A 54,690-nucleotide genomic window follows, 5' to 3' on the forward strand; every position below is an offset into this window, starting at 1 on the left:
GAGGCTTGGATCCTCATCGCACACATCAGACGCGTCACACGGCATCTCGCAAGGGATTGAGAAGGTGCAGTTAGTTTTGAATCAGACTCTCAGACGCCGGGCAACGAGCTTATCCTGATGCCAACGCTTATGGTTGCGATCGGTCTACTCGTCTCGATTGCCGCAGCTTGGCGGTCCCTGCGCGGCGGTCCGGCCTACCAATTCGCCGCCGCCTTCGCAGCGCTCTTTGCTCCGGTTCTGGCAGTCATCATCGAGGTCCAGTGGCAGCCGGCGCATTCCATAGGAGCATATCCTTGGGCCCTGCACGCTATGGTTATCGGCGCGGCTATGGTGCTGATTGCTTATCGGTTTGCACGGCAGGACGGCCCTGAAGACAGAAGTCGGGTTTCCCTTGCTGTTCTTTCCGCATTGGCCTGTATCGCGTTTGGTATGGTGGTGATCCTGACATCTGCCGCACTAACGATCGCCTTGGCGGTTACGGTCGTCGCTGCAGCTTGGCTTGATCGGCAGTATAGCCTGCCGCTGATGGGCACCTATATCCTCGCCGGCGTTGCAACCATCGGCTACCGGCTCGTCGCCGATCCCGGACTAGGTTGGGCATTGGATGCGCCCATCATGGAAGTGCTGCCGACCTATCTTATCGCATTCACCGCTTTTGCCGTGTCGTGGGTTTTCATGACATTCATCAACCGTCCGCGGTCAGAGGTCATTTTGGAAAGCGCGTCCATCTCATCGTTTGGGCTGCTGCTATCCGTGGCACTGTATCGCTTTTTGCTGCATTGGACCGGCTTACCCAGCGCCGGTGAAAGCCACTGGGCGGCAGGTATTGATACAGCGATCTGGATTGTGCTTGGCTTGGCTCAATTGCGCCGCTTGCAGCTTGGCGGGCCGCTGCGGTCGGTGAGGATCGGCATGGCGGTGATCTTTTTCACTATCGCCTTCATCCGGTTCGCCGTCGCGCTGGTATTCTCAAACCCTATATCTGTTTACATAGATGATCAGGTCATTGGACCGGTCCTGTTGAACACATTGATGCCCGCTTACTTGCTTCCCGCCCTGGCTTTTCTGCTGGGTGCGATATGGCTTAGGGATCTGCAAAGCGTCCTCAGGAAGGCTCTGATGATACTCGCGGGCGCCGTGGCGACCTTCTGGCTGACAATGACGATTAGGCACGGCTGGCGCGGGGCGGAGGATATGGCTTCTGTCAGCGCAAGTCAGGGCGAGCTTTACACCTATACCGTGGCAATCATGATTGTCGGGGCGGCCGCATTCTATCAGTCCCTTGCCCGAAGGAGCGTAAAGCTACGCAGAGCTGGCTTGATCATCATCGGACTTGCTGTCGCCAAGGTCTTCTTCATCGACATCGGTGAACTGGATGGACTGACACGTGTGTTCGCGCTGCTTTTCCTAGGCCTGACATTAGCCGCGCTCGCATGGCTGAACCGCTGGGCAAACGGCCACGATCCGCAGTTGAAGCATCAGCCCGATGATAAGGAGCCTGCTGATACCTCTGACCGGAGCCCCTAAAACGCCTCCGATCTTGTGTAGAGTCCGTCCAACAAGGGGACGGACAATTGAAGGCACGATTTTACGGACGAACAGATCAACGCGGTGATCAAGGAACAGGACGCTTTAGCGAAGTCCGCCGATCTATGCCGACAGCAACTTATCAAAACTGGCGATCCCGGAAGGAATCGAACCCTCAACCTGCCGATTAGAAGTCGGCTGCTCTATCCAGTTGAGCTACGGGACCGCACAGGCGTGTTTTGCGGGGTTGGCGGGCACTTGGCAAGCGGGTTGCGCGTTAAAGCGCGGCAAAACCGGAATTTCCCGGCCAGATCGCAGCATTCTTAGGGCAGGCCCCGTGACACTTGATCGCGGGACACGGTATGAGGGCGCAACAATTATGAAAGGTGCCCCCATGCGTCATATCTTGCTTGGTCTGCTTGTCCTGTCCGCGCAGCCGCTTGCGGCGCAGACGCTATACTTTTCGGCGATTCCTGACGATGACGAATCCCGTCTGGTCGAACGCTTTGGCGCGGTGGCGGGTTATCTGTCGGACGCGCTGGACGTTGACGTGCAGTATGTGCCGGTCAAAAGCTACGCCGCGGCCGTCACCGCCTTTGCGAATGATCAAATCCAGCTCGGCTGGTTCGGCGGGTTGTCCGGCGTGCAGGCGCGTATTGCAGTGCCGGAATCCCACGCGATTGCGCAAGGCGCAGAGGACGAGGCCTTCGTCACCTATTTCATCGCCAATAAGGACACCGGCCTGACGCTGGACCCCGCGTTCCCCGATCTGGCAGGACGCAGCTTTACCTTCGGCGCTGAAACCTCGACCTCTGGCCGGTTGATGCCGGAATTTTACATCCGTGCAGAGTCGGGCCAAGCGCCAGAAGAGCTCTTCTCCAACGTCGGATTCTCTGGCGATCACGGGCAGACGCTGCGTCTGGTGGCATCGGGCGCTTACGAGATCGGCGCGCTGAACTATTCCGTCTATGACACTGCGGTCGCTGATATGACGCCAGAGGCTGCGGCGACCACGATCATCTGGGAAACGCCGCCTTATCCCGACTATAACTGGACGATCCGCGGCGATGTCGATGCCACCTTTGGCGCGGGCTTTGCGGACAAGGTGCAGGCTGCTTTGATCGGTATGGACGATCCAGTGCTGCTCGAATCCTTTCCGCGCAGCGCCTTTATCGCAGCCGATGATGCGCTGTATCAGCCCATCGTTGATACGGCGCGTGCGCTGGATCTGATCGACTGATGCCACAGCCGCTGGTCACGCTGACGGGCGAAAGCCTTGGGTGGGGTGGCCAGCTGGCTCTGCACGATGTGTCCTTGCAGATTGCGCCGGGCGAGCGGATTGCCATTCTGGGGCGCAGCGGCGCGGGCAAAAGCACGCTGCTGACTGCGCTGCACGACCGGGCGCAGGTGCGGCTGGCGCTGGTGCCGCAGGACCACGGGCTGATCGGGGCGCTGTCGGTATTTCACAACGTCTGGATGGGCGTGCTGGATGATCACGGCACCGCCCGCAACCTGCGCACGCTGATTTGGCCGAATGCTGATGAACGCGGACGGGTTGCGCAGGTCCTTGGCGTTGTCGGCCTTGATGATCTGGGGCGACGGCCCGTGTCGCAACTGTCCGGCGGGCAGCGACAGCGGGTCGCGCTGGCCCGCGCCTTGCTGCGCGGCGGGGCGCTGGTGCTGGGGGACGAACCTGTGACGGCGCTGGACCCCGAACAAGGCGCGGCCTTGCTCGATCATCTGCTGGGGGCCTTTCCGACCAGCGTGCTGGTGCTGCATGACGTGGACCAAGCCTTGCGGGTCGCGACGCGGATTATCGGTCTGCGGCAGGGCCGGGTTGCCGTGGATGCGCCTGCTTCTGATCTAAGCGCAGACGATCTGCTACAGCTTTACCGATGATCTTGCAGCGGCGTCATGTGCTGGCGGGCTTTGCCGCGCTCACCCTTATGGCCCTTTGGTTCGCCGACCTTGGCGCGATGCGTCCTGACCCTTGGATGACGCTTCGCGCGATTGGGCAGGGTATCCTGCATCCTGATTTTTCCGATATCGCGGGTCTGCTGCGGGCGACCGGGCTGACGGTTGCCTTTGCCTTTTGCGGCGTTGGTCTGGGGGCTGTGCTGGGCCTGCTGCTGGCCCCATTTTATGGCCGCGCCGCCGTGCGCCTGACCTGCATCGCGGTGCGATCCGTGCACGAGCTGTTCTGGGCCCTTCTGCTGCTGGGCCTGACGGGGCTGTCGCCCCTGACCGGCGTGCTGGCCATCGGGCTGCCCTATGCGGGCATCTTCGCCAAAGTCTTCTCTGAATATCTAGAGGACGCCGCCGCCAGCGCGCCTCTGAGCCGCCGCTTGCCGCGCCTGACGGCGCTACTGTGGGTCCGGTTGCCGCAGGCGTTGCCGCAGATGCGGACCTATACGCTGTATCGCCTGGAATGCGGTCTGCGCTCGTCCGCTGTGCTGGGGTTTATCGGGTTGCCGACCTTGGGCTTTCAGTTGGAAACCGCGTTCAAGCAGGCGCAGTACGGCCAAGCCGCCGCGGTGCTGGCGCTGTTCCTCGCGCTGATCTTGCCGCTGCGCTTTTGGGTGATCTGGCGGCTGGTGCCGCTGATGCTCGCGGCCTCTGCCACGGCGCTGATCTGGTTGCCGACGCCGCCGATGGGGCAGGGCGCGCTGATGCGTTTCTTAACAGGCATTGTGCCAAGCCCGCTGCGCACTGGGGCCGATTGGGGCGGCTGGCTTGATAAGGTGCTTCTGCAACAAGCGCTGCCCGGTAGCATCGACACGCTGATCTTGTCGCAAATCGCGCTGGCGGCGGCGGCGCTGATCGCGGCTGTGGCCTTTCCGGCGATCGTGCCCAGCGTCGTGGGCCGGGCGGGTGCCGTGATCGGCCATGGCGTGCTGGTCGTGCTACGATCAATTCCGGATTACATGCTGGCCTTTGTGCTGCTGCAAGTGCTGGGCCCGTCGATGCTGCCCGCCATTCTGGCGCTTGGCCTGCACAACGGCGCGATCATTGCCCACCTGCTGGGCCGTCAAGCGGCGAGCCTGCCGCAGCGCACCGGCGCGCCGCGCGGCGTGACGCTGTGGGCGTGGGATCTGTTCCCCCGCCTGTCCCCCGCCTTTTGGGCGCTGTGTCTGTATAGGTGGGAGATTATTTTGCGCGACAGTGCCATCATGGGCCTGCTTGGGATCGGCACGCTGGGCTTTTATATTCAAAGCAACGTGCAGACCCTGCGCATGGACCGGGTCGTTGCGCTACTCGTCGTGTCGGCCTTGCTGACGCTGCTGATCGACACCCTTTCACGCCGCCTGCGCCGCGCCATGCGCGACGGCCCGCCCCTGCGGATCGAGGCGTCCCGCTGCCTCGCGACATAGGCGTCCCTTGACGTCCGCGCCTTGCGGGCTTTCATAGAGTGTATTCCAAACCAGAGCCTGCATCATGGCCACCACCACCACCGATCTGACATTTGATGTCACCGGCATGTCCTGCGCCGCCTGCGCTGGCCGGGCAGAGCGTGCCTTGGCCGCCGTGCCCGGCGCACAGGACGCGCGCGTTAACTTTGCGACGGGACAGGCGCGGCTGTCGCTGGACGGGGCATCGCTGACGGACGTCACGCAGGCACTGACGCGCGCGGGCTATCCCGCCGCCACCACCGTGATGCAGATCGAAGTGGACGGCATGACCTGCGCGTCCTGCGCTGGCGCGGTCGAACGCACCTTGGCCAAGGCCCCCGGCGTGTTGGACGCGCAGGTCAATCTGGCCACCCGCCGCGCCACCGTGACGGCGCTGGTTGGGGCGGTCACTGCGCAGGACTTGGCGCAGCGTGTCACCGACAATACCAGCTATACCGCCAGCGCCGAACCTTCCGCCCCGCAAGAGGATCGCACAGCGGCAGAGCAACACGCCTTGGGCCGCGACACGGCGATTGCCGCCGCACTGACCCTGCCGGTTTTCATCATGGAAATGGGCGGCCACGTGATCCCCGGCATGGCCGCGGCCATCGACGGCAGCATTGGGCGCACCGCGTCGTGGCTCATCCAGTTCGTGCTGGTGACCCTTGTGCTGATCGGTCCGGGCCGCCGGTTCTTTGTCCACGGCATCCCGTCCTTGCTGCGCGGCGCGCCAGAGATGAACGCCCTTGTCGCCCTTGGCGCAGCCGCCGCGTGGACCTATTCCACCGTCGCCCTCTTCGCGCCCGGCCTGCTGCCCGCAGGCACGCAGGCCGTTTATTTCGAGGCAGCCGCCGTCATCGTCACCCTGATCCTGCTGGGCCGCTGGCTAGAGGCGCGGGCGCGGGGCCGGGCAGGCGCTGCGATCCGGTCGCTGGCCGGGCTGCGGCCGCAGTCGGCGCAGGTGGAACGTGACGGGGTCGCGACCGAAATCGCCACGGATGCGATCGTCGTCGGCGACATTGTGATCGTCCGGCCCGGAGAGCGTTTGCCCGTCGACGGCACCGTCTTGACCGGCTCCGGCTGGGTCGATGAAAGCATGATCACCGGAGAGCCCGCGCCCGTGGAAAAGAAGCCCGGTCGCAGCGTGACAGGCGGTACCGTGAACGGCGAATCCGCCTTGCGGGTGCGGGCGCAGGCTGTGGGCGCGCAGACGGTTTTGGCCGGGATCGTGCGGCTGGTGCAGGACGCGCAGGGTGCAAAGCTGCCCATTCAGGCACTGGCCGACCGCGTCGTGCGCTGGTTCGTACCGGCTGTTCTGGTGGTCGCAGCCTTGACCGTGGCGGCTTGGCTGGTGTTTGGCCCCACGCCCGCATTGACCTATGCGCTGGTCGCTGGTGTGTCGGTCCTGATCATTGCCTGCCCCTGCGCCATGGGGCTGGCCACGCCGGTCAGCGTCATGGTCGGCACGGGCCGGGCTGCGGATCTGGGCGTGCTCTTTCGCCGGGGCGATGCCTTGCAGCGCCTGTCGGATGCGACCGTGATTGCCTTTGATAAGACCGGAACGCTGACCCTTGGCGCGTCGGATTTGACCGCCTTGACTGTGGCCCCCGGACAGGACGAAGGCCGCGTGCTTGCGCAGATCGCAGCGGTAGAGGGCGCGTCAGAGCATCCCTTGGCCCGCGCCATCGTGAAGGCCGCAAAGGCGCGGGGGCTTACCGTTCCCGCCGCGACGCAGGTCACGGCCCTGACTGGCATGGGCGTGCGCGGCGTGGTGGACGGCGCGGTTGTGTTCGTCGGCGCGCCGCGTCTGATGGTGCAAGAGGGGATCGATATCAGCGCTTTGCGTCAGGCAGCAGATCAGATCGCGGCCTCGGCGCAGACGCCCGTTTTCGCCGTGATCGACGGTATGGCGGTTGCAGTGCTAGGCCTGTCCGATCCGGTCAAACCGAACGCCGCCAAAACCATCGCCGCCCTAAAAGCGCGGGGCTTGCGCACGGCCTTGATCACAGGCGACGCGCAAAGCGTGGCGGATGCGGTCGGGGCCAGCCTTGGGATTGATACCGTCGTGGCAGAGGTACGGCCCGAGGGCAAAGTCGCAGCGTTGGACGATCTGCGCCGCGCAGGGGACACGCTGGTCTTTGTGGGCGATGGCATCAACGACGCGCCCGCCTTGGCCGCCGCTGACGTTGGCATCGCAGTGGGCACGGGCACGGATGTGGCGATTGAAACGGCGGACGTGGTGCTGATGTCGGGCGATTTGGCTGGCGTGGGGACCGCGCTGAACTTGTCGCGCGCAACCCTGCGGAATATCCGGCAGAACCTGTTCTGGGCCTTTGCCTATAACGTCGCGCTGATCCCGGTTGCGGCAGGCGCGCTGTATCCGTTCACAGGCATGATGCTGTCGCCAATGCTGGCCGCCGGCGCGATGGCGGCGTCCAGCGTGCTTGTGGTGTCCAACGCGCTGCGCCTGCGCCGCGCTGGCTAAACCTTAGCCAGCGACTGATTTACGGATCGCGGCCATGTTGGCACCGTAAACATCTGCCTTATCGACCGATCCACCCCGGAACACGGCAGAGCCCGCGACCAGCACATCGGCCCCGGCCTCCACGACCAGTGGCGCCGTGACAGGGTCAACGCCGCCGTCGACCTGAATGTGGATGTCACGATCGCCAATCAGCTCTCGGACGCGGCGGATTTTGGCGGTCATGTCGATAAACTTTTGCCCGCCAAAGCCGGGGTTCACGGTCATCACCAGCACCATGTCGGCGACGTCCATCAGGTCAGCGACGGCATCCGCCGGGGTGCCGGGGTTCAGGGCGACGCCAGCTTTCATGCCCGCGGCGCGGATCGCCTGCAGGGTGCGGTGGATATGAGGTCCAGCCTCGATATGGGCGGTCAGGATGTCGGCCCCGGCGTCGGCATAGGCGTCGATATAGGCATCCACCGGAGAGATCATCAGGTGCACGTCCATCACGGTTTTCACGTGCGGGCGGAAGGCTTTGACGGCGGGGGGGCCAAAGGTCAGGTTTGGCACAAAGTGGCCGTCCATCACGTCGATGTGGACCCAGTCAGCACCCTGCGCCTCGATCGCGCGGATTTCGCGGCCGAAGTCGGCAAAGTCTGCGGACAGGATCGAGGGGGCAATCTTGAGGCTGCGATCAAAGGTCATGGCGGCTTTCCTGTGGTCAAAAGGGCAGGGGCAAAGGGTGCGGCGCACCATCGTCCAAACACGGCGGCTTTACAACGGGGCGCGGCACGGCGGATGGTGGGGGATCACGCAAGGGAAAATTGCTATGAAGATTACTGCCGCCGCCGATCTGATCGTAAAGCCCGCCAGTGCGGACTGGTTTACCGGGGACGTGACAATGTCGCCGCTATTCCACGACGAGGCCCCGTCGCACGCAGCCGGGGCCCGGGTGACGTTCCAGCCGGGCGCGCGCACAAATTGGCACACTCATCCGCTGGGGCAGATCCTGATCGTGACGGAGGGCGAAGGACGCGTGCAACGCGAGGGCGGTCCAGTGCAGGTCATTCGCGCCGGCGATGTAGTGCGGTTTGACCCCGGCGAGCGGCACTGGCACGGGGCTGCACCGGGCCTTGCCATGACGCATATCGCCATTCATGAGGCCGTTGATGGCAGTGCGGTGACCTGGGCGGAGCCTGTTGCAGAGGCAGATTACCTTAGCTGACGGGAAAGCTTCGCCGGAGGCAGGATGCCTCCGGCGGGAGTTTAACGCGCCCGATGAAGGCGGCGTCGCGGCCTGTCGGGCGAGGCAAGGCGATACAGTCAGGTGCCCCGCTTCAAGTATTTAAGAAAAAGCGAGGACAGGGCGCTAGTCGAAAACGATGACATTGCGTTTGGCCGCGCCAGATTTGGTGTCGGCGATGGCGTCGTTGATCTGGTCCAGCGTCCAAGTGCGACTGACAAGTTCGTCCAATTTCAGGCGGTCTTGTTGGTAAAGATCGACCAGCCACGGAATGTCGCGGGCGATGACGACGTCGCCCATTTTTGATCCGATCATCGCCTGGCCAGAGGCGGCGATCATCACCGGCTGGTAGCTGCTGGTGGCGCCAGAGTGTGGCATGCCGACCATGATGATCTTACCGCCCGGCGCAAGGTACTGCGCGGCGGTGTCATAGGCGGGAATGGCACCGACGGTGACGACGACGACGTCAGCGCCTTTGCCCATCGCTTTTTTCGCGGTGCGCCACGGTTTGGTGTCCGTGGCAAGGACGCCGTCGGTCGCGCCGAAATCGCGGGCGATGGCAAGTTTGTCGTCCGTCATGTCGACAGCAATGATACGGCGGGCCCCGGCAATGCGAGCCCCTTGGATGGCGTTCAACCCGACGCCGCCTGCGCCGATGACCACGACGTCTTGGCCGGCACGCAGGCCTGCGGCGTTAACCACAGCACCGACGCCAGTGATGACACCGCAGGCCAACAGGGATGCGGCGACAAGGTCCATATCAGCGGGCAGTTTTACGATCTGGCTTTGGTCCACGACGACTTTTTCGGCAAATGCGCCGCTGTTCATAGCTTGCTCTACCGGCGCGCCATCAAGGGTGGTCAGCGGGCCATCGTGGGCGGCGGGCGCGCTGCACAGCACCGGCATGCCGCCGCCGCAGGTGGCGCAGGTACCGCAAGCGCGGATTAAGGTGACGACGACGGGATCGCCTATAGCCAGGCCGCGGGTGCCTTCGCCGATGGCGGTGACGTGGCCAGCGGCCTCGTGGCCATAAACGGCGGGCAGCTTTCCGCCCCAAGCCCCTTCGGCAAAGTGGATGTCGGAATGGCAGATTGCGCAGGCTTTCAGGGTGACTTCGACCTCTCCCATCAGGGGGGCGCGCAGGTTCAAGGTTTCGATCTGCAGAGGATCGCCATGGGCATGACTGACGGCGGCTTTGATCTGGGGCATGGGGGCCTCTTGCTGGGGTTGGCCGTCAGTCTGGGCCGGGGGGCCTTAGGCTGCAAGGGCGAATGCGGCTGCGCTAGAAAGCGGTGCGCGCGCGCATGAAAACAGCGACTGCAAGGACAACTAGGCCAGCCGCCAGCAGGAACGGCGCGCCGGGTAGGTAGATGGGCGCGGATGCCGCCGTGAAGAGCCAGAAGGTCTGCGTCATCAGCAAGGGGCCGATGATCGTGGCGATCGCGTTGACGCCGGTCAGCACGCCTTGCAATTCGCCTTGCTGGTTGTCGGCGGCACGGCGCGACATGATGCCTTGCAGCGCAGGCCCCGCGACAGAGCCGAGGGCGGTGAGCGGGGTGAGCGCCAGCGCGAGCCAGCCGCTGGTGACAAAGCCGAGGAAGATGAAAACGCCCACGTCGACGGCCAGGCCTGCGATGACGGTGTTGCGTTCACCCAGCACGCGCAGGATTGGCTTCATCAGCAAGCCTTGGACGATGGCGATGCCGATGCCGAAAAACCCAAGCGACAGGCCAATCATGCCCGGCCCCCAGCCAAAGCGGGCTTGGCCGTAGTAGGCCCAGATCGCCGGGTAGACGAAGAACGCCATGGTATAGATGAAACTGACGGCCAATAGCGGCGCAAGGCCGGGCAGGGCCGCGATGTGGCGCAGCGCGCCAAGCGGATTTGCGCGGGCAAGGGTAAAGGGGCGGCGGATGCGGTCGGTCACGGTTTCGGGCAAGATTAACCAGCCAAAGCCAAGGTTGAGCGCCGCCAGCAGAGCCGCCGCATAGAACGGCGCGCGCACGCCCCAGACTGCGAGTGCGCCGCCCAGCATCGGGCCGATCACAAAGCCGACGCCGAAGGCCGCGCCGATCAGGCCAAAGTTGGCAGCCTTTTCATGCGGTTTCGAAATGTCGGCCATATAGGCGCTGGCGGTCGATTGCGTCGCTGCCGTGATGCCGCCGATGATGCGGCCCAAGATCAGCAGCCAAATCGTATGCGCGAGGGCCATCAGCAGATAGTCCAGCGCCATGACGCCAAGCGCCAGCAGCAGCACGGGGCGGCGCCCATATGCGTCGGACAGCGCGCCGATCATCGGGCCGAACAGGAACTGCATTGCGGCAAAGATCGTTGCCAGCAAACCACCCCAAAGCGCGGCACTGGCAAGGCCGGGGCCTTCGACGCTTTGGATCAGGTCGGGCATAACCGGCAGGATCAGCCCGATCCCCATCGCATCGATGACAACCGTGATCAGAATAAAAAGGACCGGCAGCGGCATGGCGTTAGGTGACGTGCGGCACGGTGCCGGTGCGGGTCAGAAAGTCCGTCAGGATCTGCGCGTATTCTTCTGGCTTTTCGCCGCAGGGCAGGTGGCCCGCGCGGCGGATCAAGGCAAAGCTGCTGCCGGGGATCAGGTTGGTCGTTTCCCTGACCAAATCAGGGGGCGTGGCCTTATCCTCGCTGCCCGCAATGCCCAGCGTCGGCAAGCGCAGGCCGCTGGTCGGGGTAAAGAAATCGGTGCCGGAAATGGCGGCACAGACGCCCAGATACCCCTCTAGCGGGGTGTCGATCAGCATCTGCTGCCATGGCTGCACTGCTGGGGTGGCGCAGAAGTCGGGTCCGAACCAGCGCTGCATGATGCCGCCCGCCATCGCCTCTAGCCCTTGTGCGCGGACTGTGGCGATCCGGTCCGCCCAGATGGCGGGGGTGCCGATTTTGGCGGCCGTGTTCGACAGCACCATGGCGCGCACGATGTCCATGCGTTTGACCGCCAGTCCCTGTGCGATCATGCCGCCGACGGACAGGCCGACAAAGACGCAATCACGCACGTCCAGCGCGTCGCACACGGCCTCTGCGTCACCAATCAGTTGGCCCATAGTATAGGGGCCGTCCGGCACGCTGCTTTGGCCATGGCCGCGCTTGTCCCAGCGGATATAGCGGATGCCCTTTGGCAGCAGGTCCATCACCGGGTCCCACAGGTGCAGGGTGGTGCCAAGCGAATTGGCAAAGACCACGGTGGGCGCGGCAGGATCGTCCACGCCATCAACGCGGGTGTGAAGGGCGATATCGCCGCGGGTGACGGTGGTTTCTCTCATGCGAAAGCCTTTGTGTGGAAGTGGGGCCGACAGACCCGGTATTGATTGATGCGTCAAGCGGTCAGGTGTCCATGGCGATCGCGCGGGTAAAGGTGTCCGGGTCGACATTGCCGCCCGTGGCGATGGCGATGACCGCGTCTCCCTGCAAGCTGTCCCCGTGGAACAGGGCCGCTGCCAGTGCAGCCGCGCCGCCCGGTTCAATTACGATCCGCAGGCGGGCAAAGGCCAGCGCCATCGCGCGCAGGCAGTCGTCGTCGCTGACCACAAGGCCGGGACCACACAGGCGCTGCATGATCGGAAAGGTCAGATCGCCCGGCTGCGGCGTGACAATGGCGTCGCAGATCGACCCTTCGGCAGCGGCATTGCGCTGGATCTGCCCCGTGGCCAGACTGCGGGCGGTGTCGTCAAAACCCTCCGGCTCGCAGGGGCGCGCGCGCAGGCCGGGGGCAGATGCTTCCAGTGCGAGGGCCACGCCAGCGGTCAACCCGCCGCCGCCGCAACAGATCAGAACGTCGGCGTTTGTGATGCCCCTCGCGGCGGCTTGGGCGGCGATTTCTAGGCCCGTGGTACCTTGGCCCGCCATGACCTGCGCATCGTCAAAGGGCTTGATCAGCGTCAGGCCGCGTTCGGTGGAGAGGCGCAAACCAATGGCATCGCGGTCTTCGGTGGCGCGGTCATACAGAACGACTTCTGCGCCCAAGGCGCGGGTGTTTGCGATTTTGATCGCTGGCGCATTGGCGGGCATGATGATGACGCAGGGGCTGCCATGGGCGGCCGCGGCGCGGGCGACGCCCTGCGCATGGTTGCCGGACGAATAGGCAATGACACCCGCTTTGCGCTGGGCTTCGGTCAGGGCCGATACTGCCGACCATCCGCCCCGCGCCTTAAAACTGCCGGTGTGCTGCAGGCATTCTGCTTTGACAAAAACGCGGCGGCCCGCGATCTCGTCCAGAAAGGGCGAGGATAGCAGCGGCGTGCGCCGGACATGCCCATCAAGGCGCGCTGCGGCGGCGGTGATCATATCGATATTCATGCCATGGACCTTATCCAAGATTGCAACGCTTTTAGGGCAGGACCCTCGTCCAAGAACGGCACATGACCGCGATCCGGCACTTCGGCAAAGATGCCGTCCGGGCGCCGGCGCTGCATTTCGGCCCATGTCGCGGGCGTCAGCAGATCGCTGTTCGCGCCGCGTATGGCGGCCAAGGGCAGGTTAGCTGTCGCATCAAACAGTGGCCACAGGTCCAGCATCGCGGTTTTGCCGTCGCCTAGCGATTGCGCCAGCGCCGGGTCATAGCGGATCACTAGGCCGCCGTCTGTTTGCTCATAATGCTGCTCAACCTCGGCCAGCCAGCGATCCATCGGTACGCCGCGAAACGTCGTCCAGACGCGGTCCCGAAAGGCGGCGGCGTCGGCATAGGTTTTCTGCGCCGGGTTCTTGCCGACATATCCGGCAATGACGGCCAGCCCTGCGGGATCAATCTCTGGCCCGATGTCGTTCAGGGCTACACCCAGCAATCGGTCGTGCGCGGTGGCGGCCAGTATCATCGCAATCAGCCCGCCGCGCGACGTGCCAAGCACGGCCGCCTTTGCCAGGCCCAGATGATCCATCAAGGCTAGCGCGTCTTTCGCCTCGACCGGGACGGTGTAGGTGGCTGGATCGGCCCAATCCGATTGGCCGCGCCCGCGATAGTCCAGCCGGATCAGCCGGGCGTCCAGATGCGGCGCGACGTGGTCAAAATCCGTGCCGTTGCGCGTCAGCCCTGCCAGCGCTAGTACGGGCAGGCCGCTGCCGCTGTCGGTGTAATGCAGACGGGTGCCGTCTGGTGCGATGAAATCTGGCATTAGACATACTCCGGCAAGGTGGACAGGTCCGGCAGCACATGCTGTGGCTGGGCATAAAGCCGGTCAATCGGCGCGCCAAGGCGGTTGACCCAAGCCGTGTGAAAGCCATAGCCAGCCCCCGCCGCTGCGTCCCAGCCGTTCGAGGATACGAACATCACCTGATCGCGGCGGCAGCCAAAGCGGTTGCCGACCATGTCATAGACGGACACATGCGGCTTAAAGACGCCCACATCCTCGACCGACAGCGCGTCATCAAGCAGGTCATTCAAGCCCGCCAGCGTGATCGCCGCGCGCAGCATATCAGGCGGCCCGTTCGACAGAATCGCCGTTGTCAGGCCGCGATCTTTCAAGGTGCGCAGCATGGCGGGGACCTCTGGATAGGCTTCGAGTTCCCAATAGAGCGCCAGCAGACGCTTGCGCAGGGCAGGATCGGCTAGGCCCGCCGCCTCCATCGCCCAATCCAGACCATCTTGGGTCAGCTGCCAGAAATTGCAGTGCCGATCGGCGACGGCGCGCAGCCAGCTATACTCCAGCTGCTTTTGCCGCCAGTCGCGGGCCAGCTGTTCCCAAACGGCGGCAAGTCGCTCTTGCCCCGGCTCTTGTGCGGCCCTGCGGGCGGCGGCGTTGACGTCAAACAATGTGCCATAGGCGTCGAAAATACATGTGGTGATTGTCATGGGAAGGCTCCTGTCGCTTGGCGAAGACTTGCACGACGCGGCGGCAGGGGCAAAGCGGTTTGCATCCCATAGCGCGATTCGTTAGCGTCCCCGGGATTTTGAACTGAAAGGACGCAAAATGACGACTGCAAAACAGGGCGACACCGTCCGCATCCACTATACCGGCACGCTGAACGACGGCACGGTTTTCGACAGCTCTACGGGTCGCGACCCGCTGGAATTCGAAGTTGGATCCGGCATGATCATCCCCGGTCTGGACGTGGCAATCCCCGGCATGACCGTTGGCGATACAAAGACTGTGAACATCGCGGCTGATCAGGCATACGGCCCGGTCAACGACCAAGCACGTCAGGCCGTGCCGCGCGCTGACATCCCCGCGGATATCCCGCTAGAGGTTGGCGTACAGCTGCAGATGCAGACCCCTGACGGCCAAGTTGTGCCCGTCACGGTCGCCGACGTGAACGAGACCGAAGTCACGCTGGACGCAAACCACCCGCTGGCTGGCAAAGACCTGAACTTCGACATCGAGATCGTCGAAATCAAGGCAGCCTAATCAGGCAATACGAACAAGGCCGCGGGGATCATCCCCGCGGCCGACCGGCGCACCCCAAGGTCACGCCTCTTACTTTACCCAAAAATTATGCACCTGACGTCGCGCACCCCCGAAGGTCTGCGCCGCTGAAGGACATCCATCCTTCTTCTGGTCAAAAATACCTCGGGGGGAGTCCCGCAGGGACGGGGGGCTGGCCCCCCGCCTTTTGCGATTTTTCGCCGAAAAATCGACCCGCTTTATAGGTGATCCGGCTGCGGCATGCCCAGAACGTGGAACCCGCCATCGACGCGGATAATTTCGCCGTTGGTGTAAGCGCCAACATCGGACGCCAGATACACTGCCGTACCGCCCACCGCTTCCAATGTCGCATTGGACCGGGCCGGGGTGTTCTGTTCGGTGTGCTTGAACGTGCGCCGCGCACCGGCGATGGCCGATCCGGCCAGCGTTTTCATTGGGCCGGGGCTGATCGCGTTTACGCGAATGCCTTGCGGGCCCAGATCGTTCGCCAAATAGCGCACTGCAGATTCCAGCGCGGCCTTAGCGACGCCCATGACGTTATAGAACGGGGTCACGCGGTTGCTGCCTTGATAGGTCAGCGTCAGGATCGTGCCGCCGTCCGGCATCATCTCTGACGCGCGTTTGGCGACGTCGATCAGCGAATAGCACGAAATGGTCAGCGAGTTTTGGAAGTTCGCCCGCGTCGTGTTGATGAAACGGCCTGCCAGTTCGTTTTTGTCGGAATAGGCGATGGCGTGCACGACAAAATCGATGCTGCCCCACTTGTCCTTCAAGGTCTGAAAGGCGGCGTCCATGCTCGCATCATCATTCACGTCGACGTCGATCATGATGTCCGATCCGACGCTTTCCGCCAGCGGGGCCAGACGCTTGCCAAAGGCTTCGCCCTGATAGGTAAACGCCAGTTCCGCGCCCGCCTCGGCCATGGCCTTGGCGATGCCCCAAGCGATCGACCGCTCGTTGGCCACGCCCATAATCAGGCCGCGTTTGCCCTTTAGCTCGATCATACTCACTACCCTTTGAAGCGCGACAGCAACATAGATCCGTTGGTGCCGCCAAACCCAAACGAATTCGTCATAATCGTATCCAAACCTGCGTTATCGACGCGGGTCATGGCAATCTCGGACGCATCGAGCGCTGGGTCCAGCGTTTCCACATTGATTGACGGTGCGATGAAATCGTCCTGCAGCATCAGCAGGCAATAGATCGCCTCTTGTGCGCCAGTTGCGCCTTGGCTGTGGCCCGTCATCGACTTGGTCGAGGAGATGGGCGGCGTGCTGCCTTGGCCAAAGACGCGGCGCACGGCCTCAACTTCGCCCACATCGCCGACGGGGGTGCTGGTGCCATGGGCGTTGATATAGCTGATCTTGCGGCCCTCGGGCAGCGTTTTCAGCGCCATCCGCATGGCCCGCTCGCCGCCTTCGCCAGACGGCGCGACCATGTCGGCCCCGTCAGAAGTGGCAGAGAAGCCGGTGACTTCGGCATAGATCTTGGCACCGCGTGCCTGCGCGCCTTCCAGCGTTTCCAGCACAACCATGCCGCCGCCGCCTGCAATCACGAAACCGTCACGGCCTGCGTCAAACGCCCGAGAGGCCTTGGTGGGGGTGTCGTTATATTTGCTGCTCATCGCGCCCATGGCGTCGAACAGGCAGGACAGAGTCCAGTCCAGTTCCTCGCCGCCGCCCGCGAACATGATGTCCTGCGTGCCAAGGGCGACCTGCTGCGCGGCCATGCCGATGCAATGCAGGGATGTCGAGCAGGCAGAGGTGATGGAAAAGTTCATGCCCTTGATCTTGAACGCCGTCGCAAGGTTTGCGCTGACTGTCGAAGACATCGTCTTGGGCACAGCGAACGGCCCGATCCGTTTGGTCGCGCCGGTGGCCAGCACGGATTGGTGCGCGGCAAACATGGCAGAGGTGGACGGCCCGCCCGATCCGGCGATCACGCCGGTCATCGGATTGACGATCTGTTCCTCTGTCAGGCCCGCATCCGCAATCGCTTGCGTCATGGAAATATGGGCATAGGCCGCACCTGGACCCATAAACCGTAGGGTCCGCTTGTCGACGTGGTCCGCCACGTTGATCTTAAGCGTGCCAGCGATCTGGCTGCGGAATCCGCGTTCTGCCATCTCGGGCGAGGCTTCGATACCGCTGGTCCCTGCTTTCAGGGCAGCGGTGACTTCTTGTGCATTATTACCGATGGGGGACACGATTCCCAAACCGGTGATGACGACGCGACGCATGGGCGCACTCCTTCATAGTTGGGGTATGTTTAGGCCACACTGGCCTGCTGCCGCAACCATATAGAGGTGCGGCGGCGCGCTACGGGGCAAATTGTAGGGTTTTTAGTAGCAAAGGGATCGACTTGCTCGCGCAAGCCGATCCGCAAGAAAGGGGGTGCCAAAGGCTGTCGCGATCAGCTTTCGCTGAGGGCGACCTTCATGTCCTTGACGATATAGATGACTTCGCCGTCAGCTTCGACGATGCCGTCAGCGACGCCCATCGTCAGGCGGCGGGTCTGGATCGCTTTGGTGAAATCGATCTTGTAGGTCAGGCGTTTGCGGTCAGGGCGGACCATGCCGGTCAGCTTCACTTCGCCAACACCAAGGGCGTAGCCGCGACCCTGCCAGCCGCGCCAGCCCAGATTGAAGCCTGTCAGCTGCCACAAGCCGTCAAGGCCAAGGCAGCCGGGCATAATGGGGTTGCCGGGGAAGTGGCAGTCAAAGAACCAAAGGTCCGGCGTGATATCAAATTCAGCGACCACGTGGCCCTTGCCATGCGCGCCACCATCGCCAGAGATGTCTGTGATCCGGTCCATCATCAGCATGGGCGGCGCAGGCAGTTGGGCATTGCCGGGGCCGAAAAGTTCGCCGCGTGCGCAGGCCAAAAGGGCGTCTTTGTCGAAGTGGGTGGGATACTCGGCCATGGCGATCCTTCGTGTCCGGTCTGGGCGCATCTTGCGCCGGCTGCAGGTTAGTATTTTGCGCGCCACGTCTAGCATTACGGCCTTTGCAAGGGCAAGCCTTGCGCAGATGCGGGAAAGACGTTGATCCGCAGGGCCTTGATCCCATATGAATGGGACATGAGTGAATTTGCCAACCTTTCGCCCGGCACGACCGACACCGCAAGCCAATGGCTGGCGGGCGTTGGATTGCGTCCGACCCGCCAACGTGTGACGCTGGCCGCCTTGCTGATGGGGGACGGGATGGACCGTCACGCCACCGCCGAGGGGTTGTTTGCGGCCGCCGCGATTTGTGACGAGCGGGTATCGCTTGCCACCGTGTACAACACGCTGCGTGCGTTCTGTGCGGCGGGGTTGCTGCGTGAAATCACTGTCGACGGTGCCAAAAGCTATTTCGACACCGATATGTGCGATCATCCGCATTTTTATTGGGAAGACACCGCCGAGCTGACCGATGCACCGCGCGAGGCGCTGGATATCCGCAGCCTGCCGCAAGCTCCGAACGGCGCCCAGATCGTGGCCGTCGATGTAGTCATCCGGCTGCGGCGCAGCTGAGATATTCGTCAAAGCGTTAACGGCGCGTTAACCTTTTGCGAGGCACGTTGGGACATGGTAAATTCAGGACGCCGGGTCCTACCTGGAGTCGGCACATATTTCTTTACTGTCCGCTTGGCTGATCCAGAATCGGATTTGTTGACGCGGCATATTGAATTGCTGCGGCTGTCGACCCGCATGTGCCAAATCCGGCACCCTTTTGATATTGGGGATGCGGTCGCGCTGCCGGACCGGCTGCATGTGATTTGGACCCTGCCGCCGGGGGATGACAATTATGCCGTCCGCTGGCAGTCCATCCGGTCCACCTTTGCGCGCCACGTGCCAGAGCAAGAGGTCCATGAGCGGAAAATGGCGATCTGGCAGCGGCGGGTCTGGGACCGGCCCATCTTGACGCAGGCTGATTTGGCGGAGTGCCGCGCCTTGATCAACGAGGCACCGGTGCGTGCGGGGTTGGTGCGTCATGCCGCCGATTGGCCCTATTCCACAGCAAGCCAAGCCTACCTGCGCGGAAATTCCGGCGGGTCACCGCTGTTGCATGTGATCGAGGGTGGTCGGTAGGTCGCGCAGTCCAAGGGTCGCAGCCATAAAGCTACGGCGTTAGAACCACTGACCCGGCTCCATCAGGCCTAAGTCCAGCAACTGCTGGGAGTGCCACTCAAACGGCGCAGAGTTGTGCCAGTGAAATGTCTTGATATGCGCAGAGGACCCGGGGTTGCGGCGCAGTGCCTTGGCCGTGCGAAAAGAGCATAGTGTCGCGGTCAGGCTGTTGTGCCACGGGCAGGCAAAGGTATTGAATTCCGGGTCGTTGAATGTGTGATCGTCCCGCAGTCGCAGACCGGACTGCGCCCTAAACAAGGATATGCGGTCGATGCGGCGGCGGGGGACGGGAATATGTTCTTCGAACCGCCAGCGCAGGCCGCCAAAGAAATCCAACTGCCGGTCCAGAAAGGCGTCGTCCTTATCCTTGCGGGCCAGCGCGTAGTAGCCGGATTTGTCCAGATGGGCGTCCTGCAGGCTGACGGCGGTCGGGTGGGCGTCCAGATCGCGGGCATAAAGGTCGACGACATAGGTCAGAAGGCTAAAGCGCCGTTCCTCTACGGAAAAGGCCAGCATTTCGCCGACAGCGCGCGTTTCGCAGAAGGGAAAGAATAGGTATTCTGTGTTGTAGCCGTAGTAAATCCACTGCCCCGGTGCCGCATCGATCACGCCATTCACGGCGTCGGTCAGGGTGTTTTCCGTGGCAGCATCGTGGTTCACCCGCGTGATTTGCGCAGCAAGGTCAGGGGCGACGTCGATATCCGCTTTGCCAATCGCGATGACCTGCCGGAACCCAGATTTAAGGTAGTGGCGCAGGGTGCTGTCGACCTCGACGCTGTCCTCTAGCAAGATAATCGCGATCGGCCCTTTGGCCAGCGCCGCGCGGCCGTTTTGCAAAAAGTCGGTCAGGCTGGAAAATGTCATGGATGCGCCGGGTCAGAAGGTCGCGCGCAACTTCGGCGGAATCGCCCTGCATTGCAAGCCCGCCGCCCAAGCGTTAGGGAAGAAGCCGTCCCTTTTTGTCAGGTCCCGCCCATGTCCGCGCCACGCAAGCTTTTCGTCAAGACCTATGGTTGCCAGATGAACGTCTACGACTCAGAGCGTATGACGGAAGCATTGGGCGGCGAGGGGTATGTCACGACGGACCGCGCTGAAGATGCGGATATGATCCTGCTGAACACCTGCCATATCCGTGAAAAGGCAGCGGAAAAGGTCTATTCCGAACTTGGCCGGATGCGGGCGCTAAAGGACGCGAACCCTGATCTGAAGATCGGTGTCGCAGGCTGTGTCGCGCAGGCCGAGGGCGAAGAGATCATGCGCCGCGCGCCGATGGTTGATCTGGTGGTTGGCCCGCAAAGCTATCACCGTCTGCCCGCGATGGACCGCGCCGTGCGCGGCGGGGCCAAGGCGCTGGACACCGATTTCCCTGATGACGACAAATTCGACACGCTTAAGGCGCGCACCAAGATGAAGCGCGCGCCAGCTGCGTTTCTGACCGTGCAAGAAGGCTGCGACAAGTTCTGCGCCTTCTGCGTTGTCCCTTATACCCGCGGGTCAGAGGTCAGCCGCCCGGCCGACCGCGTCATGCGCGAGGCGCGAGAGTTGGTCGACGCTGGCGTGGCAGAGATCACCCTGCTGGGGCAGAATGTGAACGCCTATCACGGTCATGACGCCGGCCTGGCCGGTCTGATCTGGGATTTGTCCGCCATTGATGGGCTAAAGCGGATCCGTTTTACCACAAGCCATCCCAACGACATGGATGACGCCTTGATCGAAGCGCATGGCACCTGCGACAAGCTGATGCCCTACTTGCATTTGCCCGTGCAGTCCGGCTCTGACCGCATCCTGAAGGCGATGAACCGCAAGCATACGGCGGAAAGTTATCTGAAACTGGTCGACCGCATCCGCGCAGCACGGCCTGATATCATGCTGTCCTCTGACTTTATCGTCGGCTTCCCCGGCGAGACGGAAGAGGATTTCGAGGCGACGCTAGAGCTGATCCGCAAGGTCGAATTTGGGCAGGCGTATTCGTTCAAATACTCCACCCGTCCCGGCACCCCGGCGGCCGAAAAGCCGCAGATGCCAGAGGACGTCATGGCAGAGCGTCTATCCCGCCTGCAGGCCTTGTTGACGCAGCAGCAGCGCAAGATTCAGGACGACATGGTGGGCCGCACCGTGGGCGTGCTGTTTGAAAAGCCGGGCCGGATTGACGGGCAGATGATTGGAAAATCTGATTACCTGCATGCGGTTTACGCGGACGCGCCCGCCGATGTGCTGGGGCAGGTGCGGCAGGTTAGAATCACCGTCGCGGGCACGAATTCTTTGGGCGGAGAGCTTGTGCGCTGAAAAGTGCCAATGCCCGAGAGCGTTAACGTTTTGTTAAGGAATGTCAGTTGTGGCAACCCACTGTTGCCGCCTGCGACACAATATGTTGTGAATTCCGCTTTCAATGTCCGCTGATCTTGCTAAAACTGCGTCCATTGTGTGTTAAAGAAACTTATCCATACCCATGATGGTATGCGCTGTTTCAATAAAGAGGTATTCGCCGTGGCAACCACCCCGACCCAATTTGCAAAGGCCGCGCTTGCGGGCGTTCTGGCGCTGACAGTTGTCGCCGGGGGCGCATCTGCCCAGCAGGTCAACCGTTCCGAAAAGTACGTCCCCACCATTTGGATCGATCCCGATGGCTGCGAGCATTGGGCGATGGACGATGGTTCCGAAGGCTTCATGTCGCCGCACCGCCGCCGTGACGGCAGCGCCGTGTGCCACCGCTCTGAAATTTGCGGCGTGGTCCCGACAGATCAGCTGTTCGCAACGGACAAGTATGCGATCAGCGCGGCTGGCCGTGCGACCTTGCAGAACTTTTTCCAGACGGCGAACGCCTTTGGTTTCATGATCTACGGTCACACCGATGGCCGTGCATCTGACGAATACAACATGCGTCTGTCTGCCAACCGCGCTAACGCTGTTGCCGGTGTTGCGCAGTCCGTTGGTGGCCGCGTTGTGGACGTCCGGGGCCTTGGCGAACGCCAGCCACGCGCCGACAACAACTCCGCTGCCGGGATGCAAGAAAACCGCCGCGTCGAAATCTACTGCATCCGCTGAAAGGAAGCCCTGATATGAAAATCATGAAACTCATCGGGCTTTTGGCCATAGGCGGCGCGCTTGCAGCTTGCGAAGGCGGCGAAGGTATTCGCCAAATCGGTCCTGATAAATCCATCGACGGCGGCGTGAACGCGCACCACCTGTCCACGCTGGTTGCTGGCGTCTGGGTTGACCCAGAAGGCTGCGATCACTGGATCATCGATGACGGCGTCGAAGGCTACCTGTCAGAGCGTCTGACGCCCGATGGTCTGCCGGTCTGTTCCGGCGTTGCGCCGCCGAACACCGCCGTTGGCCCATTCAAGGCCGGATCTCCGATCCCGGACTTCTTGTAATTTGCTTGCATCATAAGCATTTCAAAGGCCGCAGCACACGCTGCGGCCTTTTTTCGTTTCCGGTGCGACCAATGACTTGCGGCCGGCGTTCAGCCTTGCAACGATAATCATAGACACTCTGTATCAGGAGATACGATTGCCCTCTGGCGTTCTGACCCCCACCGCTGCCGACGTTTCGGAATCCGTTCTGGAATTTCCCGACAACTTTTTGCTGATCGACTTGTGCGGCCAGTTCGATCGCAATCTGACTGCGATCGAAAGCGCGCTTGGCGTGCAAATCCTGCGCCGGGGTAACCGGCTAGAGGTGGTCGGCGCCGAAGCCCCGCGCCATGATGCGCTAGATATCCTAAAATCGCTGTACGAGCGGTTGGAATCCGGCAAAACGCTGGAGCCGGGCGATATCGACCGCGAATTGCGGATGCACCCTGACATGTCCATCACCAACGGCGACCAGCCAGAGCTGTTCAAAGGCGAACTGGCCGACCGGGTGGAAATCAAGACCCGCAAAAAGCTGGTCGAGCCGCGGACCGAGGCACAAAAAGCCTATGTCCGGTCGCTGTTCGAAAACGAGCTGTGTTTTGGCATCGGGCCTGCGGGCACGGGCAAGACCTATTTGGCCGTCGCCGTCGCGGTGAACCATTTCATCAGCGGCAATGTTGACCGGATCATCCTGTCGCGCCCCGCGGTCGAGGCGGGGGAAAAGCTGGGCTATTTGCCGGGCGACATGAAGGACAAGATCGATCCTTACATGCAGCCGCTGTATGACGCCCTGAACGATTTCTTTCCGTCCAAGCAGGTCGCCAAACTGATCGAGGAAAAGCGGATCGAGATCGCGCCGCTGGCCTTTATGCGCGGCCGCACGCTGGCCAATGCCGCTGTGGTGCTGGACGAGGCGCAGAACGCCACGACCATGCAGATGAAGATGTTCCTGACCCGTCTGGGCGAAGGGTCGCGCATGGCGATCACGGGCGACCGCACGCAGATCGACCTGCCGCGCGGTGTGAATTCCGGTCTGTGGGAAGCAGAGCGTCTGCTGAAGAATATCCCCAAGATCAGCTTTAACTACTTCACCTCTAAGGACGTGGTGCGGCACCCGCTGGTTGCGCGGATCATCGAAGCCTACGAGGCGGACGCGGAAAAGACCGGATGAGCCATGACCTTGTGGCTGGCGTGCGGCAGGCGATCTTTCACCTGCGCGGCCAGCCCGTCATTCTGGACGCTGATGTCGCTGCGATCTTTGATCGCACGACAGGGGCGGTGAACCAAAGCCGCCAGCGCAATGCGGGGCGGTTTTTGGACGATTATGCCTTTCAACTGACCGCCGATGAATGGGCCAACTTGAAATCACAAAATGTGATTTCAAGTGCGCATGGCGGGCGGCGCGGGCGGCCTTGGGCCTATTCCGAACAAGGCTTTATCATGTTGGTCACGGGGTTTCGCGGCGCGGCGGCAGACCGGGTAGCACGCACGGTCGCGGAAACCTTTGTCGCGTACCGCCGGGGCGAATTGCCCGCAGGCCGCGTCTTTGACGGGGCCGATGCGCCCGAATTGCGTCAGTCCTTGCGTACGCAGCTCGGGCAAATGCTGGGCGCGATTGCCGCGATGCCCTTGCCGGGCGGGTCCACCGTGATGACGGAACTGGATCAAGCCACGCAATCGGCGCTGGGCCGGGTGCGCGCTTGGCTGGATCAGCCGGGCAAGGAAAACACCAAGCTTGACGGCGAGATCGCAAAACTGGCCGCTGATACGCAAAAGGCCTATGCCGAAATTAGGCGCACGGATGCGGAAACCGCCAACCTTTGGGCGGATACGGTGCTGAAACGCCTCGACGCGGTGCGACAGCTTCGCGCGATGGTGCAGCAGATAGAGCGTGACGATCTAAGCGGAATGCTGGATGACAGCTTTGGGCCGGCACGGGCGCCGGTCAGCTTGCCGTCACGGGACACAATACATGACGATTGATTGCCTGAATGAAGACCCGCGTTGGGATGCGCTGGATTTGGAAGCGCTTGCGCTGGCCGCATCGGATGCGGCCTTGGCCGAACTTGGCCTTGATCCAGAAGCTTGGGAGATCAGCCTGATGGGCTGCGACGATGACCGCATCGCTGCGCTGAACGCTGATTTTCGCGGCAAACCGACCCCGACAAATGTGCTGTCATGGCCATCGGATGAACGCGGCGTGGATCTGGCGGGCGAAATGCCGGCCGCCCCAGATCCCACTGACCCCGAACTGGGCGACATTGCGATTGCCTATCAGACCTGCGAAGCCGAAGCGCAGGCCGCGGGCAAGCCGATGACAGAGCATGTGACGCATCTGATCGTGCATGCAACGCTGCATTTGCTGGGTTTCGATCACGAACGCGACGAAGACGCCACCCTGATGGAGGGGTTGGAGACGCAGATACTTGGCAAGATGGGTCTAGATGATCCATACCGTGAATAACGCCGCAAGGCACCAGATAGGCAGGGAGACGATGGGCGATACCGACGACGGGTCTTTGGAGGCAGCGCAAAGCGCGCAGCCTGAGCAGGCAGACGAACAACAAAGCGATGAACAGCGCGGCAATTTCTTTAGCAGGCTGTTTGACGCCCTTTCGCCAAACGGCGACGGCGAGGATGAGGAAAGCGAAGGTGCAAGGTCCACTGCGCCGACCTTGACCGTGCCGGGTATGCTAAATCTGCGCCGGATGCGGGTCGAAGATGTCTCGATCCCAAAGGCCGACATCATCGCCACATCTGTCACCACGACCAAGGAAGACCTTGTCGCGACCTTCCGCGAAAGCGGCCTGACGCGGCTGCCTGTCTATGACGGAACGCTTGATACGCCGCTGGGGTTTGTGAACCTCAAGGATTTTGCGCTGAAATACGGCTTTAACGGCGATGCCATCGCCTTTGATCTGCGCGCTTTGCTGCGGCCTTTGTTGTTTGTGCCGCCGTCCATGCCGCTGGGTATTCTACTGACCAAAATGCAAGCCGACCGCACCCATATGGCGCTTGTGATCGACGAATACGGCGGCACTGACGGCTTGGTCACGATCGAGGACTTGCTGGAACAGGTCGTCGGCGCGATCGAGGACGAGCATGACGTGGACGAGGTGAAAAGCTTCAGCCTAGAAAGCCCCGGCGTCTATATCGCGCAGGCCAAGACCGCGCTGGAGGATTTCGAGGCCGAGATCGGGATGAACCTGACCGATCACGATGACATCGACGAAGAGGAAATCGACAGCCTTGGCGGCCTTGTCATGATGCTATCCGGCCATGTGCCGGTACGCGGCGAAGTGATCCGCCACCCTGACGGGCCAGAGTTCGAAGTGCTGGACGCCGATCCGCGCCGGATTAAGCGGCTGCGCGTGCGCATGCCGCAGGCCTGATGCGGGGCTGATGTGACGATCCTGACAGACCGGCTGTGGCTGCTTGGCCGCTGGCCGCGCGTTGCGGCTTTGCTTGCCCTTGGGCTGGTTATCGCCCTTGGCATGGCGCCGCTGGACTGGTGGTTTGTTGCCGTGCCGGGCTGGGCGTTGGTGCTGGCGGTGCTGACCTCTGCCCCGACTATGCGGGCGGCGGGGCGCGGGGCGCTGCTCATAGGGCTTGGCTATTTCGGCCTGACCCTGCGCTGGCTGGTCGATCCGTTCTTGGTCGACGCGGGCACGTGGGGCTGGGCCGCGCCGTTGGCTGTCACGCTGATGGCGCTGGGGGCGGCGCTGTTCTGGGTTGCGGGGACATGCTTTGCGCGCGTGATCGCACCGGGACGACTGTCCGCGCTGGTGTTGTCGCTGACGCTGGTCGAGGCGGTGCGCAGCTATCTGTTCACCGGCTTCCCTTGGGCTCTGATCGGTCATGTGCTGATCCCGACGCCTTGGGCACAGCTTGCATCCTATGGCGGCCCGCATCTGTTGACGCTGCTGACGCTTGGTGTGGCGGCGGGTCTAGTTTGGTTGGCACGCAAACTTTGGCTTGGCGCTGTGCCCTTCGTCATCGCACTGGCTGCGGTGCCGCTGTTGCTGCCGCCTGCCACGGTGATCGACGCAAATGCCCCCAACATCCGCATCGTGCAACCCAATGCCCCGCAAGAGGAAAAGTGGGACCCCGAACGCAACCTGACCTTTTTGCGCCGCATGATCAGCTATACCCAAGCAGGCCCGCGCCCTGATCTGATCGTCTGGCCCGAAACCGCCGTGCCTGTCCTGATGGATTATGCCCAGCCAGAGCTGGAGGCGATATCAGAGGCCGCCATGGGTGTGCCGCTGGTCACCGGCATCAATCGCAGTCAAGGCGGGCTTTATTATAACGCGCTGATCGTGCTTGGCCGGATGGGGCAGGTGGTGCAGACCTATGACAAGGCGCATTTGGTGCCCTTTGGCGAATACGTTCCCTTTGGTGAGACATTAAAGCGGTTCGGCATCCACGGGCTTGCCACGTCAGATGGGGGCGGCTTTGCCAGCGGCACGGTGCCGCAGCCTTTGATCGATTTGCCGGGCATCGGCCTTGCGCGGGCACTGATTTGCTATGAAGGCATCTTTGCCGAAGAGATCGCGACAGCCGAACGGCCGCGCCTGCTGCTGCTGATCACCAATGACGCGTGGTTCGGCAAAGGGGCAGGGCCGACGCAGCATTTGATGCAGGCCCGGCTGCGCGCAATTGAACAAGGGCTACCAATGGTACGCTCTGCCAATACAGGGATCAGTGCGATGATTGATGCATATGGTCGCATCACCGCGATGATCCCGCTGGATACAGCGGGCTATGTTGATGCACCGCTACCTGCGGCGCGCGCTGCAACGCCCTACGTGCGTTGGGGTGATGTGCCGGTCATGATTTTGGTGTTGTTGAGCCTGATCGCCGCGGCCTTGCACCACCGCAAGAGGCGGGGCGATTTGCGTTGACCCTGCGGGGTTGTCTGCTTAACGAAGCGGATGACCTGCCACAACGGCTTCCTGACGTGGCGGGGTAATTTTAAATGGAGCACGTCCCATGGCACGCCAAGATTACATTTTCACCTCTGAATCCGTGTCAGAGGGACACCCTGACAAGGTCTGCGACCGTATTTCCGACAGCATCCTTGATGCGTTCTTAACCGAAGAGCCCGAGGCCCGCGTCGCCTGCGAAACCTTTGCCACCACCAACCGCGTTGTGATCGGCGGCGAAGTCGGTCTGAGCACCATAGATAAAACACAAGCGTTTCTGGCTGGCGTTCCTGACATCGCACGCGCTGCGATCAAGGATATCGGCTACGAGCAGGACAAGTTCCACCACGCCACCTGCGAGATCACGAACCTGCTGCACGAGCAGTCGGCGCATATCGCACAGGGCGTCGATGCCTCGGACGATAAGCCCGAAGGCGCGGGCGATCAGGGCATCATGTTCGGCTTTGCCACGCGCGAGACACCAGAGCTGATGCCAGCCCCGATCCAGTACGCCCATGCCGTGCTGCGCCGCCTTGCAGAAGTGCGCAAATCCGGCGAACAGCCCACGCTGCGCCCCGATGCGAAAAGCCAAATCTCGATGCGCTATGTCGATGGCAAGCCGGTGGAGGTCACGTCGATTGTGCTGTCCACCCAGCATTCCGACGAAAGCCAGACCAGCGCCGATATTCGCGCGATCATCGAGCCGTATTTCCACGAAGTTCTGCCAGAGGGTCTGATTACCGACAAGACCGAATGGTGGGTCAACCCGACTGGCATTTTCGTCATCGGCGGCCCCGACGGCGACGCCGGCCTGACCGGACGCAAGATCATCGTGGATACCTACGGCGGTGCGGCCCCGCATGGCGGCGGCGCGTTCTCTGGCAAGGATCCAACCAAGGTTGACCGCTCTGCCGCTTATGTGGCGCGCTATCTGGCCAAGAACGTCGTCGCGTCCGGCATGGCCGAAAAGTGCACATTGCAGCTGTCCTATGCCATCGGCATCGCGCAGCCCCTGTCGGTCTATGTCGATCTGCATGACACGGGCGAAGTCGATCCGGCTGCTGTCGAAAAAGCGATCCGCGCCACGATGGACCTGACCCCGCAGGGCATCCGCACCCATTTGGGCCTGAACCGCCCGATCTATGCCCGCACCGCGGCCTACGGCCACTTTGGCCGCGCGCCAGAGGCGGACGGCGGTTTTAGCTGGGAACGCACTGATCTGGCTGATGCGCTCAAGCGCGCTGTCTAAACGCTGACTGATGTGACAGCGGAAAGGGGCGGGCCAGTGGTCCGCCCTTTTTGCATCTCGGCAGCGGTTGCGGGCGCGGTCGGGCTCGTCTAAAGCCTGCGGCCATGACTGAAGATAGACACCCATCGGGCGCCCCATGGCGCAATTTCTATGGCCGCTTCCGGGGCAAGACCATCCGTGCGAGCCAGAAGGATTACCTTGAAAACGACCTGGACGCGTTGTCGCCGGGGCCGATTGACTGGGACATCAACCCGGACCGGGTAAAGCTGGACCCTGCCGCGATCTTTGACAGCAAGGATATCTGGCTGGAAATCGGCTTTGGCGGCGGCGAACATCTGGTCGCCATGGCAGAGCGCTATCCCGAGATTGGCCTGATCGGCTGCGAGCCGTTTATTAACGGCGTGGCGATGCTGCTGGGCAAGATCCGCAAGGCTGACGTGGAAAACCTAAAGGTGCATCCCGGCGACGTGCGCGATCTGTTCGACGTGATGCCTGACGCCGCAATATCCAAAGCGTTTTTAAACTACCCCGACCCATGGCCCAAAGCCCGCCACCACCGCCGCCGTTTCGTGACGGCAGAGCATCTGGAGCCGCTGTTTCGCGTGCTGAAACCCGGCGCGGAGTTCCGCGTGGCGACGGATATTCCCGACTACGTGCGCCAGACGCTGGAAGAGGTGCCAAAGGCGGGCTTTGTGCTGGAAACGGCGCTGCCGGACGGTATGAACACGCCTTGGGATGACTGGGTGTCAACGCGTTACGAACAGAAAGCGCTGCGCGAAGAGCGCGATCCCCATTACCTGACATTCCGCAAACCGGCCTGACGCCGTCCGGCCCTGTTGGCCCTGCGGGGCCAAGGCGCCCCGCCCGCCATCCCAGGCATTCGTTGATCTGGCACCCCTCGACCCGGATCGGCGGCTGGGCTAAGCAGGGGCCGAATTTGCAAAGGAAGCCCCTATGTCCGGCCATGGCACCCCCGTTCCAATGACCTCTCGCGCTTGCGGGCCGCTGACCGGCGTGGCCGAAGTGCCGGGGGACAAGTCGATCTCTCATCGCTCGCTGATCCTTGGCGCGATGTGCGTGGGCGAAACGCGCATCACCGGCCTGCTCGAAGGCGATGACGTGCTGGATACGGCAAAGGCGATGCGGGCCTTTGGCGCGACGGTCACGGACCACGGCGGCGGCGAATGGTCGGTGCAGGGCGTCGGCGTTGGCGGCTTTGCCGAACCTGCGGGCGTCATCGACTGCGGGAATTCCGGCACTGGCGTGCGTCTGATCATGGGCGCGATGGCGACCACCGGCATCACCGCGATATTTACCGGGGATGCATCCCTGTGCAGCCGCCCCATGGGCCGCGTGACCGATCCGCTTGCCTTGTTCGGCACCCGCGCCGTGGGCCGCGAAGGCGGGCGTCTGCCGATGACCCTTGTTGGTGCCGCAGACCCGGTGCCTGTGCGCTACGTCGTGCCGGTGCCTTCGGCGCAGGTGAAATCCGCCGTGCTGCTGGCCGGCCTGAACGCCCCCGGCCAGACGGTCGTGATCGAAAAAGAAGCCACGCGCGATCATACCGAACGGATGCTTGCCGGCTTCGGTGCCGAGATTGACGTCGAGGACACAGACGAGGGCCGCGTCATCACCCTGCAAGGCCAGCCAGAGCTGCAGCCGCAGCAAATCGCCGTGCCGCGCGATCCCAGCAGCGCGGCCTTTCCGGTGTGCGCGGCGCTGATCGTGCCAGGCTCTGATGTGCTGGTGCCCGGGATCGGCCTGAACCCAACGCGGGCGGGTCTGTTCACCACTCTGCGCGAAATGGGTGCCGACCTGACCTATGAGAACGAGCGCATCGAGGGCGGCGAGCCTGTCGCCGACCTGCGTGCCCGCTATTCGCCCGATATGAAGGGCATCAGCGTCCCGCCTGCCCGGGCGGCCAGCATGATTGACGAATACCCTGTGCTGTCCGTCGTGGCGTGTTTTGCCACGGGCGTCACCGATATGCAGGGCGTGCGGGAACTGCGCGTCAAAGAAAGCGACCGCATCGACGCGATGGCCAAGGGCCTGCGCGCCGCTGGCATCGACGTGGCCGAAGGCGACGACTGGTGGCAGGTTACGGGCCTTGGCGCTGGCAATGTGCCCGGCGGGGCCACGGTCGAAAGCCGTCTTGACCACCGGATCGCGATGGCCTTTATGGTCATGGGCATGGCGTCGCAAAAGCCAATGAGCGTTGATGACGGCAGCCCGATCACCACGTCCTTCCCGATATTTGAACCGCTGATGGCGCAACTCGGCGCGCAGGTCAGCCGGGCGAACGGATGAGCTTCACCATCGCCATCGACGGCCCCGCCGCTGCCGGCAAAGGAACGCTCGCCCAAGCCCTGTCCGCGCATTTTGGCTTTGCTTATCTAGACACCGGGCTGCTTTACCGCGCCGTCGGCGCTGGCGTGATTGCGGGCGGTGATCCGGTCGCGGTCGCGCAGGCCCTTGATCCATCCGACCTGAATGCGGACACCCTGCGCACACAAGCTGTGGCAGAGGCCGCCAGCCGCGTTGCGGTTATCCCCGACGTGCGCGCCGCACTCGTAGCCTTTCAGCGCAGCTTTGCCCGCCGGGACGGCGGTGCGGTGCTGGACGGGCGCGACATTGGCACGGTGATTTGCCCTGACGCGGACGTGAAACTCTTCGTCACCGCCAGCGCGGAAATCCGCGCCGACCGGCGCTTTGCCGAACTGACCGCCAAGGGTGTGCAAACCGACCTTGCCGCGATCCTTGACGAAGTGCGCGCCCGCGACGACCGCGACCAAAACCGGGCAGAGGCCCCCTTGATTGCCGCCGCCGACGCAACCTTGATCGACACCACGTCCATGACCGCCGCAGAGGCGCTGGCCCAGGCCATCACCATCGTCACCGCAAAGCGCGCCTAGTTTCACGTCCCCCTTCTTCTGGTTGAAAATACCTCGGGGGCGCGGGGGCTGGCCCCCGCAATCCACCTCTCACCCCGATCTTCCGTTCGCGGGACGCGCCACACCCAGTGCAGCGCTGCACAGACCATGTGCAAAGCGGGATGCTGCGGACCCGTTTGGAATGCCCTATCTGACAGAGGACAGGTCGTCCGATGTGGACGCCGCCGCATCACGAAAGAGAGCTCCCATGCTGATTGATGATCTGAACTGGCGCTATGCCACCAAGAAAATGGACGCAGGCAAATCCGTTTCCGAAGACAAGGTGCAGGCAATCCTTGACGCCCTGCGTCTGGCCCCGACCTCTAGCGGTCTGCAGCCATTCGAAGTCTTCGTTGTCACTAACAAAGACACCCGCGCCAAGCTGTCCGAGGCCGCATACGGTCAGCAGCAGCTGGTCGACGGCAGCCATGTCCTCGTGTTCGCGGCCTGGGATAATTACACCGCAGAACGCATCGACATGGTCCGCGATGAGACCGGCGAAGCGCGTGGCGGCGTGAGCGACAACATCAAGGAATACTACAAGAACCTAAAGGGCAACTACGTTGGCCGCGACGCCGAGGTGAACTTTCAGCATGCCGCGCGTCAGGCCTATATCGCGCTTGGCGTGGCAATGGTCGCCGCAGCAGAGCAGAAGGTTGACACCACCCCAATGGAAGGCTTCGAGCCTGCCAAGTTTGACGAAATCCTCGGCCTGCGTGCCAAGGGATTGAAATCCGTCTGCATTTTGCCGCTGGGCTACCGCGCTGCCGAAGGCGACTGGCTGAACGGTCAAGCCAAGGTGCGCCGCGATCCAAAGGTTCTGTTCACACACGTGGCCTAATCTCGCATGCCCAGCCCTAGGGCTTGCGATAAAACGGTCCGCGCTGTATATGGGGCGGGCCGAAGCATCGAGACAGGTGCGGGCATGAGACTCGAGCAGGGTCGGTATCACACCGGCCCTGTTGTTTTATGTTCGACTCGCCGCACCGGCCAAACCGCAATCCAAAGACCGGCGGAGACAACCGCACGGCCCGTATAAAAACACAAGATTAGGAAATCAGCGCCACATGGCAAGCAACACAAGCATGGAAGAATTCGAAGCCCTTCTGAACGAAAGCTTCGAAATTGATACGCCCGCAGAGGGCTCGGTCGTCAAAGGCAAGGTCATCGCGATCGAAGCCGGTCAGGCCATCATCGACGTCGGCTACAAGATGGAAGGCCGCATCGATCTTAAAGAATTTGCAGAACCCGGCGAAGAACCCAACCTGAAGGTTGGCGACGAAGTCGAAGTGTTCCTGCGCCAGGTGGAAAACGCCCGTGGCGAAGCCGTCATTTCGCGTGAAATGGCTCGCCGCGAAGAAGCGTGGGACCGTCTGGAAAAAGCTTATGCTGACGAAGAGCGTGTCGATGGCGCGATCTTTGGCCGCGTGAAGGGTGGCTTTACTGTCGACCTCGGCGGCGCTGTTGCCTTCTTGCCCGGCTCTCAGGTTGACGTCCGCCCCGTGCGCGACGCTGGCCCGCTGATGGGTTTGAAGCAGCCTTTCCAAATCCTGAAGATGGACCGCCGCCGGGGCAACATCGTTGTGTCGCGCCGTGCGATCCTCGAGGAATCCCGTGCAGAGCAGCGTGCTGAAGTCATCGGCAACCTGACCGAAGGTCAGGAAGTTGACGGCGTGGTCAAGAACATCACCGAATACGGTGCGTTCGTTGATCTGGGCGGCGTTGATGGTCTGCTGCACGTCACCGATATGGCTTGGCGCCGGGTCAACCACCCGTCCGAGATCCTGTCGATCGGCGAGACGATCAAGGTGCAAGTCATCAAGATCAACAAAGAAACTCACCGTATCAGCCTTGGCATGAAGCAGCTGCAGGCCGATCCGTGGGATGCAGTCGAAGCCAAGTACACACTTGATTCCAACCACACTGGCCGCGTGACCAACATCACGGACTACGGCGCATTCGTGGAGCTGGAGCCAGGCGTTGAAGGTCTGGTTCACGTGTCCGAAATGTCTTGGACCAAGAAGAACGTGCACCCCGGCAAGATCGTGTCGACCTCGCAAGAAGTCGAAGTCATGGTGCTGGAAATCGACTCTGCCAAGCGTCGCGTTTCCCTTGGCCTTAAGCAGACTCAGCGTAACCCATGGGAAGTGTTTGCAGAAACCCACCCCGAGGGCACTGAAGTCGAAGGCGAAGTCAAGAACATCACCGAATTCGGTCTGTTCGTTGGCCTTGAAGGCGACATCGACGGCATGGTTCACCTGTCCGACCTGTCATGGGATGGTCGCGGTGAAGATATCATCGGTGACTTCCGCAAGGGCGACATCGTCAAAGCCAAGGTTTCCGAAGTTGACGTCGAGAAAGAGCGTATCTCGCTCTCGATCAAAGCTCTGGACGCTGACCCGTTTGCCGACGCCATTGGCGGCGTGAAGCGCGGTTCGATCATCACCGTTGAGGTCACCAAGATCGAAGACGGCGGCATCGAGGTCGAGTATGAGGGCATGAAATCCTTCATCCGTCGCTCTGACCTGTCCCGTGACCGTGCCGAGCAGCGCCCTGAGCGTTTCGGTGCTGGCGACAAGATCGACGTGCGCGTCACCAACATCGACTCCAAGACCCGCAAGCTGGGCCTGTCGATCAAGGCACGCGAGATCGCAGAAGAGAAAGAGGCCATCGATCAGTATGGTTCCTCCGACTCCGGCGCGTCGCTGGGCGATATCCTGGGTGCAGCGCTGAAAGGCGACAACTAAACCCGGACCGTCACCTGACGATCTGAAATAAGAAGGCCCCGCCGGTTGATCCGGCGGGGCCTTTTCAATTTCCATAACCCGAATCGCTGCTCGAATAGGCCCGCCGCGCGGGCGCGCAATTGCCCCGCGACCAAAGTCGGGTTGGGTTTTGCGGGGCTGATCGGCCGGTTCTTGCCGGAAAACCAAGAATTTTTACACCTTTACGTGTATGCGGGCTATTTCTTGACTGGGGCATCCGGTCTATGGTCAAGCATATGGCAGGTCTGCCAATTTTAGCTGTTTGTGCCTGCGAGGTGACACATGATTCGCTCGGAACTTATTCAAAAGATTGCTGAACAGAACCCACATCTGTTCCAACGTGACGTCGAACGCATCGTAACCACGATCTTTGAAGAGATCACAGGTGCCCTAGTCCAAGGTGACCGGGTTGAACTGCGGGGCTTCGGCGCATTTTCGGTGAAAAAGCGTGATGGTCGTACCGGACGGAACCCGCGGACGGGGGAAGCGGTTGAAGTCGACGAGAAGCATGTGCCATTCTTCAAAACAGGTAAGTTGCTGCGCGACCGTCTGAACGGCGCGTAACGCGCTGCTTTAGAAAAAAAATAAGGATCGCGACCGGATGAAAACCCTGAAATACGTCTTTTGGGCCATTGTGGCCGTGGTTCTGATCCTTGTTGGGCTTGCGAACCGCGACGCGACGACCTTGCAGGCGATGCCGACTGCCTTTGCCAACCTGTTTGGCATTTCCCCGCAAATCACGCTGCCGCTGTTCATCGTGATCTTTCTGGCCGTCGGTGCTGGTCTGCTGCTGGGGCTGGTCTGGGAATGGATTCGCGAATACCCCGAACGCGTTGAAGCCCGCGCCCGTGCGCGCGAGATTGAGCGTCTGCGCGCCGAAGTCGCCCAGCTACGGTCAGTCAGCGCCAGCCCGAAAAAGGGTGACGATGTGCTTGCCCTGTTGGACGCACCCAAGCGGCAGACTGCCTAAGGTATGACAACGCGTATCAAGATTTGCGGCCTGCGGACTCCGCAGGACGTCGCAACAGCCGTGGCCTGCGGTGCCGATGATATCGGTTTGGTTTTCTTTGAAAAATCCCCGCGCCACCTGACGTTAGATGCCGCAGCTGAACTTGCGCTGACCGTCCCTTTGGGCGTGCGCAAGGTCGCGCTGACCGTGAACCCGACGGACGAGGCGCTTGATACCTTGCTAGCCCGCGTGCCCGTAGACCTGTTGCAACTGCACGGCCACGAATCGCCGGACCGCGTGGCAGAGATTCGCACCCGCACCGGTGTGCCTGTGATGAAGGCTGTCGGCATCGGCGACGCAGAAGACTTGGAGGCGCTCGACGCCTACATGGCCGTCTGCGAAGAAATCTTGGTCGACGCTAAGCCGCCGAAAACAGCTGTGTTGCCCGGCGGCAATGGCCTGACCTTTGACTGGCGTTTGCTGCAAGGGCGCAGCTGGTCTGTGCCTTGGATGTTGGCCGGCGGTCTGCGTCCGTCCAACGTGGCAGAGGCGATCCGTCTGACCGGTGCGCCGCAAGTCGATGTGTCATCTGGCGTCGAAAGCAGCCCGGGCGTCAAAGATGCCGATATGATCCGCGATTTCTGCGCGGCGGTGCGCAGCGTCTAACCCTGCGGCGTGCTGCCCGCTTTACCCTTGGCGCGCACGGGTTTACTGCTAGCTCAACAATTTTACGGGGGATGGGCCATGCCTGAAGATCTTTTCAACAGCTTTATGAATGGGCCCGACGAAAAGGGTCGTTTTGGCGATTTCGGCGGGCGTTTCGTGTCAGAGACATTGATGCCGCTGATCCTGAGCCTTGAGGAAGAGTACGAAAAGGCCAAGACGGACGACAGTTTCTGGGCCGAGATGAACGATCTGTGGACCCACTACGTTGGTCGTCCCAGCCCGCTCTACTTTGCCGAACGGCTTACCGACCATCTGGGCGGTGCCAAGGTCTATATGAAGCGCGACGAGCTGAACCACACCGGCGCGCATAAGATCAACAACGTGCTGGGCCAGATCATTCTGGCACGCCGCATGGGCAAAACCCGGATCATCGCTGAAACCGGGGCAGGGCAGCACGGCGTGGCCACCGCGACGGTCTGCGCCAAGTTTGGTCTGAAGTGTGTTGTTTACATGGGTGCCCACGACGTTGAACGTCAGGCCCCCAACGTGTTCCGCATGCGCCTACTGGGGGCGGAAGTCGTGCCCGTGACCTCTGGTCGTGGCACGTTGAAGGACGCGATGAACGACGCGCTGCGCGACTGGGTGACCAACGTGCGCGACACCTTTTATTGCATCGGCACTGTGGCTGGCCCGCACCCTTATCCTGCGATGGTCCGCGATTTTCAGGCCATCATCGGCAAGGAAACCCGCGAACAGATGCACGCTGCTGAGGGCCGTTTGCCTGACACGCTGATTGCTGCGATCGGTGGCGGGTCGAACGCCATGGGACTGTTCTTTCCCTTTCTTGACGACAAATCGGTGAACATCATCGGGGTCGAGGCTGGCGGCAAAGGCGTGAATGCCAAGATGGAGCATTGTGCGTCCTTGACCGGCGGGCGCCCCGGCGTTCTGCACGGCAACCGCACCTATCTGCTGCAGGACGATGACGGCCAGATCCTTGAAGGGTTCAGCATCTCGGCCGGCCTTGATTATCCCGGCATCGGGCCAGAGCATGCTTGGCTGCATGACATCGGCCGCGCACAATATGTGTCCATCACGGATGTTGAGGCGCTTGAGGCGTTCCAGCTGTCCTGCGCGCTAGAAGGCATCATTCCCGCGCTAGAGCCGTCGCACGCGCTGGCCCATGTGATGAAGATCGCACCGACCCTGCCCAAGGATCACCTGCTGGTGATGAACATGTGTGGGCGCGGCGACAAAGACATCTTTACCGTCGCCAAGCACCTTGGGTTTGATATGAAAATCTGACCTTAGCGGGTCACTCAATAGGGGCGTCGTCCGGGATTGGGACGACGTCCGCCTCATCAGTGGCGGCTGCTTCTTCTGGTGCCTCTGGCGCTGGTTTGCGGCGTAGGTCCAAAATATCCAGATCAGATTCCAGTAAGGGCTGCGGCATCAGGATGCGAATCCGGTCCGGCTCTGGCTGGGTGACGATACCGACGACGGGCCAGAGGGTGCCGTCGCTGGTATTCTCTGGCGGCAGATCGGCATAGGGCAGGGGCGCGGTATCCGTGACATAGCCGGTACCTGTCAGGATCATCGCACCATCAACCAGTGTAATCTGCCCCATTAGGCGTTGAGAGCCGCTTGTCTTATCAATGACAAAGGCAGCGCCGTCTGCGGTGATTATGCAGTCGAACGGTGCATAGGTGACAAGCGCGCTCAGGTCCCCGCCCAGCTTCAGCGTGCGGCACGTCCAGTCGCCGGGCAGGCTGGTGGCCAGCGGTGCCAAAGCGGTGCCTGACAGGACTTCTTGTAGCAGGTCCACATCACCTAAGCCGCCACCCGCAAAGGCCTGCAGTAGCGCCGATCCGGCGGTTGCGTTAAAAGCATCCAGCCGCGCCTGATCTGCGCCGCGGATAGGGGACGCGTCTTGCGCGAAGACAACGGTCGGCAGCAGCAGCGCAAGGGAAACGGCGCGGATCACAGGGATACCGCATACAGCCGCAGCACATCGATGGGCACGATTTCCAAGGCGCGGACGTGGGTTGCGTACAAGTTCACCTGCGGCGCGCAGCCTTCGTCATGGGCTTGCAAAAAGCGGCTGGCGCACAGGCACCAACTGCTTCCTGGGTTTAGGCCGGCAAAGCCGAACTCTGGCCGCGGTGTGGTCAGATCGTTGCCTAGGTATTTTGAGAACGCCAGAAACTCTGCCGTCATCACGGCGCAGACCGTGTGGCTGCCTTGATCGGCAGCGCAGGTGTCGCAGGCCCCGTTCCGAAAGAACCCTGTCATGGGCGCGGTCGAGCAGGTCTGCAACGTGCTGCCAAGAACGTTGAAAGAGGGGTCTTTTTCCATGCGGTATCCTAACGTTATGGCGGGCGGCGTCAGTCTGGGGCGATCCAGTCAATCCAGCGTCCGTGAAAATCGACCCGCGCCAGCTGTACGGTCACATTCCCCGGCCACAGGCGCAAGGTCAGTGCAGCACCGGGGGCGTCAGTGCCGTCCGCCTCCATCCCCAGCCATGCCAGCGGGGTGTCATCGGTCGCGCTTGCTCCGGCGGCCTCGATGCGGGCGCGGCCTAGGGCTTGGCGGTCAGCGGGGAAATATTGCCATGTAATCGTGTGATAGATCAGGTGCAATTGGCCCCGCACATGGGGCAGGCGGGGCGTCAGCCCGTCGATGGCATCGCCTTTCATGACAGGCGCGCCCGCAATTGCCATGGCAGCGCGGGTCATGTCCAGCCTATGCGGTTGATCCGCCCACAGGTAGGCTTGCAAGCGTAGGGCGTCATCTGGGTTTTGCGGGTGCAGCGGGTTTAGATCGACACCAAGGCGGTCCACAACAACAGGCGCAGTGCGGGGCGGCACAGGCCCGGTCCATGTCGGCGACAACGTCAGCGCGGCATCATCCGGTCCATAGCGCATATCCGGCAGCGACAGGGCAAAGCGGTCGCACATCAGGTTCAACCCGGCGCTGGCCCCAAGCTCTGTCAGTCTCACAGGTAACGGATGACGTGCGTGCAGCCAGTGCAGTGCGGCGATGATGCCCGCAGCGCGGCGCACCTCGTTGGTTTGCGGCGCATTGTCGATAAAGCGGTCGATAAAGGCCGCGTGTTCCACCAGCGCCGCGCTAACGGCCTGCCAAAGCGCATCATCGCTGACGTCATGGGGCGGATAGGCCAGCATCAAGGCGTCATCCCCGTTCAGCCGAAGGGCATGCAGCGCACCGCACAAGCGCAGCGGCACGCTTTGCCCTTTTGCGCCCGTGTCACCCAGCCAGTGAAAGATGCGGGTTCGGATCTGGCCTTCAGGCCAATCGCGCTGGGTCAACAAAGTGCACAGCCGCGCCATAAAGGGCGATTCCATGTTTGCACAATGCACCGCCTGATCGATGGACGACGCGGCGATGGCCTCAGGCATCATCGGAAACGGTCTTTCAAACGCTCCAGTGCGCTGCGGGTGTCTTCTTGTGGTGCGGCTTCGGATGGGGCGGGGCTGGACGCAGGGGCAGAGGCGGGGGCTTTGCCGGGCTTTGTCGTCGAAGACCGGGGCGGCGCGGCGCGCAGGGCAATCGCATTCAGGAATTTGTCGCCGTGCCCGTCGATCAACTGCCCGATGCCGTCAGATATGCCGCGCATCACGTCGTCCAGCCATTCCTGATCCGCTTTGGCAAAGTCGTGCAGCACATAGCCCGCGACCCGGTCCTTGTGCCCCGGATGCCCAATGCCAAGGCGCACGCGGTCGTATTCCGGCCCCAGATGCGCATGGATCGACCGCAGCCCGTTGTGCCCCGCATGACCGCCGCCTGTTTTCAGCCGCACCTTGCTAGGCGCAAGGTCCAGTTCATCGTGGAACACGATCACATCGGCAGGCGCGACCTTATGAAAGGCGCAGGCAGCCTGAACCGATCGTCCCGAATCGTTCATGAATGTGGTGGGTTTCAGCAGCAGCACCTTGTCCGCGCCAAGCCGGCCTTCGGACACATCGCCGTTGAATTTTGCGCGCCACGGGCCAAAGCCGTGATCGGACGCGATCCGGTCCATCGCCATGAACCCGATGTTATGACGGTGGCCCGCATATTGCGAACCGGGATTACCAAGACCAACAAGTATTTTCATGACCCATCGTTAACCCGCGCGCGGCGCATGGAAAAGGGGCCAGATGTGAAAAGGGGCCCCGCAGGGCCCCCGTTCGGTCGTCTTATTCGCCGTCGACTTCGGTCGCTGGAACTTCGTCAGCTGCGACATCATCTTCATCATCGGCAGTCATCGTCTTAGGTGCTGCAATGTTGGCGATGACGAAGTCACGGTCAGAGATGACCGGCTTTGCGCCTTCGGGAAGCTGTACGTCGCTGAAGTGGATGGTATCGCCCATCGCACGGCCAGCCAGGTCGATCGTCAGGTGGTCGGGGATTTCACCGGCCAGGACGTTCATCTCGACTTCGTTGCGAACCACGGTCAGCGTGCCGCCACCGGATTTCAGCGCCTTGCACTCTTCTTCGTTGATGAACTCAACAGGAAGGAAGATGTTCACGCGGCTTGTACGCTTAAGGCGCATAAAGTCGATGTGCGTTGGCAGGTCTTTCACAACGTGGCGCTGAACGCCGCGGCAGATGACGCGGACGTCGTCGTGGCCTTCAACCTTCAGGTTGAACAGCGTGGACATGAAGCGGCCCTTACGCAGACGCGTCAGCAGCTTGTTAAAGTCCAGTTGCAGGGCAACGGGGTCAACACCGCCACCATAAACAACGCCAGGAACCATTCCGTTACGACGGGCTGTGCGGGCGGCCCCCTTGCCTGTCCCCGCGCGGACCTCGGCGTGCAGATCAGGGATCTTGTCAGCCATTGGTATTCTCCAAATGTAGTGGGACCGCCCTCCAAGGGTGTGCGGTCCGATGAAGTCGCGCCTATAGCGTTCCTTGGTCTGTTTTGAAAGAGGGTGCGTATATTAAAATGTGCGCCCCGTGGCTGGCGGTGGTGCCGGGTGCGGGGTCGGTGCCTCCGGCGGGAGTGTATCTGGCAAGATGATGGGAGGCGTTAGGCCCAGTCGCCTTCAAAGTCCTTTGGCACAAGCAGTACGTCGCGGTCGACATCGGCGATGTCGCGCTTGCCGCACAGGGCCATGGTCAGATCCATTTCGCGGGCCAAGATTTCCAGCGATTTCGTCACGCCTGCTTCGCCCATCGCGCCAAGGCCATAGATGTAAGCGCGGCCGATCATGACGCCGTGGGCCCCCAGCGCGCGGGCCTTCAGGATGTCCTGACCGGACCGGATACCGCTGTCCATCAGCACTTCGGTCTGGGTGCCGACCGCCGCGACGATGGCGGGCAGCATGCGGATCGCGGACAGTGCGCCGTCCAGCTGGCGGCCGCCGTGGTTGGACACGACAATGGCGTCGCAGCCGACGGCGACGGCCTTTTTCGCGTCCTCGACATCAAGGATACCCTTAAGAATCAGCTTGCCGCCCCATTTTTCCTTGAGGCGCGCGATCATGCCCCAATCAAGCTTGGGCTCGAACTGTTCGGCGGTCCAAGACGACAGGGACGACATATCGGTCGCCGATTTTGCGTGGCCGACGATATTGCCAAAGCTGCGGTTCTTGGTTTGCAGCATCTCCAACCCCCAAGACCACTTGGTCGCAATGTTCAGAATCGTTTTAGGCGTCAGTTTCGGCGGGGCAGACAGGCCGTTTTTCAGGTCCTTGTGCCGCTGGCCAAGCAGTTGCAGATCCAGCGTCAGCACCAGTGCGTCGCAGCCTGCGTGTTTGGCGCGGTTGATGATGTTATCAACGAATTCTTCATCGCGCATGACGTAAAGCTGAAACCAGAAGGGGGCCTTTGTGGCCTTGGCGACGTCTTCGATGGAACAGATCGACATGGTTGAAAGGGTGTAGGGCACGCCGAATTTCAGCGCGGCGCGGGCGGCTTTGATTTCGCCATCGGCGCATTGCATCCCGGTCATGCCAACAGGGGCAAGGGCGACGGGCATGGCCACGTCGCGGCCAATCATCGTGCTGGCCAGCGTGCGGTTGGACATATCGACAGCGATGCGCTGACGCAGGCGCAGTTTGTCAAAGTCAGAGGTATTTTCGCGGAAGGTTTGTTCGGTCCAGCTGCCGCTTTCGCAGTAGTCAAAGAACATCTTTGGCGCCCGGCGGCGGTGCATCTGTTTCAGATCGTCGATGGTTGTGATGACGGGCATGGGCGCTACCTTCGCAAATTGGTCAGCTTACCTTGCCAATTTCGGGGTGCGCTGGCAATGCCTGCTAGATGTCAATCCACAGGGTAATCGGCCCATCATTGGTCAGGTTCACCGCCATATCCGCGCCAAACTGCCCGGTTTGTGTGGTGATACCCAGCTTTTGGACCTCAGCGATGAACGCTTCATACGCAGCGCGGCCTTCTTCTGGGCGGGCGGCGCTGGAAAAGCCGGGGCGGTTGCCACGGCTTGTGTCGCCGGCCAGCGTGAACTGCGACACGATCAGCGCGGTGCGATGCGTGTCCAGCAGGGACAGGTTCATCTTACCAGCGTCATCCTTAAAGATGCGCAGCTTTGCGATCTTGGCGGCCATTTTCGCCGGGGCGTCCGGGGCATCATCCGCCATCGCGCAGATCAGGATCAGCAGGCCGGGACCAATGGCCCCGACGGTATCACCGTCGATGGCAACACTGGCCTGAGTGACCCGCTGGATCAGGGCGCGCATCTTATAGCTCGTGCGCCCAAGGCGGGTTTGCCCCGGCGCGGGCGACGGTAATCGCGGCAGATTTAGCGCCAAGGGCGGCGGCATCACGCAGCTGATCGTTTGTTGCACCTGCGACGCCAGCTTTGGACAGCAGACCCGCTTGGTCCAGCCCGGCTAGGAAGCCCGCGTTAAACGTATCGCCAGCGCCGACCGTATCGACAACCGTTGCCTTGACGGCGGGCACGTCGAATTGGCCGCGGCGGGTGATGATCGTCGCGCCTTCAGCCCCTTTGGTCATCAGCACGACCTGGGTTGCGCTGTCGCCCAGCAGGGATGCGCCGTCGTGGTTGCCCGTCAGCCACGTCAGATCCTCGTCCGATATTTTGACAATATCGGCCACGGCCAGCATTGCGTTCAGGCGCGCGCGGTAGGCGGCCTCGTCCTTGATGAAGCCGGGGCGGATGTTGGGGTCGATCATAGTCAGCTTGGTCGGTGCTTCGCGCAGCATCAGCGCTTTATACGCCTCGCCGCAGGGTTCGACGACCAAAGAGATGCCGCCAAAGAACAGCGCATCGGCGGTGATATCGGGCAGGTCGGCGGCCGTCAGCATCCGCCCAGCGGTGTTTTCGTCATAAAACGCATAGGTGGCGTGGCCGTTCAGCAGCCGCACAAACGCCAGCGTTGTTGGCCGGTCAGAGATATGGGACGGGCTGCTGTCGACCTTGCTGTCCGCCAGCACGGTCCGCAACTGCTCTCCGAATAGGTCAGACGACAGGCCAGAGAAGAACTGAACCTGCGATCCCAAGCGGCCCAAAGCGATCGCCGTATTGAACACCGCGCCGCCGGCATAGGGGGCAAAGGCGGCTTCGCCAGCAGGCGTTTCGCGTGGCAGCATGTCGATTAGCGCTTCGCCGCAACAGATGATCATCGGACAGGTCCCCCTATTGGTTCATCGCGTAGAAATACCCGACTGTTAGCGCAAACACCAGCCCGAGGAGGACCGCAAACGCGATCTTCCACTTGGAATAGGGCCGCTCACCCTGCACGCGCCCGGTGCGGCCGTTGACGACAAAGCGGTAGGTCTGGCCGTTGTATTTATAGGCCGCCATCCAGACCGGCAGCAGGATATGTTTGAAAGTCACCGCTGATACCTGCGTCTGCACGTTCGTCACCCGCTGCTCGTCCCCGCCGATGTCGAACTTCACATCGCGTAGGATCATCCGGTCCATATAACCGCGCGCTTGGGTAAAGCCGTCTTGCAGTGCGACCTGATAACCTTCGGCCATAAAACCAGCGAGGTATTGCGGCTGGTAAGGCTCAAGCTCCGACAGATCCCACGGCTCTAGCCCGTCGGTGTATTGCTTGGGCAAACTGGTGGAGGCCAGCACCAACACATCGTCAAAAAAGCGCTGCACGCGGCCAGCGGCGCTGCGCCAGCGGGTGTGCTGTTCGCGGATGGTGCGGGTTTTACCGTCCCGCGTCACGGTGCGGGTGGTGTAATAATGGGTGCCGCGCTGGCCGGTGTAACTGCTGGCCGTCTGCGCATCAAAGGTCCAGTAGGGCACATAGATGCCGTCCATCGCACGGCCCTTGCGGGCGTATTCGGTCAGACCGCCGGGGGCGAACCACAGGCTGCCCAGCCAGTCGGTCATCGCATCGCGGGCGCGGGCTTGGTCCAGCGCAAAGGGCAGCAGGCCGCGTGGTTTGATCTGGCGATGCGGGCCGGTGTCGGTGACGACGGGCGTTGCGCAAAAGGGGCATTCGGCGGCATGTGTGTCGCCTGCCAACTCGAACTGCGCACCGCAGTTGGGGCAGGACTGGACGCGTGTGTCCTCCATCTCGGCCCCCGGCAGTGCGTTGTCCAAGGCTTTGCGGAAATCCAGTTCGACCATGCCGCCAAAAGGGCCAGCGCCGCCGCCGATGGCTTCGGTATTGCCGCAGTGATCACAAACCAATTGCGCGCTGGCGGGATCAAAACGCAGGTCGGACCCGCAGGTGTGACACGGAAAGCGGTGGTCGTTTTGGGGGGCGACTAGGGGGGCTTCGGCGGTCATCGGACCCTCGGGCAGGTTTGCGGAACTGCCCAAGGGATAGCGCGGTGCGCGGCGGGGCGCCAGCGCGGCTTAATCTGCGGTGCCGCGCGTCATGCGGCGCAGGGTCGCGTCTTTTAGGAAATAGTGGTGATAAAGCGCGATTAGCGCATGGCCCAAGGCCACGATCATCAACGCATTTGCCACCAGAGCATGCGGATCACCGACGGCACGGATTTTCAGATACCACGTCACGGCACCCATCGCCGGGGCCAGAAACATCAGCAGATACAGCAGACGGTGGCCCCAAGTCCCGGCTTTTTCCATCAGCGGTGGTTGGCCCGCAATCGGGGCTGGGGCACCTTGCATCCAGCGCACGATCATTCGGATCACGACCAGCAGTAGCACCGCTGTGCCCAGCCAGACATGCCATGTATTGCCGTCAAACCCGCTTAGGTTTTCCTGCATCCGGGTCCGCAGGGCGCGGCCCATGCCATCGCCCAGCCACCAGGTTGCAAGGATCAGCACCGCAATCAGCCAATGCAGGCCGATTTGAAGTTTGGAATAGCGGGTTTTGTCGGCCATCGGTCTGGTCCCTTGCGTTGTGCCATCAGACATCTAACGCAAGGTAAACACAGTTCCGTCGCGGGCCGTTACAAGTTTTTACCCTGCTGGCGGCGGCGGCGGCATGACGGTGAAAAGCTGTGCAAGTTCCGTATCCACGGCAGCCTTCCAGCCGTCCTGACCTTGGGTCCAGACCATCGTATCGCGGCCAAGCGCGCCTTCGGTCACCTTGCGGCCCATTGCGGCCTTAGAAAACGGACCCGTCGTCTGGCCTGCAATGGCGATATGCCAAACATGCTCCACCGGAGGGGGGGGCGGCGGCGGGGCCGCAGCGGCGACGCTTGGCTGCGGCATCTGACCCCAAGGGCCGGATTGCACCATATTGCCCATCTGCATGCCCAGACCTGCGCCCATGCCCATGCCCATCGCCTGGCCTGCTGCGCTACCCGGCTGGGTCATCGCCTCTGCGGCTTTCCACTTCATATGCTCGTCCAGATTGCCCGCGATACCGCGGCTGGTGCGGGCGTCCAGCGCCTTTTCCACAGCCTCTGGCAGGCTGATGTTTTCGATATAAAGCTCTGGGATCGTAATGCCGTAGGCGGTCATGGTGGCGTCAATCGCCTTGGCGACCAGATCGCCCATGTCCTTGGTATTCGCCGCCATATCCAGTGCGGGAATGCCGGACGCGGCCAGTGCGCGGCTGAATTCCTGCACGATGACATTGCGGATCTGATAGCTGATCTCATCCGCCGTAAACTCGCCATCCGTGCCGACGATTTCGCGCATAAAGACAGCCGGATCGCTGACCTTGATCGCATAGGTGCCATAGGCGCGCAGGCGGATCGGGCCGAATTCGGGATCGCGCAGCATGATCGGATTCTTGGTGCCCCACTTCAGATCGGTAAAGCGGGTCGTATTGATGAAATAGATTTCCGATTTGAACGGGCTTTGAAAGCCGTGATCCCAATGCTGTAGGGACGTCATGATCGGCATGTTGTTGGTTTCCAGCATATACATGCCGGGGGTAAAGACATCGGCCAGCTGACCTTCGTGAACGAAAACAGCAGCCTGACCTTCGCGAACCGTCAGTTTGGCACCATACTTAATCTCGTGGCCGTGACGTTCAAACCGCCAGACCATCGTGTCGCGGGTGTCGTCGGTCCACTGAATAACGTCGATGAACTGGCCAGAAAGGAAGTCGAGAATACCCATGTCAGGCTCCTATGTAAGTCGGTCTAATCAGCTGGCCTTGTCCGTGCCCAGCAGTTCCTTAGCGATGACCCGCGCAATCGGTGCCGCCTCTGCTGCGGACATGCCGGTTTTAAAGCGCTTGTCGTAAAGCATCTTAAGCAGCAGTTCGTCATGGCGGGTCAGCAGGCCGAATTCTTCGTCGTCGTTAAAGATCGAAGGCCGCGCCTGCGGGCTGTCGTTAGCAAGTCCAAGGCCCTGCGACAGTTCTTCGTGGATGCAAGATGTCGTCAACAGGGTCGGGTGTTCGGCGCGGATCACGGCGACGGCCTTGGCATAACTCGCAGAGCCGCCTTCGGAAAAGGCGATGACGATGCACAGCTGATCGCGGGGCAGGTTCATGATCGCCCGCAGGCTGCTGCCGCCGATACCGGGCACCAGTTCGCGTAGGCGCGTCTCATACCCGGCGCGGTCATCTTCGGACAAGAACAGCACGTGATAGTTGGCGTTATTATCGGTCATGCTGATCGGTACGCCTGATACCCGCGACAGCCGCGCGGCATAGGCCGCAACGCTGGCACGGTCCTTGCTGCGTCGATCCGCCGTGACCGAGGGGCCGAATTCCACCGACATGCGGATCGGCTGATCCCACCGCCGCAGGCGCGATTCCGTGGCCTGTGCGCGCAGGAAATCACCGTCCGTGACGTATTCGTCAAATAGGGCAATGCGGACAAAGTTTCGTGCCAGCATTGTGTCTGTGAACGGGGTGTCCGAGCCGCCGCCGTCGCTGCGCAGCAACCCTTGGGTAATCAGATCGTTCTGCAGGCGTTGGTAATATACCTTGAGCGCCGCGCTTTCGGCGCTGACGGGCGGCACCGTTTCCGGTGCGGGCGCTGGCTGCGGCGTGCGCACAATGGGGCGGGCGACCTGCTGAGGGATCACCGGCGTGACCGCGACATCCGCCGGGGTCGTGCAGGCGGACAGCGCAGCAAGCCCCGCTGCCATCATCCCAACACGCAATGCCGCCCGCTTTGTCATGTTTTAAGCGCCTTTTGCCGGAGTATTGCGCGATTTGGCCGAGGCCAGCGTGGTTTTCAAATCCTGCTCCATCTTTTGCAGGTCTGCCTCTGCCGCGGCGCGCTTGCGCTTGCCTTCGTCGGCGATGGACAGGCTTTCGTCGATCGTCGCGATCAGATCGGCGTTCGCGGCCTTCACGGCATCGATATCAAACACGCCGCGTTCGATTTCCGTGCGGATCGCGGTATTCGCATCGCGCAGGTTCTTGGCGTTGGCCTTCAGCAGGTCATTGGTCAGATCATTCGCCTCGCGCACCGCGCCCGCCGCTTGGGCCGACCGCTGGATCGTCACCGCCTGCGCCAGTTGCGTTTCCCACAAAGGCACCGTGTTCAGCAGGGTCGAGTTGATCTTGGTCACAAGGCTCTTGTCGTTTTCCTGCACCAACCGGATCGACGGCAGCGATTGCATCGTCACCTGACGGGTCAGTTTCAGATCATGCACCCGGCGTTCCAGATCGTCCCGCGCAGAGCGCAGATCGCGCAGTTGCTGCGCTTCCATGACGCTGCCCGCTTCTGGCACAGCGGCGACAGCTGCCTCTTTCGCGGGGATTTCTTCGGCGTCGATGCGGGCCAGACGCGCTTCGCCAGCGACGATATACAGGCCAAGCTCGTCATAGAACGCCAGCGTCTTGGTATACAGCCGGTCGAGGGATTCGATATCCTTCATCAGCATGGTTTCATGGCCCAGCAGATCGTCGGTGATCTTGTCGATCTGGGTTTGCACGTCCTCATACTTGGCGACGAATTTCGACAACGGCGTCGCACGGCCCAGCAGCTTGTCGAACCAGCTTTGCTTGCGGTTCGGGTCCAGTTCGGCCACGGAAAAGCCGCGGATTGTGCTGACGATGCTGCGCAGGCTTTCACCCGCCGGGCCCACGTCCTTATTGCGCACGCCCGATAGCATATCTTGGGAAATCTGCTGCAATCCGGCCTGCGCGGCAGTGCCAAAGGTCACGATAGAGTTCGTGTCCGTCAGATCAATCTCGTTCATGCGTCGGGTGATCGCCTCTGATGTGGATTTGTCGGCGGTATCCAGCGTGACCATTTCCGCAGGCGGTTCGGGCAGCACGACGGCCGTCATTTTCTCCACATCGGCAAGGGTTGCCTGTGCGCGGTCGCGAGTCGTGTCAGCCATCTATCAGTCCTGTCTGTCTGCGATGCCTTCGCGCGCCAGACGGTCGCGCAGCACCTTGATTTCGATATCCATATCACTGCGGTCGTCATCTAACAAACGCGCGGTGCGGGCATTAAAGTTCCGGTCCAGATCATCCAGCAGCGCGACATAGGCCTCGCGGGCCTGGGGACTGGGTTTGCGCCGGGTCAGATCGACGAACTTGGTCGTCGCATCCGTGGCACCCTGCAAATAGACGCCCAGAAACTTGCGGGCCGAGGTCATATCGCGCGGGTCTTCTTCGACCGTGCGAATCATGGTGAGGGCGGTGGACTGAAAAGCGGCGACGCGGGTCTGCAGCGGACGGTCGCCCAGCGCCGTGATCTGCGCCATCATGGCGGACAAATGCGCTTCTGCCTCTTCGACGACGCGGGCGACGCGGTCTTGTTGAAAGCTGTCGACGCCAGCCAAGCGTTTGTTTTGCAACGGATCAATGCCAAAGGCCGCCAGATGCGCGGCGGTGGCGACGATGCCATAGATGGCACTGCCAAGCAGCCCGTCGCTGCCCGTCGCCGTAGCAAGCGCGACGCCAAGACCTGTCAGCAGCGCGGCAAGGATCTTGCGCGGCAAGGCAGGGCGCCGCGCGACGCTGCGCGCTTGCCATGCCGCCGTCGCCCGTAAGCCGCCGCGCAGCAGCCAAGCGCCAAGGCCCAAGGCCGCAGCCCCCGCAATCCCTGTCGCCAGCCCGGCCGGATCGCTGCCAAGCGACGCAAAAAGCAAGATTGCCGGCGGCACCAGCATCAGGTTCGCCCGCGCGCCGACCGGATCAACCACTGGTCGCTGCTGCACATGACCAGCAGGCGTAGCGCCGGGGCTAAATTTACCGCCGTAAGATTTCGCCATCAGTCAGCCCCCAGCAATCCGGTGCTGACCCCGGTGGTCAGTGCGAATAAAAAGATAAAAGCGATCATGCGCACCGGGCCGGGCAGGCCCTGCGGTGTGCTGGCGTCCTCTTGCGTGGATGCCGTCCGCAGCGCTGCAATCCCCGCCATCGCGACGATGGCAAGGCCGCAAAGCAGCGTCAGGAACAGTATCAATCGGGCCATGGCGGAACACTCGCGCAGTCAGTTACAGCCGATAGGTAATCAGGCTCACCCCAATTTGCGAGGTATTTTCGCCACAAAGGTCAGTCCCGGCGTGGTCCACGCTTAGGCGAGGCCGATTTGCTTGGCCCTGATTTAGAAGGCCCCGACTTAGAAAGGCCGGCCTTTGGTGGTCCCGATTTAGAAGGACCAGCTTTTGAAGGACCAGCCTTTGAAAATCCAGCCTTTGATGGCCCGGATTTCACATCACCTGATTTCGCAGGTCCGCTGCGCGCCGCGCTGCCCTTTGCAGGACCGCCCTGACCGCCTTCACCGCGCGTCGCGCCTGCGCCGGGTTTCATCACGCGGGTCAAGGGCTTGCGGGCGCGCGGTTTTTGCGGCTCCGGCGACTCTAGCCCCAGTTGCTCGCGCAGCACGCGGCCTTTGACCTCTTCCACAGCGCCAGCTTCCAGCTTGCCCAGTTGGAATGGGCCATAGCTGACGCGGATCAGACGGTTCACGGTGGTATTCACCGCTTCCATCGCGCGGCGAATTTCACGGTTTTTGCCTTCGCGGATGCTGATCGTCAGCCAAGCGTTCGCGCCTTGCTGGCGGTCAAAGGTCACAAGCATCGGCTGATAATCAATGCCGTCCACGGTGATACCTTTGCGCAGCTCGTCCAAGCGCGCCTCTGACACCGATCCGTTGATCCGCACGCGGTAACGGCGCAGCCAGCCGGTGCTGGGCAGTTCCAGCCGCCGCTTGATGCCGCCGTCGTTGGTCAGCAGCAGCAACCCTTCGGAATTGATGTCGAGCCGTCCGACCGACATCACGCGGGGCATGTCTTCTGGCAGGTTGTCAAAGACCGTCGCGCGGTCCTTTTCATCCTTGGCGGACGTCACAAGGCCAGCAGGCTTGTGATACAGCCACAGGCGCGCGACCTCTGGCTGGCCAACAGGCTTGCCATCCACAACGATGCGGTCGCGGTCCGTGATGTTCAGCGCGGGGCTGGTGATGGTCTTGCCATTCACCGACACGCGGCCTTCGCTAATCATACGTTCCGCATCCCTGCGCGAGGCGATGCCGGCGCGGGACAAAACTTTGGCGATTCGGTCGCCCTCAGGGGGGGTATTGCTCATCCCTGACGCATAGCGCCTTTCGCGGGGGCTTGCCAGAGCGGGGCAGGGGCGGGCATGAGATGCCATGACATTTCGCAGCTACATGCAGATCGCTCTTGATGAAGCGCAGGCCGCCGCCGCCCGCGGCGAGGTGCCGGTCGGGGCCGTGATCGCCGGACCGGACGGTGTGCTGGCGCAGGCTGGCAACCGCACAAGGGAACTGTTTGATCCCACCGCCCATGCCGAAGTGCTGGCGATCCGCGCGGCTTGCGCGGCGCTGGGGCAGGAACGTCTGACGGGCTATGATCTTTATGTGTCGCTAGAGCCTTGCCCAATGTGCGCCGCCGCCATTTCCAACGCCCGTATCGCACGGCTGTATTACGGGGCCGCAGATCCGAAATCCGGCGGCGTGGCGCAGGGGCCGCGCATTTTTGCCCAGCCGCAGTGCCACCACGCGCCGCAAGTCTATGACGGTATCAACGCGACGGCGTCAGAGGCGTTGCTCAAAGATTTCTTTGCGCAGCGCCGCTGATGATTTTTCGGGGGGAATTCGGGGCTAGATGCTGATGATTTCCATCACCTCTGGCGTTTTAACGTCCACACCCGGCAGTCCGTCGATCAGCACTTGTGCATCTTGGGCCAGCGCAGGAAAGGTTTTATAGTGGCAGGGGATCACGGTTGAAAAATTGAAATACCGTTTCGCCGCATAGGCCGCGCGGGCCATGTCCATAGTGTAATGACCACCAGCACATAGGATGCCGATATCGGGTTTGTGCAAGTCGCCCATCCAGTCCATGTCGGCCATGATGTCCGTATCGCCGCTGACATAGATCGTGTGCCCTTCACCGGCGATCATAAAACCAGCCTCGTGCCCAGCATATCGAGGGCCGTCCTCAGTTTCGATCGAGGACGAATGCACCGCGTTCACCATTGTGACCTTGGCCCCGTTCAGATCGACCGTGCCACCTTTGTTAAAGCCAATTGCATCTTCGCCGCCCAGCAGCGCGCAGATTTCAGGGATGCCCACCAGAACAGCGCCGGTTTCTTTCAAGATCGCGGCGGCATTTGCCGTATGATCGCCGTGACCATGCGTCAGCAGAACATGGGTCGCGCCAGCGATGGCATCGGCCCGGTTGTCCGCGGGAAAGGATGGATTGCCGTCTAGCCAAGGGTCGATCAGCAGCACAGCGTTTTCGATCTCGATGCGAAAGCTGGCATGGCCAAGCCAGATGATATTCATAAGGGCACGCTCCAGAATTGAAAAAGGGGGCAGACCGGGATGGTCTGCCCCCCGTGTTCAGGGTTGTAGCGCGAAAGGCTTAGGCGTCCTGCGGAATCCGCAGCATCTGGCCCGGATAGATCTTGTCGGGGTGCGACAGCATCGGCTTGTTGGCCTCGAAAATCGCATGGTAAGCGCTGGCTTTACCCATGGTTTCCTGCGCGATGGCGGACAGGGTGTCGCCCTTTTTCACAGTGTAAAAGACGGGCTCTGCCGCGTCTTCGGCTTCGACTGCGTCTTCAACCGCAGCCACGCCGTCCACGTTGCCGACGGCTAGGATCAGCTTTTCTTTTGCTTCTTGCGTCAGGGCTTTGCCCTTGGACGTCACGGTGACTTTGTCGCCGTCAACCTTGATGTCCACGTCCTTGGCGTCGAGGCCCAGATCGGTGACTTCTTTGTTCAGCGCCTCAGCCGAGGGGCCCTCGTCGCCGTGGCCGGTCAGCTTCTTGCCGGCGTTCTTTACGAAGTTCCAAAGTCCCATGGTCGTATCCTCAGATCATTGCGCGGCCCATGCTGGGGCGCGTCCTGCGGGTAAACCTAGGGCGGCATTGTTCATGCGACAAGTTGTCATGTGACACCGCGTGGCGGCAAATGGTTGTGGCGGACGCGGGGGCGGGGTAAATGCGGGGCCAACACACCCTGCAACGATGTTTCGGAGTCCGCATGGCCATTGATACAGACACCGCCCGCCGCGTGGCGAAACTCGCCCGGATCAAGGTCGAGGACGCCGCCCTGCCAGCGCTGGCACAAGAATTCAGCGCGATTCTGGGCTTTATCGAACAGTTGAACGAAGTCGATGTCGACGGCATCGAGCCGATGACCAGCGTCACGCCGCAGCGCCTTTACCGCCGCGAAGACGTCGTCACCGACGGCAATCAGCAGGCCGCCGTGCTCGCCAATGCCCCCGATGCCCGTGAAGGGTTCTTTGCCGTGCCGAAGGTGGTGGAATAATGACCGATCTGACCAAACTGACCATCGCAGACGCCCGCGACGCCCTGCGCAAAGGTGACGTGACCAGCGCTGAGCTGACGCAGGCCTGCCTGACCGCTATCGACGCCGCTGATGCGCTGAACGCTTTCGTGCACAAGACGCCCGAAGTTGCAAAAAGCCAAGCCGAGGCCGCAGATGCCCGCCTAAAGGCAGGTGATACGCCTGATTTGTGCGGTATTCCGCTGGGTATCAAAGACCTGTTCTGCACCAAGGGCGTGCCAAGCCAAGCCGCCAGCGGCATTCTTGCGGGCTTCAAACCCGAATACGAATCCACCGTGACCAGCCAGCTGTTCGACGCAGGCGCGGTCATGCTGGGCAAGCTGAACATGGACGAATTCGCCATGGGCTCGTCGAACGAAACCTCGGTTTACGGCGACGCTGTAAACCCGTGGAAGGTCGACGATCGCAAACTGACACCGGGCGGCTCTTCGGGCGGTTCTGCCGCTGCTGTGGCAGCTGATCTGTGCCTAGGCGCGACCGGCACCGACACCGGCGGCTCCATCCGCCAGCCTGCCGCCTTTACGGGCATCACGGGCATCAAGCCGACCTATGGCCGCGTCAGCCGCTGGGGCGTTGTGGCCTTTGCGTCCTCGCTGGATCAAGCGGGTCCGATGACCAAGACTGTGCGCGATTCGGCGATTATGCTGCGCGCGATGTCCGGGTTCGATCCCAAAGACAGCACCAGCGCCAATATCCCTGTCCCTGATTTCGAAGCCGCCCTGACCGGCGACATTCGCGGCAAAGTCATCGGTATCCCCAAAGAATATCGCATGGACGGCATGCCCGCCGAGATCGCTAAGCTGTGGGAAGACGGCACCGCCATGTTGCGCGACGCTGGCGCTGACATCCGCGATATCAGCCTGCCGCACACCAAATACGCGCTGCCTGCTTACTATGTCATCGCCCCGGCAGAGGCATCGTCGAACCTGGCCCGCTATGACGGCGTCCGCTTTGGCCACCGCGCCAAGCTGGATAAAGGCGACGGCATCACCGAGATGTATGAAAAGACCCGCGCCGAAGGCTTTGGCGCAGAGGTGCAGCGCCGCGTCATGGTCGGCACCTATGTGCTGTCTGCGGGCTTTTACGACGCCTATTACAACCGCGCCCGCAAGGTGCGCGCGCTGATCAAGCGTGATTTCGATGAAGTCTTCGCCGCTGGCGTTGATGCCATCCTGACGCCCGCCACGCCTTCGGCCGCTTTTGGCCTTGGCGAAATGGCGGATGCGGACCCGATCAAGATGTATCTGAACGACGTCTTTACCGTGACCGTCAACCTTGCAGGTCTGCCCGGTATCGCCGTGCCGACAGGCACCGATGCCAGCGGTCTGCCGCTGGGTCTGCAACTGATCGGCCGCCCTTGGGAAGAGGGCGATCTGCTGAATGTTGCTTATTCACTGGAACGTGCGGCAGGTTTTGTCGCGAAACCGACCCACTGGTGGTAACATCAGTGCGATCTTTGATTTGAAAAGGCCTTTGCCGTGATCCGTTCCTTTGCATTCTTGGGTGTCGCTGCGACGCTTGCTGCCTGTGCCCCGCAGGTGCCCGATAGCGGGCGGGCTGTGGCGCAGGCGCAATCTGCAAGCCAGACCTCGACTTTTAACGCCCCCGCG

At 61.9% G+C, this 54,690-nt stretch carries 60 protein-coding genes, 1 tRNA gene and 1 riboswitch (1 of these 62 only partly in view); of the genes, 31 read left to right on the forward strand and 30 right to left on the reverse strand.

The annotated features are described in order from the left end of the window. Nucleotides 1-117 precede the first annotated feature (117 nt). Nucleotides 118-1,527: a DUF2339 domain-containing protein gene (locus tag BM131_RS07435; RefSeq protein WP_090187795.1), complete on the forward strand. Its 1,410-nt coding sequence runs from the start codon at nt 118-120 to the stop codon at nt 1,525-1,527. Between the two features lie 149 nt (nt 1,528-1,676). Here the strand turns inward: BM131_RS07435 and BM131_RS07440 are convergent. After that, a tRNA-Arg gene (locus BM131_RS07440) sits at nt 1,677-1,753 on the reverse strand. A 168-nt stretch (nt 1,754-1,921) separates the two neighbouring features. Between BM131_RS07440 and BM131_RS07445 the strand changes: the two genes are divergently transcribed. The 4 genes from BM131_RS07445 to BM131_RS07460 all read left to right on the forward strand — a co-directional run bounded on the left by BM131_RS07445 (nt 1,922) and on the right by BM131_RS07460 (nt 7,401). Beyond that, a complete protein-coding gene (locus tag BM131_RS07445; RefSeq protein WP_090187797.1) occupies nt 1,922-2,767 on the forward strand; it encodes a putative selenate ABC transporter substrate-binding protein in 846 nt (281 codons plus the stop codon). After that, on the forward strand, nt 2,767-3,426 hold the full coding sequence (locus BM131_RS07450; protein WP_090187800.1) for an ATP-binding cassette domain-containing protein: 660 nt from the start codon (nt 2,767-2,769) through the stop codon (nt 3,424-3,426). The genes BM131_RS07445 and BM131_RS07450 overlap by 1 nt, the downstream gene beginning before the upstream one ends. Further along, nucleotides 3,423-4,898 carry a PhnE/PtxC family ABC transporter permease gene (locus BM131_RS07455; RefSeq protein ID WP_245754172.1) on the forward strand — a complete coding sequence of 492 codons (1,476 nt, stop codon included), beginning with the start codon at nt 3,423-3,425 and terminating at the stop codon, nt 4,896-4,898. The genes BM131_RS07450 and BM131_RS07455 overlap by 4 nt, the downstream gene beginning before the upstream one ends. A 64-nt stretch (nt 4,899-4,962) precedes the next feature. Then, the gene (locus BM131_RS07460) at nt 4,963-7,401 is read left to right on the forward strand and encodes a heavy metal translocating P-type ATPase (protein WP_090187802.1); all 2,439 of its coding nucleotides are present in this window, start codon (nt 4,963-4,965) and stop codon (nt 7,399-7,401) included. A 3-nt stretch (nt 7,402-7,404) separates the two neighbouring features. On the opposite strand, the gene rpe is transcribed toward BM131_RS07460, so the two are convergent. Further along, nucleotides 7,405-8,085: a ribulose-phosphate 3-epimerase gene (gene rpe / locus BM131_RS07465; protein WP_090187805.1), complete on the reverse strand. Its 681-nt coding sequence runs from the start codon at nt 8,083-8,085 to the stop codon at nt 7,405-7,407. A gap of 124 nt (nt 8,086-8,209) precedes the next feature. Between rpe and BM131_RS07470 the strand changes: the two genes are divergently transcribed. Continuing rightward, entirely contained in the window at nt 8,210-8,605 is a 396-nt protein-coding gene (locus BM131_RS07470; RefSeq protein ID WP_090188287.1) for a (R)-mandelonitrile lyase, read from the forward strand. A gap of 144 nt (nt 8,606-8,749) precedes the next feature. Here the strand turns inward: BM131_RS07470 and BM131_RS07475 are convergent, their stop codons facing one another. The 6 genes from BM131_RS07475 to BM131_RS07500 form a co-directional block, all read right to left on the reverse strand. After that, on the reverse strand, nt 8,750-9,832 hold the full coding sequence (locus tag BM131_RS07475; RefSeq protein WP_090187808.1) for a zinc-binding dehydrogenase: 1,083 nt from the start codon (nt 9,830-9,832) through the stop codon (nt 8,750-8,752). A 73-nt stretch (nt 9,833-9,905) separates the two neighbouring features. Then, entirely contained in the window at nt 9,906-11,102 is a 1,197-nt protein-coding gene (locus BM131_RS07480) for a TCR/Tet family MFS transporter (protein ID WP_090187810.1), read from the reverse strand. Nucleotides 11,103-11,106: 4 nt separating this feature from the next. Next, nucleotides 11,107-11,919 (reverse strand): 3-oxoadipate enol-lactonase, encoded by an 813-nt coding sequence (gene pcaD / locus BM131_RS07485; protein WP_090187813.1) that lies wholly within the window; start codon nt 11,917-11,919, stop codon nt 11,107-11,109. Between the two features lie 61 nt (nt 11,920-11,980). Further along, nucleotides 11,981-12,952 carry a threonine ammonia-lyase gene (locus BM131_RS07490; RefSeq protein WP_090187815.1) on the reverse strand — a complete coding sequence of 324 codons (972 nt, stop codon included), beginning with the start codon at nt 12,950-12,952 and terminating at the stop codon, nt 11,981-11,983. Further along, a complete protein-coding gene (locus tag BM131_RS07495; protein ID WP_090187817.1) occupies nt 12,949-13,764 on the reverse strand; it encodes an alpha/beta fold hydrolase in 816 nt (271 codons plus the stop codon). The genes BM131_RS07490 and BM131_RS07495 overlap by 4 nt, the downstream gene beginning before the upstream one ends. After that, nucleotides 13,764-14,441: a haloacid dehalogenase type II gene (locus tag BM131_RS07500; protein WP_090187819.1), complete on the reverse strand. Its 678-nt coding sequence runs from the start codon at nt 14,439-14,441 to the stop codon at nt 13,764-13,766. Before BM131_RS07500 ends, BM131_RS07495 begins: the two co-directional genes overlap by 1 nt. 118 nt (nt 14,442-14,559) lie before the next feature. Here BM131_RS07500 and BM131_RS07505 point away from each other — a divergent pair, with 118 nt between their 5' ends. Further along, nucleotides 14,560-14,994, forward strand: coding sequence for an FKBP-type peptidyl-prolyl cis-trans isomerase (locus BM131_RS07505; RefSeq protein WP_090187822.1), 435 nt, complete (start codon nt 14,560-14,562; stop codon nt 14,992-14,994). Nucleotides 14,995-15,230: 236 nt separating this feature from the next. Here the strand turns inward: BM131_RS07505 and BM131_RS07510 are convergent, their stop codons facing one another. The 3 genes from BM131_RS07510 to fabA form a co-directional block, all read right to left on the reverse strand. Next, a complete protein-coding gene (locus BM131_RS07510; RefSeq protein ID WP_090187825.1) occupies nt 15,231-16,016 on the reverse strand; it encodes an enoyl-ACP reductase FabI in 786 nt (261 codons plus the stop codon). A gap of 5 nt (nt 16,017-16,021) precedes the next feature. Then, a complete protein-coding gene (locus BM131_RS07515; protein ID WP_090187828.1) occupies nt 16,022-17,251 on the reverse strand; it encodes a beta-ketoacyl synthase N-terminal-like domain-containing protein in 1,230 nt (409 codons plus the stop codon). A 173-nt stretch (nt 17,252-17,424) separates the two neighbouring features. Continuing rightward, the gene (fabA, locus tag BM131_RS07520) at nt 17,425-17,934 is read right to left on the reverse strand and encodes a bifunctional 3-hydroxydecanoyl-ACP dehydratase/trans-2-decenoyl-ACP isomerase (protein WP_090187831.1); all 510 of its coding nucleotides are present in this window, start codon (nt 17,932-17,934) and stop codon (nt 17,425-17,427) included. A 156-nt stretch (nt 17,935-18,090) separates the two neighbouring features. On the opposite strand from fabA, the gene irrA reads away from it, so the two are divergent. Together irrA and BM131_RS07530 are read left to right on the forward strand one after the other, a co-directional pair. Next, nucleotides 18,091-18,525, forward strand: coding sequence for an iron response transcriptional regulator IrrA (gene irrA, locus BM131_RS07525; protein ID WP_090187834.1), 435 nt, complete (start codon nt 18,091-18,093; stop codon nt 18,523-18,525). Nucleotides 18,526-18,579: 54 nt separating this feature from the next. After that, on the forward strand, nt 18,580-19,083 hold the full coding sequence (locus tag BM131_RS07530; protein ID WP_411723890.1) for an REP-associated tyrosine transposase: 504 nt from the start codon (nt 18,580-18,582) through the stop codon (nt 19,081-19,083). Between the two features lie 39 nt (nt 19,084-19,122). Here the strand turns inward: BM131_RS07530 and BM131_RS07535 are convergent, their stop codons facing one another. After that, on the reverse strand, nt 19,123-19,986 hold the full coding sequence (locus tag BM131_RS07535) for a hypothetical protein (protein ID WP_090187839.1): 864 nt from the start codon (nt 19,984-19,986) through the stop codon (nt 19,123-19,125). Nucleotides 19,987-20,097: 111 nt separating this feature from the next. Between BM131_RS07535 and miaB the strand changes: the two genes are divergently transcribed. From miaB to trpB, 18 genes are all read left to right on the forward strand, one after another. Further along, entirely contained in the window at nt 20,098-21,408 is a 1,311-nt protein-coding gene (gene miaB / locus BM131_RS07540; RefSeq protein WP_090187842.1) for a tRNA (N6-isopentenyl adenosine(37)-C2)-methylthiotransferase MiaB, read from the forward strand. 201 nt (nt 21,409-21,609) lie between these two features. Then, a complete protein-coding gene (locus BM131_RS07545; protein ID WP_425434302.1) occupies nt 21,610-22,167 on the forward strand; it encodes an OmpA family protein in 558 nt (185 codons plus the stop codon). Nucleotides 22,168-22,181: 14 nt separating this feature from the next. Then, nucleotides 22,182-22,499 carry a hypothetical protein gene (locus BM131_RS07550; RefSeq protein WP_090187847.1) on the forward strand — a complete coding sequence of 106 codons (318 nt, stop codon included), beginning with the start codon at nt 22,182-22,184 and terminating at the stop codon, nt 22,497-22,499. A 136-nt stretch (nt 22,500-22,635) separates the two neighbouring features. Further along, on the forward strand, nt 22,636-23,649 hold the full coding sequence (locus tag BM131_RS07555; RefSeq protein ID WP_090187850.1) for a PhoH family protein: 1,014 nt from the start codon (nt 22,636-22,638) through the stop codon (nt 23,647-23,649). Then, nucleotides 23,646-24,461 (forward strand): ORF6N domain-containing protein, encoded by an 816-nt coding sequence (locus tag BM131_RS07560; RefSeq protein WP_090187853.1) that lies wholly within the window; start codon nt 23,646-23,648, stop codon nt 24,459-24,461. Before BM131_RS07555 ends, BM131_RS07560 begins: the two co-directional genes overlap by 4 nt. Beyond that, a complete protein-coding gene (gene ybeY, locus BM131_RS07565; protein ID WP_090187855.1) occupies nt 24,451-24,942 on the forward strand; it encodes an rRNA maturation RNase YbeY in 492 nt (163 codons plus the stop codon). The genes BM131_RS07560 and ybeY overlap by 11 nt, the downstream gene beginning before the upstream one ends. A gap of 31 nt (nt 24,943-24,973) precedes the next feature. Beyond that, nucleotides 24,974-25,870: a hemolysin family protein gene (locus BM131_RS07570; RefSeq protein WP_090187858.1), complete on the forward strand. Its 897-nt coding sequence runs from the start codon at nt 24,974-24,976 to the stop codon at nt 25,868-25,870. Between the two features lie 12 nt (nt 25,871-25,882). Then, nucleotides 25,883-27,382, forward strand: coding sequence for an apolipoprotein N-acyltransferase (gene lnt / locus BM131_RS07575; protein ID WP_245754173.1), 1,500 nt, complete (start codon nt 25,883-25,885; stop codon nt 27,380-27,382). 32 nt (nt 27,383-27,414) lie between these two features. Beyond that, nucleotides 27,415-27,464: riboswitch (SAM-SAH riboswitch) on the forward strand. Between the two features lie 6 nt (nt 27,465-27,470). Then, a complete protein-coding gene (gene metK / locus BM131_RS07580; RefSeq protein ID WP_090187861.1) occupies nt 27,471-28,652 on the forward strand; it encodes a methionine adenosyltransferase in 1,182 nt (393 codons plus the stop codon). Between the two features lie 104 nt (nt 28,653-28,756). Next, nucleotides 28,757-29,473, forward strand: coding sequence for a tRNA (guanosine(46)-N7)-methyltransferase TrmB (gene trmB / locus BM131_RS07585; protein WP_090187863.1), 717 nt, complete (start codon nt 28,757-28,759; stop codon nt 29,471-29,473). Nucleotides 29,474-29,606: 133 nt separating this feature from the next. Then, the gene (gene aroA / locus BM131_RS07590) at nt 29,607-30,959 is read left to right on the forward strand and encodes a 3-phosphoshikimate 1-carboxyvinyltransferase (protein WP_090187866.1); all 1,353 of its coding nucleotides are present in this window, start codon (nt 29,607-29,609) and stop codon (nt 30,957-30,959) included. After that, a complete protein-coding gene (locus BM131_RS07595) occupies nt 30,956-31,564 on the forward strand; it encodes a (d)CMP kinase (RefSeq protein ID WP_090187868.1) in 609 nt (202 codons plus the stop codon). The genes aroA and BM131_RS07595 overlap by 4 nt, the downstream gene beginning before the upstream one ends. A 226-nt stretch (nt 31,565-31,790) precedes the next feature. Beyond that, nucleotides 31,791-32,423, forward strand: a complete 633-nt coding sequence (locus BM131_RS07600) for an NAD(P)H-dependent oxidoreductase (RefSeq protein ID WP_090187871.1) — start codon at nt 31,791-31,793, stop codon at nt 32,421-32,423. 226 nt (nt 32,424-32,649) lie between these two features. Next, nucleotides 32,650-34,329, forward strand: coding sequence for a 30S ribosomal protein S1 (rpsA, locus tag BM131_RS07605; protein WP_090187874.1), 1,680 nt, complete (start codon nt 32,650-32,652; stop codon nt 34,327-34,329). Between the two features lie 300 nt (nt 34,330-34,629). After that, nucleotides 34,630-34,911: an integration host factor subunit beta gene (ihfB, locus tag BM131_RS07610; RefSeq protein WP_090187877.1), complete on the forward strand. Its 282-nt coding sequence runs from the start codon at nt 34,630-34,632 to the stop codon at nt 34,909-34,911. Between the two features lie 37 nt (nt 34,912-34,948). Continuing rightward, the gene (locus BM131_RS07615; RefSeq protein WP_090187878.1) at nt 34,949-35,317 is read left to right on the forward strand and encodes a lipopolysaccharide assembly protein LapA domain-containing protein; all 369 of its coding nucleotides are present in this window, start codon (nt 34,949-34,951) and stop codon (nt 35,315-35,317) included. A gap of 3 nt (nt 35,318-35,320) precedes the next feature. After that, on the forward strand, nt 35,321-35,962 hold the full coding sequence (locus BM131_RS07620; RefSeq protein WP_090187881.1) for a phosphoribosylanthranilate isomerase: 642 nt from the start codon (nt 35,321-35,323) through the stop codon (nt 35,960-35,962). Nucleotides 35,963-36,040: 78 nt separating this feature from the next. Further along, on the forward strand, nt 36,041-37,267 hold the full coding sequence (gene trpB, locus BM131_RS07625; RefSeq protein ID WP_090187883.1) for a tryptophan synthase subunit beta: 1,227 nt from the start codon (nt 36,041-36,043) through the stop codon (nt 37,265-37,267). Nucleotides 37,268-37,277: 10 nt separating this feature from the next. Here the strand turns inward: trpB and BM131_RS07630 are convergent, their stop codons facing one another. From BM131_RS07630 to BM131_RS07705, 16 genes are all read right to left on the reverse strand, one after another. Beyond that, on the reverse strand, nt 37,278-37,946 hold the full coding sequence (locus BM131_RS07630; protein WP_175499220.1) for a DUF4893 domain-containing protein: 669 nt from the start codon (nt 37,944-37,946) through the stop codon (nt 37,278-37,280). After that, nucleotides 37,943-38,317, reverse strand: a complete 375-nt coding sequence (locus BM131_RS07635) for a DUF2237 family protein (protein ID WP_090187889.1) — start codon at nt 38,315-38,317, stop codon at nt 37,943-37,945. Before BM131_RS07635 ends, BM131_RS07630 begins: the two co-directional genes overlap by 4 nt. Nucleotides 38,318-38,346: 29 nt before the next feature. Further along, complete coding sequence (locus BM131_RS07640; protein WP_090187891.1) at nt 38,347-39,384, reverse strand: DUF2332 domain-containing protein; 1,038 nt, start codon at nt 39,382-39,384, stop codon at nt 38,347-38,349. Beyond that, on the reverse strand, nt 39,381-40,079 hold the full coding sequence (gene pth / locus BM131_RS07645; RefSeq protein WP_090187894.1) for an aminoacyl-tRNA hydrolase: 699 nt from the start codon (nt 40,077-40,079) through the stop codon (nt 39,381-39,383). Before pth ends, BM131_RS07640 begins: the two co-directional genes overlap by 4 nt. Before the next feature lie 82 nt (nt 40,080-40,161). Next, nucleotides 40,162-40,806 carry a 50S ribosomal protein L25/general stress protein Ctc gene (locus BM131_RS07650; RefSeq protein ID WP_090187896.1) on the reverse strand — a complete coding sequence of 215 codons (645 nt, stop codon included), beginning with the start codon at nt 40,804-40,806 and terminating at the stop codon, nt 40,162-40,164. Between the two features lie 191 nt (nt 40,807-40,997). Further along, nucleotides 40,998-42,161 (reverse strand): alpha-hydroxy acid oxidase, encoded by a 1,164-nt coding sequence (locus tag BM131_RS07655; RefSeq protein WP_090187899.1) that lies wholly within the window; start codon nt 42,159-42,161, stop codon nt 40,998-41,000. A 64-nt stretch (nt 42,162-42,225) separates the two neighbouring features. Beyond that, nucleotides 42,226-42,663 (reverse strand): D-aminoacyl-tRNA deacylase, encoded by a 438-nt coding sequence (gene dtd / locus BM131_RS07660; RefSeq protein WP_090187901.1) that lies wholly within the window; start codon nt 42,661-42,663, stop codon nt 42,226-42,228. Nucleotide 42,664: 1 nt separating this feature from the next. Then, nucleotides 42,665-43,570 carry a carbohydrate kinase family protein gene (locus BM131_RS07665; RefSeq protein WP_090187904.1) on the reverse strand — a complete coding sequence of 302 codons (906 nt, stop codon included), beginning with the start codon at nt 43,568-43,570 and terminating at the stop codon, nt 42,665-42,667. Between the two features lie 13 nt (nt 43,571-43,583). After that, complete coding sequence (locus tag BM131_RS07670; RefSeq protein ID WP_090187906.1) at nt 43,584-44,696, reverse strand: TFIIB-type zinc finger domain-containing protein; 1,113 nt, start codon at nt 44,694-44,696, stop codon at nt 43,584-43,586. A gap of 69 nt (nt 44,697-44,765) precedes the next feature. Then, on the reverse strand, nt 44,766-45,257 hold the full coding sequence (locus tag BM131_RS07675; RefSeq protein ID WP_090187908.1) for a cytochrome b: 492 nt from the start codon (nt 45,255-45,257) through the stop codon (nt 44,766-44,768). Nucleotides 45,258-45,335: 78 nt separating this feature from the next. After that, nucleotides 45,336-46,448 carry an SPFH domain-containing protein gene (locus BM131_RS07680; protein WP_090187911.1) on the reverse strand — a complete coding sequence of 371 codons (1,113 nt, stop codon included), beginning with the start codon at nt 46,446-46,448 and terminating at the stop codon, nt 45,336-45,338. Nucleotides 46,449-46,475: 27 nt separating this feature from the next. Further along, nucleotides 46,476-47,462: a DUF2927 domain-containing protein gene (locus BM131_RS07685; protein WP_245754174.1), complete on the reverse strand. Its 987-nt coding sequence runs from the start codon at nt 47,460-47,462 to the stop codon at nt 46,476-46,478. 3 nt (nt 47,463-47,465) lie between these two features. Further along, a complete protein-coding gene (locus BM131_RS07690) occupies nt 47,466-48,635 on the reverse strand; it encodes a toxic anion resistance protein (protein WP_090187912.1) in 1,170 nt (389 codons plus the stop codon). A 3-nt stretch (nt 48,636-48,638) separates the two neighbouring features. Beyond that, nucleotides 48,639-49,514, reverse strand: a complete 876-nt coding sequence (locus BM131_RS07695) for a 5-bromo-4-chloroindolyl phosphate hydrolysis family protein (RefSeq protein ID WP_090187915.1) — start codon at nt 49,512-49,514, stop codon at nt 48,639-48,641. Then, nucleotides 49,514-49,717, reverse strand: coding sequence for a hypothetical protein (locus BM131_RS07700; RefSeq protein ID WP_090187917.1), 204 nt, complete (start codon nt 49,715-49,717; stop codon nt 49,514-49,516). Before BM131_RS07700 ends, BM131_RS07695 begins: the two co-directional genes overlap by 1 nt. Before the next feature lie 80 nt (nt 49,718-49,797). Further along, entirely contained in the window at nt 49,798-50,832 is a 1,035-nt protein-coding gene (locus BM131_RS07705) for a pseudouridine synthase (protein ID WP_090187920.1), read from the reverse strand. Between the two features lie 64 nt (nt 50,833-50,896). Between BM131_RS07705 and BM131_RS07710 the strand changes: the two genes are divergently transcribed. Next, nucleotides 50,897-51,343, forward strand: coding sequence for a nucleoside deaminase (locus tag BM131_RS07710; protein ID WP_090187922.1), 447 nt, complete (start codon nt 50,897-50,899; stop codon nt 51,341-51,343). Between the two features lie 24 nt (nt 51,344-51,367). Here BM131_RS07710 and BM131_RS07715 read toward each other — a convergent pair whose 3' ends face one another. Then, the gene (locus BM131_RS07715) at nt 51,368-52,051 is read right to left on the reverse strand and encodes a metal-dependent hydrolase (RefSeq protein ID WP_090187925.1); all 684 of its coding nucleotides are present in this window, start codon (nt 52,049-52,051) and stop codon (nt 51,368-51,370) included. Between the two features lie 79 nt (nt 52,052-52,130). Next, complete coding sequence (lysM, locus tag BM131_RS07720) at nt 52,131-52,571, reverse strand: peptidoglycan-binding protein LysM (protein WP_090187927.1); 441 nt, start codon at nt 52,569-52,571, stop codon at nt 52,131-52,133. A 182-nt stretch (nt 52,572-52,753) separates the two neighbouring features. On the opposite strand from lysM, the gene gatC reads away from it, so the two are divergent. The 3 genes in view from gatC to BM131_RS07735 are tightly spaced (at most 36 nt apart) and all read left to right on the forward strand, a layout consistent with a single transcriptional unit that may run on beyond the window. Further along, on the forward strand, nt 52,754-53,041 hold the full coding sequence (gene gatC / locus BM131_RS07725; RefSeq protein ID WP_090187929.1) for an Asp-tRNA(Asn)/Glu-tRNA(Gln) amidotransferase subunit GatC: 288 nt from the start codon (nt 52,754-52,756) through the stop codon (nt 53,039-53,041). Then, nucleotides 53,041-54,522, forward strand: coding sequence for an Asp-tRNA(Asn)/Glu-tRNA(Gln) amidotransferase subunit GatA (gene gatA, locus BM131_RS07730; protein WP_090187932.1), 1,482 nt, complete (start codon nt 53,041-53,043; stop codon nt 54,520-54,522). Before gatC ends, gatA begins: the two co-directional genes overlap by 1 nt. Nucleotides 54,523-54,558: 36 nt before the next feature. Then, a protein-coding gene (locus BM131_RS07735) for a hypothetical protein (RefSeq protein WP_090187935.1) crosses the window boundary here: on the forward strand, nt 54,559-54,690 show its start. Its footprint extends 576 nt past the window's final position; only the first 132 of its 708 coding nucleotides appear in the window; its start codon is at nt 54,559-54,561; its stop codon lies off the right edge, out of view.

The organism is Loktanella salsilacus (assembly GCF_900114485.1).
Taxonomy (GTDB): domain Bacteria; phylum Pseudomonadota; class Alphaproteobacteria; order Rhodobacterales; family Rhodobacteraceae; genus Loktanella; species Loktanella salsilacus.

Excerpts from the sequence above, each read along its gene's own strand:
- BM131_RS07435 (WP_090187795.1), top strand. The coding sequence starts at position 118 with ATGCCAACGCTTATGGTTGCGATCGGTCTACTCGTCTCGATTGCCGCA.
- BM131_RS07445 (WP_090187797.1), top strand. The coding sequence starts at position 1,922 with ATGCGTCATATCTTGCTTGGTCTGCTTGTCCTGTCCGCGCAGCCGCTT.
- BM131_RS07450 (WP_090187800.1), top strand. The coding sequence starts at position 2,767 with ATGCCACAGCCGCTGGTCACGCTGACGGGCGAAAGCCTTGGGTGGGGT.
- BM131_RS07455 (WP_245754172.1), top strand. The coding sequence starts at position 3,423 with ATGATCTTGCAGCGGCGTCATGTGCTGGCGGGCTTTGCCGCGCTCACC.
- BM131_RS07460 (WP_090187802.1), top strand. The coding sequence starts at position 4,963 with ATGGCCACCACCACCACCGATCTGACATTTGATGTCACCGGCATGTCC.
- rpe (WP_090187805.1), bottom strand. The coding sequence starts at position 8,085 with ATGACCTTTGATCGCAGCCTCAAGATTGCCCCCTCGATCCTGTCCGCA.
- BM131_RS07470 (WP_090188287.1), top strand. The coding sequence starts at position 8,210 with ATGAAGATTACTGCCGCCGCCGATCTGATCGTAAAGCCCGCCAGTGCG.
- BM131_RS07475 (WP_090187808.1), bottom strand. The coding sequence starts at position 9,832 with ATGCCCCAGATCAAAGCCGCCGTCAGTCATGCCCATGGCGATCCTCTG.
- BM131_RS07480 (WP_090187810.1), bottom strand. The coding sequence starts at position 11,102 with ATGCCGCTGCCGGTCCTTTTTATTCTGATCACGGTTGTCATCGATGCG.
- pcaD (WP_090187813.1), bottom strand. The coding sequence starts at position 11,919 with ATGAGAGAAACCACCGTCACCCGCGGCGATATCGCCCTTCACACCCGC.
- BM131_RS07490 (WP_090187815.1), bottom strand. The coding sequence starts at position 12,952 with ATGAATATCGATATGATCACCGCCGCCGCAGCGCGCCTTGATGGGCAT.
- BM131_RS07495 (WP_090187817.1), bottom strand. The coding sequence starts at position 13,764 with ATGCCAGATTTCATCGCACCAGACGGCACCCGTCTGCATTACACCGAC.
- BM131_RS07500 (WP_090187819.1), bottom strand. The coding sequence starts at position 14,441 with ATGACAATCACCACATGTATTTTCGACGCCTATGGCACATTGTTTGAC.
- BM131_RS07505 (WP_090187822.1), top strand. The coding sequence starts at position 14,560 with ATGACGACTGCAAAACAGGGCGACACCGTCCGCATCCACTATACCGGC.
- BM131_RS07510 (WP_090187825.1), bottom strand. The coding sequence starts at position 16,016 with ATGATCGAGCTAAAGGGCAAACGCGGCCTGATTATGGGCGTGGCCAAC.
- BM131_RS07515 (WP_090187828.1), bottom strand. The coding sequence starts at position 17,251 with ATGCGTCGCGTCGTCATCACCGGTTTGGGAATCGTGTCCCCCATCGGT.
- fabA (WP_090187831.1), bottom strand. The coding sequence starts at position 17,934 with ATGGCCGAGTATCCCACCCACTTCGACAAAGACGCCCTTTTGGCCTGC.
- irrA (WP_090187834.1), top strand. The coding sequence starts at position 18,091 with ATGAGTGAATTTGCCAACCTTTCGCCCGGCACGACCGACACCGCAAGC.
- BM131_RS07530 (WP_411723890.1), top strand. The coding sequence starts at position 18,580 with ATGGTAAATTCAGGACGCCGGGTCCTACCTGGAGTCGGCACATATTTC.
- BM131_RS07535 (WP_090187839.1), bottom strand. The coding sequence starts at position 19,986 with ATGACATTTTCCAGCCTGACCGACTTTTTGCAAAACGGCCGCGCGGCG.
- miaB (WP_090187842.1), top strand. The coding sequence starts at position 20,098 with ATGTCCGCGCCACGCAAGCTTTTCGTCAAGACCTATGGTTGCCAGATG.
- BM131_RS07550 (WP_090187847.1), top strand. The coding sequence starts at position 22,182 with ATGAAAATCATGAAACTCATCGGGCTTTTGGCCATAGGCGGCGCGCTT.
- BM131_RS07560 (WP_090187853.1), top strand. The coding sequence starts at position 23,646 with ATGAGCCATGACCTTGTGGCTGGCGTGCGGCAGGCGATCTTTCACCTG.
- ybeY (WP_090187855.1), top strand. The coding sequence starts at position 24,451 with ATGACGATTGATTGCCTGAATGAAGACCCGCGTTGGGATGCGCTGGAT.
- BM131_RS07570 (WP_090187858.1), top strand. The coding sequence starts at position 24,974 with ATGGGCGATACCGACGACGGGTCTTTGGAGGCAGCGCAAAGCGCGCAG.
- metK (WP_090187861.1), top strand. The coding sequence starts at position 27,471 with ATGGCACGCCAAGATTACATTTTCACCTCTGAATCCGTGTCAGAGGGA.
- trmB (WP_090187863.1), top strand. The coding sequence starts at position 28,757 with ATGACTGAAGATAGACACCCATCGGGCGCCCCATGGCGCAATTTCTAT.
- aroA (WP_090187866.1), top strand. The coding sequence starts at position 29,607 with ATGTCCGGCCATGGCACCCCCGTTCCAATGACCTCTCGCGCTTGCGGG.
- BM131_RS07595 (WP_090187868.1), top strand. The coding sequence starts at position 30,956 with ATGAGCTTCACCATCGCCATCGACGGCCCCGCCGCTGCCGGCAAAGGA.
- BM131_RS07600 (WP_090187871.1), top strand. The coding sequence starts at position 31,791 with ATGCTGATTGATGATCTGAACTGGCGCTATGCCACCAAGAAAATGGAC.
- rpsA (WP_090187874.1), top strand. The coding sequence starts at position 32,650 with ATGGCAAGCAACACAAGCATGGAAGAATTCGAAGCCCTTCTGAACGAA.
- ihfB (WP_090187877.1), top strand. The coding sequence starts at position 34,630 with ATGATTCGCTCGGAACTTATTCAAAAGATTGCTGAACAGAACCCACAT.
- BM131_RS07615 (WP_090187878.1), top strand. The coding sequence starts at position 34,949 with ATGAAAACCCTGAAATACGTCTTTTGGGCCATTGTGGCCGTGGTTCTG.
- BM131_RS07620 (WP_090187881.1), top strand. The coding sequence starts at position 35,321 with ATGACAACGCGTATCAAGATTTGCGGCCTGCGGACTCCGCAGGACGTC.
- trpB (WP_090187883.1), top strand. The coding sequence starts at position 36,041 with ATGCCTGAAGATCTTTTCAACAGCTTTATGAATGGGCCCGACGAAAAG.
- BM131_RS07635 (WP_090187889.1), bottom strand. The coding sequence starts at position 38,317 with ATGGAAAAAGACCCCTCTTTCAACGTTCTTGGCAGCACGTTGCAGACC.
- BM131_RS07640 (WP_090187891.1), bottom strand. The coding sequence starts at position 39,384 with ATGATGCCTGAGGCCATCGCCGCGTCGTCCATCGATCAGGCGGTGCAT.
- pth (WP_090187894.1), bottom strand. The coding sequence starts at position 40,079 with ATGAAAATACTTGTTGGTCTTGGTAATCCCGGTTCGCAATATGCGGGC.
- BM131_RS07650 (WP_090187896.1), bottom strand. The coding sequence starts at position 40,806 with ATGGCTGACAAGATCCCTGATCTGCACGCCGAGGTCCGCGCGGGGACA.
- BM131_RS07655 (WP_090187899.1), bottom strand. The coding sequence starts at position 42,161 with ATGCCCGTCATCACAACCATCGACGATCTGAAACAGATGCACCGCCGC.
- dtd (WP_090187901.1), bottom strand. The coding sequence starts at position 42,663 with ATGCGCGCCCTGATCCAGCGGGTCACTCAGGCCAGTGTTGCCATCGAC.
- BM131_RS07665 (WP_090187904.1), bottom strand. The coding sequence starts at position 43,570 with ATGATCATCTGTTGCGGCGAAGCGCTAATCGACATGCTGCCACGCGAA.
- BM131_RS07670 (WP_090187906.1), bottom strand. The coding sequence starts at position 44,696 with ATGACCGCCGAAGCCCCCCTAGTCGCCCCCCAAAACGACCACCGCTTT.
- BM131_RS07675 (WP_090187908.1), bottom strand. The coding sequence starts at position 45,257 with ATGGCCGACAAAACCCGCTATTCCAAACTTCAAATCGGCCTGCATTGG.
- BM131_RS07680 (WP_090187911.1), bottom strand. The coding sequence starts at position 46,448 with ATGGGTATTCTCGACTTCCTTTCTGGCCAGTTCATCGACGTTATTCAG.
- BM131_RS07685 (WP_245754174.1), bottom strand. The coding sequence starts at position 47,462 with ATGACAAAGCGGGCGGCATTGCGTGTTGGGATGATGGCAGCGGGGCTT.
- BM131_RS07690 (WP_090187912.1), bottom strand. The coding sequence starts at position 48,635 with ATGGCTGACACGACTCGCGACCGCGCACAGGCAACCCTTGCCGATGTG.
- BM131_RS07695 (WP_090187915.1), bottom strand. The coding sequence starts at position 49,514 with ATGGCGAAATCTTACGGCGGTAAATTTAGCCCCGGCGCTACGCCTGCT.
- BM131_RS07700 (WP_090187917.1), bottom strand. The coding sequence starts at position 49,717 with ATGGCCCGATTGATACTGTTCCTGACGCTGCTTTGCGGCCTTGCCATC.
- BM131_RS07705 (WP_090187920.1), bottom strand. The coding sequence starts at position 50,832 with ATGAGCAATACCCCCCCTGAGGGCGACCGAATCGCCAAAGTTTTGTCC.
- BM131_RS07710 (WP_090187922.1), top strand. The coding sequence starts at position 50,897 with ATGACATTTCGCAGCTACATGCAGATCGCTCTTGATGAAGCGCAGGCC.
- BM131_RS07715 (WP_090187925.1), bottom strand. The coding sequence starts at position 52,051 with ATGAATATCATCTGGCTTGGCCATGCCAGCTTTCGCATCGAGATCGAA.
- lysM (WP_090187927.1), bottom strand. The coding sequence starts at position 52,571 with ATGGGACTTTGGAACTTCGTAAAGAACGCCGGCAAGAAGCTGACCGGC.
- gatC (WP_090187929.1), top strand. The coding sequence starts at position 52,754 with ATGGCCATTGATACAGACACCGCCCGCCGCGTGGCGAAACTCGCCCGG.
- gatA (WP_090187932.1), top strand. The coding sequence starts at position 53,041 with ATGACCGATCTGACCAAACTGACCATCGCAGACGCCCGCGACGCCCTG.